At 34.2% G+C, this 57671-nt stretch carries 53 protein-coding genes and 3 tRNA genes (2 of these 56 running past the window's edge); 23 read left to right on the forward strand and 33 right to left on the reverse strand.

All coding sequences use genetic code 11. The annotated features are described in order from the left end of the window. The 8 genes from ACTJIW_RS04770 to ACTJIW_RS04805 all read left to right on the forward strand — a co-directional run. Nucleotides 1-414, forward strand: partial view of a DUF58 domain-containing protein gene (locus ACTJIW_RS04770; RefSeq protein WP_149205674.1) — the end only. The gene continues 513 nt to the left of window position 1, outside the view; only the last 414 of its 927 coding nucleotides appear in the window; its start codon lies beyond the left edge, outside the window; its stop codon occupies nt 412-414. An 86-nt stretch (nt 415-500) separates the two neighbouring features. Then, a tRNA-Asp gene (locus ACTJIW_RS04775) sits at nt 501-574 on the forward strand. 438 nt (nt 575-1012) lie between these two features. Further along, nucleotides 1013-1086, forward strand: a tRNA-Asp gene (locus ACTJIW_RS04780). A gap of 291 nt (nt 1087-1377) precedes the next feature. Next, the gene (locus ACTJIW_RS04785; protein WP_440714630.1) at nt 1378-2199 is read left to right on the forward strand and encodes a helix-turn-helix domain-containing protein; all 822 of its coding nucleotides are present in this window, start codon (nt 1378-1380) and stop codon (nt 2197-2199) included. A gap of 409 nt (nt 2200-2608) precedes the next feature. After that, the gene (locus ACTJIW_RS04790; RefSeq protein WP_440714629.1) at nt 2609-3964 is read left to right on the forward strand and encodes a TolC family protein; all 1356 of its coding nucleotides are present in this window, start codon (nt 2609-2611) and stop codon (nt 3962-3964) included. 148 nt (nt 3965-4112) lie between these two features. Continuing rightward, on the forward strand, nt 4113-5162 hold the full coding sequence (locus tag ACTJIW_RS04795) for an HlyD family secretion protein (RefSeq protein ID WP_440714628.1): 1050 nt from the start codon (nt 4113-4115) through the stop codon (nt 5160-5162). Between the two features lies 1 nt (nt 5163). Continuing rightward, on the forward strand, nt 5164-6747 hold the full coding sequence (locus ACTJIW_RS04800; RefSeq protein ID WP_440714627.1) for an MFS transporter: 1584 nt from the start codon (nt 5164-5166) through the stop codon (nt 6745-6747). 226 nt (nt 6748-6973) lie between these two features. After that, on the forward strand, nt 6974-7639 hold the full coding sequence (locus tag ACTJIW_RS04805; RefSeq protein ID WP_440714626.1) for an HAD family hydrolase: 666 nt from the start codon (nt 6974-6976) through the stop codon (nt 7637-7639). A gap of 219 nt (nt 7640-7858) precedes the next feature. Here ACTJIW_RS04805 and ACTJIW_RS04810 read toward each other — a convergent pair whose 3' ends face one another. Further along, nucleotides 7859-8209, reverse strand: coding sequence for a hypothetical protein (locus ACTJIW_RS04810; protein ID WP_433814865.1), 351 nt, complete (start codon nt 8207-8209; stop codon nt 7859-7861). A 20-nt stretch (nt 8210-8229) separates the two neighbouring features. Continuing rightward, nucleotides 8230-8460, reverse strand: a complete 231-nt coding sequence (locus ACTJIW_RS04815) for a helix-turn-helix domain-containing protein (RefSeq protein WP_012023437.1) — start codon at nt 8458-8460, stop codon at nt 8230-8232. 86 nt (nt 8461-8546) lie between these two features. Between ACTJIW_RS04815 and ACTJIW_RS04820 the strand changes: the two genes are divergently transcribed. After that, nucleotides 8547-8780 (forward strand): hypothetical protein, encoded by a 234-nt coding sequence (locus ACTJIW_RS04820; protein ID WP_012023438.1) that lies wholly within the window; start codon nt 8547-8549, stop codon nt 8778-8780. Between the two features lie 398 nt (nt 8781-9178). Further along, nucleotides 9179-9634, forward strand: coding sequence for a hypothetical protein (locus tag ACTJIW_RS04825; RefSeq protein ID WP_440714625.1), 456 nt, complete (start codon nt 9179-9181; stop codon nt 9632-9634). Nucleotides 9635-9682: 48 nt separating this feature from the next. On the opposite strand, the gene ACTJIW_RS04830 is transcribed toward ACTJIW_RS04825, so the two are convergent. Then, nucleotides 9683-9764 (reverse strand) — tRNA-Leu (locus ACTJIW_RS04830). 110 nt (nt 9765-9874) lie between these two features. Between ACTJIW_RS04830 and ACTJIW_RS04835 the strand changes: the two genes are divergently transcribed. The 4 genes from ACTJIW_RS04835 to ACTJIW_RS04850 all read left to right on the forward strand — a co-directional run bounded on the left by ACTJIW_RS04835 (nt 9875) and on the right by ACTJIW_RS04850 (nt 14055). Next, a complete protein-coding gene (locus ACTJIW_RS04835) occupies nt 9875-11263 on the forward strand; it encodes a dipeptidase (protein WP_440714624.1) in 1389 nt (462 codons plus the stop codon). 241 nt (nt 11264-11504) lie between these two features. Continuing rightward, nucleotides 11505-12467, forward strand: a complete 963-nt coding sequence (locus ACTJIW_RS04840) for a DUF6624 domain-containing protein (RefSeq protein WP_440714623.1) — start codon at nt 11505-11507, stop codon at nt 12465-12467. Beyond that, entirely contained in the window at nt 12464-12838 is a 375-nt protein-coding gene (locus ACTJIW_RS04845) for a BlaI/MecI/CopY family transcriptional regulator (protein ID WP_012023442.1), read from the forward strand. The genes ACTJIW_RS04840 and ACTJIW_RS04845 overlap by 4 nt, the downstream gene beginning before the upstream one ends. Further along, nucleotides 12835-14055, forward strand: coding sequence for a M56 family metallopeptidase (locus ACTJIW_RS04850; protein ID WP_440714622.1), 1221 nt, complete (start codon nt 12835-12837; stop codon nt 14053-14055). Before ACTJIW_RS04845 ends, ACTJIW_RS04850 begins: the two co-directional genes overlap by 4 nt. A gap of 136 nt (nt 14056-14191) precedes the next feature. On the opposite strand, the gene ACTJIW_RS04855 is transcribed toward ACTJIW_RS04850, so the two are convergent. Further along, entirely contained in the window at nt 14192-15556 is a 1365-nt protein-coding gene (locus tag ACTJIW_RS04855; RefSeq protein ID WP_440714621.1) for a saccharopine dehydrogenase family protein, read from the reverse strand. 187 nt (nt 15557-15743) lie between these two features. Between ACTJIW_RS04855 and ACTJIW_RS04860 the strand changes: the two genes are divergently transcribed. Together ACTJIW_RS04860 and pckA are read left to right on the forward strand one after the other, a co-directional pair. Continuing rightward, nucleotides 15744-16130: a DUF423 domain-containing protein gene (locus ACTJIW_RS04860; protein WP_012023445.1), complete on the forward strand. Its 387-nt coding sequence runs from the start codon at nt 15744-15746 to the stop codon at nt 16128-16130. Between the two features lie 204 nt (nt 16131-16334). Then, on the forward strand, nt 16335-17939 hold the full coding sequence (gene pckA / locus ACTJIW_RS04865; RefSeq protein ID WP_149205667.1) for a phosphoenolpyruvate carboxykinase (ATP): 1605 nt from the start codon (nt 16335-16337) through the stop codon (nt 17937-17939). A 126-nt stretch (nt 17940-18065) separates the two neighbouring features. On the opposite strand, the gene ACTJIW_RS04870 is transcribed toward pckA, so the two are convergent. Further along, nucleotides 18066-19124: a phytase gene (locus tag ACTJIW_RS04870; protein ID WP_440714620.1), complete on the reverse strand. Its 1059-nt coding sequence runs from the start codon at nt 19122-19124 to the stop codon at nt 18066-18068. A 74-nt stretch (nt 19125-19198) separates the two neighbouring features. Beyond that, the gene (locus ACTJIW_RS04875; protein ID WP_440714619.1) at nt 19199-22009 is read right to left on the reverse strand and encodes a TonB-dependent receptor; all 2811 of its coding nucleotides are present in this window, start codon (nt 22007-22009) and stop codon (nt 19199-19201) included. Between the two features lie 239 nt (nt 22010-22248). Here ACTJIW_RS04875 and ACTJIW_RS04880 point away from each other — a divergent pair, with 239 nt between their 5' ends. Then, the gene (locus ACTJIW_RS04880) at nt 22249-23349 is read left to right on the forward strand and encodes a DUF4407 domain-containing protein (protein WP_440714618.1); all 1101 of its coding nucleotides are present in this window, start codon (nt 22249-22251) and stop codon (nt 23347-23349) included. A gap of 146 nt (nt 23350-23495) precedes the next feature. Here the strand turns inward: ACTJIW_RS04880 and ACTJIW_RS04885 are convergent, their stop codons facing one another. The 8 genes from ACTJIW_RS04885 to ruvC form a co-directional block, all read right to left on the reverse strand. After that, nucleotides 23496-24200 (reverse strand): PH domain-containing protein, encoded by a 705-nt coding sequence (locus tag ACTJIW_RS04885; protein ID WP_012023450.1) that lies wholly within the window; start codon nt 24198-24200, stop codon nt 23496-23498. A 71-nt stretch (nt 24201-24271) separates the two neighbouring features. Continuing rightward, nucleotides 24272-24643: an MmcQ/YjbR family DNA-binding protein gene (locus ACTJIW_RS04890; protein WP_440714617.1), complete on the reverse strand. Its 372-nt coding sequence runs from the start codon at nt 24641-24643 to the stop codon at nt 24272-24274. A 6-nt stretch (nt 24644-24649) separates the two neighbouring features. Continuing rightward, complete coding sequence (locus tag ACTJIW_RS04895) at nt 24650-25000, reverse strand: DUF4260 domain-containing protein (protein ID WP_440714616.1); 351 nt, start codon at nt 24998-25000, stop codon at nt 24650-24652. Continuing rightward, nucleotides 24997-25398, reverse strand: a complete 402-nt coding sequence (locus tag ACTJIW_RS04900) for a GNAT family N-acetyltransferase (protein WP_012023453.1) — start codon at nt 25396-25398, stop codon at nt 24997-24999. Before ACTJIW_RS04900 ends, ACTJIW_RS04895 begins: the two co-directional genes overlap by 4 nt. A 159-nt stretch (nt 25399-25557) precedes the next feature. Then, entirely contained in the window at nt 25558-26343 is a 786-nt protein-coding gene (locus ACTJIW_RS04905; RefSeq protein WP_440714615.1) for a cyclase family protein, read from the reverse strand. Between the two features lie 51 nt (nt 26344-26394). Next, on the reverse strand, nt 26395-26772 hold the full coding sequence (locus tag ACTJIW_RS04910; RefSeq protein WP_440714614.1) for a GxxExxY protein: 378 nt from the start codon (nt 26770-26772) through the stop codon (nt 26395-26397). 115 nt (nt 26773-26887) lie between these two features. Further along, a complete protein-coding gene (gene hemW / locus ACTJIW_RS04915) occupies nt 26888-28042 on the reverse strand; it encodes a radical SAM family heme chaperone HemW (RefSeq protein WP_440714613.1) in 1155 nt (384 codons plus the stop codon). A gap of 86 nt (nt 28043-28128) precedes the next feature. After that, the gene (gene ruvC / locus ACTJIW_RS04920; RefSeq protein ID WP_121362521.1) at nt 28129-28683 is read right to left on the reverse strand and encodes a crossover junction endodeoxyribonuclease RuvC; all 555 of its coding nucleotides are present in this window, start codon (nt 28681-28683) and stop codon (nt 28129-28131) included. Nucleotides 28684-28792: 109 nt separating this feature from the next. On the opposite strand from ruvC, the gene ACTJIW_RS04925 reads away from it, so the two are divergent. After that, on the forward strand, nt 28793-29737 hold the full coding sequence (locus ACTJIW_RS04925; protein WP_274253743.1) for a lysylphosphatidylglycerol synthase domain-containing protein: 945 nt from the start codon (nt 28793-28795) through the stop codon (nt 29735-29737). Then, nucleotides 29734-30837 carry a glycosyltransferase family 2 protein gene (locus ACTJIW_RS04930; RefSeq protein WP_440714612.1) on the forward strand — a complete coding sequence of 368 codons (1104 nt, stop codon included), beginning with the start codon at nt 29734-29736 and terminating at the stop codon, nt 30835-30837. Before ACTJIW_RS04925 ends, ACTJIW_RS04930 begins: the two co-directional genes overlap by 4 nt. A gap of 22 nt (nt 30838-30859) precedes the next feature. On the opposite strand, the gene ACTJIW_RS04935 is transcribed toward ACTJIW_RS04930, so the two are convergent. After that, complete coding sequence (locus ACTJIW_RS04935; protein ID WP_440714611.1) at nt 30860-31345, reverse strand: hypothetical protein; 486 nt, start codon at nt 31343-31345, stop codon at nt 30860-30862. Between the two features lie 196 nt (nt 31346-31541). Between ACTJIW_RS04935 and ACTJIW_RS04940 the strand changes: the two genes are divergently transcribed. Both ACTJIW_RS04940 and ACTJIW_RS04945 read left to right on the forward strand, forming a co-directional pair. Beyond that, nucleotides 31542-32042 carry a DUF456 domain-containing protein gene (locus tag ACTJIW_RS04940; protein ID WP_440714610.1) on the forward strand — a complete coding sequence of 167 codons (501 nt, stop codon included), beginning with the start codon at nt 31542-31544 and terminating at the stop codon, nt 32040-32042. Nucleotides 32043-32324: 282 nt separating this feature from the next. Beyond that, nucleotides 32325-32927, forward strand: coding sequence for a DUF937 domain-containing protein (locus tag ACTJIW_RS04945; protein ID WP_044047559.1), 603 nt, complete (start codon nt 32325-32327; stop codon nt 32925-32927). Between the two features lie 64 nt (nt 32928-32991). On the opposite strand, the gene ACTJIW_RS04950 is transcribed toward ACTJIW_RS04945, so the two are convergent. From ACTJIW_RS04950 to ACTJIW_RS04970, 5 genes are all read right to left on the reverse strand, one after another. After that, nucleotides 32992-33900, reverse strand: a complete 909-nt coding sequence (locus ACTJIW_RS04950; protein ID WP_012023464.1) for a pseudouridine synthase — start codon at nt 33898-33900, stop codon at nt 32992-32994. Nucleotides 33901-34064: 164 nt separating this feature from the next. Further along, complete coding sequence (locus ACTJIW_RS04955) at nt 34065-35021, reverse strand: geranylgeranylglycerol-phosphate geranylgeranyltransferase (protein WP_012023465.1); 957 nt, start codon at nt 35019-35021, stop codon at nt 34065-34067. A gap of 61 nt (nt 35022-35082) precedes the next feature. After that, on the reverse strand, nt 35083-35673 hold the full coding sequence (locus ACTJIW_RS04960; protein WP_440714609.1) for a DUF502 domain-containing protein: 591 nt from the start codon (nt 35671-35673) through the stop codon (nt 35083-35085). 64 nt (nt 35674-35737) lie between these two features. After that, nucleotides 35738-36676 carry a mevalonate kinase family protein gene (locus ACTJIW_RS04965; RefSeq protein ID WP_440714608.1) on the reverse strand — a complete coding sequence of 313 codons (939 nt, stop codon included), beginning with the start codon at nt 36674-36676 and terminating at the stop codon, nt 35738-35740. A 50-nt stretch (nt 36677-36726) separates the two neighbouring features. After that, a complete protein-coding gene (locus tag ACTJIW_RS04970) occupies nt 36727-37827 on the reverse strand; it encodes a diphosphomevalonate/mevalonate 3,5-bisphosphate decarboxylase family protein (RefSeq protein WP_440714607.1) in 1101 nt (366 codons plus the stop codon). Between the two features lie 147 nt (nt 37828-37974). On the opposite strand from ACTJIW_RS04970, the gene ACTJIW_RS04975 reads away from it, so the two are divergent. Next, complete coding sequence (locus tag ACTJIW_RS04975; RefSeq protein WP_012023470.1) at nt 37975-38451, forward strand: TspO/MBR family protein; 477 nt, start codon at nt 37975-37977, stop codon at nt 38449-38451. Here ACTJIW_RS04975 and ACTJIW_RS04980 read toward each other — a convergent pair. From ACTJIW_RS04980 to ACTJIW_RS05040, 13 genes are all read right to left on the reverse strand, one after another. Next, the gene (locus ACTJIW_RS04980; protein WP_440714606.1) at nt 38373-39107 is read right to left on the reverse strand and encodes an MBL fold metallo-hydrolase; all 735 of its coding nucleotides are present in this window, start codon (nt 39105-39107) and stop codon (nt 38373-38375) included. The genes ACTJIW_RS04975 and ACTJIW_RS04980 overlap by 79 nt on opposite strands. 60 nt (nt 39108-39167) lie before the next feature. Continuing rightward, nucleotides 39168-39740 carry a Crp/Fnr family transcriptional regulator gene (locus ACTJIW_RS04985; RefSeq protein WP_440714605.1) on the reverse strand — a complete coding sequence of 191 codons (573 nt, stop codon included), beginning with the start codon at nt 39738-39740 and terminating at the stop codon, nt 39168-39170. Then, a complete protein-coding gene (locus ACTJIW_RS04990; RefSeq protein ID WP_440714604.1) occupies nt 39737-40390 on the reverse strand; it encodes an HAD family hydrolase in 654 nt (217 codons plus the stop codon). The genes ACTJIW_RS04985 and ACTJIW_RS04990 overlap by 4 nt, the downstream gene beginning before the upstream one ends. Nucleotides 40391-40396: 6 nt before the next feature. Beyond that, complete coding sequence (locus tag ACTJIW_RS04995; protein ID WP_440714603.1) at nt 40397-41605, reverse strand: NAD(P)/FAD-dependent oxidoreductase; 1209 nt, start codon at nt 41603-41605, stop codon at nt 40397-40399. Nucleotides 41606-41715: 110 nt separating this feature from the next. Further along, entirely contained in the window at nt 41716-42393 is a 678-nt protein-coding gene (locus tag ACTJIW_RS05000; RefSeq protein WP_440714602.1) for a glycerophosphodiester phosphodiesterase, read from the reverse strand. Nucleotides 42394-42583: 190 nt separating this feature from the next. Further along, a complete protein-coding gene (locus tag ACTJIW_RS05005; RefSeq protein ID WP_440714601.1) occupies nt 42584-44245 on the reverse strand; it encodes an alpha-amylase family glycosyl hydrolase in 1662 nt (553 codons plus the stop codon). Between the two features lie 241 nt (nt 44246-44486). Continuing rightward, nucleotides 44487-46349 carry a glycoside hydrolase family 13 protein gene (locus tag ACTJIW_RS05010; protein WP_440714600.1) on the reverse strand — a complete coding sequence of 621 codons (1863 nt, stop codon included), beginning with the start codon at nt 46347-46349 and terminating at the stop codon, nt 44487-44489. A 12-nt stretch (nt 46350-46361) separates the two neighbouring features. Then, entirely contained in the window at nt 46362-47057 is a 696-nt protein-coding gene (locus ACTJIW_RS05015; RefSeq protein WP_440714599.1) for a prolyl oligopeptidase family serine peptidase, read from the reverse strand. Nucleotides 47058-47180: 123 nt separating this feature from the next. Beyond that, a complete protein-coding gene (locus tag ACTJIW_RS05020; RefSeq protein WP_440714598.1) occupies nt 47181-49295 on the reverse strand; it encodes a glycoside hydrolase family 97 protein in 2115 nt (704 codons plus the stop codon). Nucleotides 49296-49322: 27 nt separating this feature from the next. Next, nucleotides 49323-51626: a glycoside hydrolase family 65 protein gene (locus ACTJIW_RS05025; RefSeq protein ID WP_440714597.1), complete on the reverse strand. Its 2304-nt coding sequence runs from the start codon at nt 51624-51626 to the stop codon at nt 49323-49325. A gap of 44 nt (nt 51627-51670) precedes the next feature. Then, entirely contained in the window at nt 51671-52330 is a 660-nt protein-coding gene (pgmB, locus tag ACTJIW_RS05030) for a beta-phosphoglucomutase (RefSeq protein ID WP_440714596.1), read from the reverse strand. After that, nucleotides 52323-53840, reverse strand: a complete 1518-nt coding sequence (locus ACTJIW_RS05035) for an MFS transporter (protein WP_433814932.1) — start codon at nt 53838-53840, stop codon at nt 52323-52325. Before ACTJIW_RS05035 ends, pgmB begins: the two co-directional genes overlap by 8 nt. 173 nt (nt 53841-54013) lie before the next feature. After that, nucleotides 54014-55045 carry a LacI family DNA-binding transcriptional regulator gene (locus ACTJIW_RS05040; RefSeq protein ID WP_012023484.1) on the reverse strand — a complete coding sequence of 344 codons (1032 nt, stop codon included), beginning with the start codon at nt 55043-55045 and terminating at the stop codon, nt 54014-54016. A gap of 235 nt (nt 55046-55280) precedes the next feature. On the opposite strand from ACTJIW_RS05040, the gene ACTJIW_RS05045 reads away from it, so the two are divergent. Beyond that, nucleotides 55281-57671: the 5' portion of a SusC/RagA family TonB-linked outer membrane protein gene (locus tag ACTJIW_RS05045; protein ID WP_440714595.1), read on the forward strand. 591 nt of this gene lie beyond the right edge of the window; only the first 2391 of its 2982 coding nucleotides appear in the window; it begins with the start codon at nt 55281-55283; the stop codon falls past the right edge of the window.

Consider the following 57671-nt stretch of genomic DNA (forward strand, 5'->3'; position numbering starts at 1 on the left):
GATACCATTACATATCTGCATCAAATAGCAGAGAAAATGCACCGCCGTTCGATGATTATTTTGTTTACCGATATGTTTCAGACAGAAGATGATGAAAAGCTTTTTAGCGCTTTACAACATCTTAAACACAATAAACACAAAGTAGTTTTATTTCACGTAGTAGATAATGAAACCGAATTGAAATTTGATTTTGATAACACACCAAGAAAGTTTATTGACTTAGAATCAGGAGAAGAGGTTTCGATTTTTGCTGATAATGTTAAATCAGAATATGAAAAAAGGGCTGCGGCGTACTTTAAAAACCTGGCTTTAACTTGTGCAAAGAACCAAATTAAGTACGTTCCGGTAAATGTTGGCGATAATTTTGAAAAAATATTGACTACATATTTGGTTGAAAAACAAAACTTTGGATAAATATTTGAAAATTTATTTCATTTTTTTTACAAAAATGCTTGCAGAAACGAAATTCTGTTATATCTTTGCAACCGCAATAACGCAGAGGTTTGGTAGTTCAGTTGGTTAGAATACATGCCTGTCACGCATGGGGTCGCGGGTTCGAGTCCCGTCCAGACCGCAATATTGGGAGAAGCCTTTCTTAACAGAAAGGCTTTTTTGCCCAAAAACGGTATCTAAGATTAGTTGTGTTGTTTTGCTGCGACTTTGTAACTCGCAGCTGGTTTAGTAGTTAGACCAATGAAAAGCTTTCCACTTTTGTGGATGGCTTTTTTGATTTAAGACACTTTTGGTTTTTTGTTTTTTACCTTAAAGAGTACTACCCCCATAGCTATTGGGAACGCAGAGTCCGCAAAGTTTTTTTAAGCTTTGCGGACTTTGCGTTTTTAACTTTATATACCTTTCGGTTAAGAAAAAGAAAGAAACTTCTTCTTTTTTGATTTTATTGTCAATTTTTAAAATATTGGAATTTAGCCGATTAAAAATTTCTCAAATTTTATTCGTAAAAACGCTTGCAGAAACGAAAATCTGTTGTATTTTTGCACTCGCAATAACGCAGGGTTTGGTAGTTCAGTTGGTTAGAATACATGCCTGTCACGCATGGGGTCGCGGGTTCGAGTCCCGTCCAGACCGCCTAAGTTGTTAAAAGCCTTTCTTAACGGAAAGGCTTTTTTGTTTTTTATATTTAACCGCAATCCCGATAGCTATCAGGAGCTGGGATTTGCGTAAAAAACGCAAATTTATTTTAGCCACAGATTGTACAGATTAACACAGATTTTAAAAAAACCTTCTAATCCTTTTAATCTGTGGCTAAAAATTTTAAGTATAAAAGCTTTGCTCCCGATAGCTATCGGGATTGCGCTTTTACTTTGTGTGCTTTGCGGTTAAATTTCTTTCTTATCTTTATAATAAGAAATCGCATTAATGGAACATTCCGGTCAAAAACTCGATAAATATTACATCAAGAAAGTAGATGCCGATAAAAAAAGCATTTACTGCCACCACGATTTGATGGGTGAATTATTTATTCCGCCACACAAGCATGTTAAAGCACAATTGCTTTATGCAGAAGGGGATGTTGTTTTTGTAACTACAGAAACCAAAACGTACTTTTTGCCAGCAAGGCATTTTATCTGGATTCCGAGTGGAGTGGAGCATAGCATCGAGCCGAAATCGGAAAGTGTGACAATGCGAAATCTGTATTTTCCTGTTGAAAAAGACGAAGATGACTTTTATAAAGCAGAAGGAATTTATCCGGTTAATAACTTATTGCTGCAAATGATGCTTTTTACCAATCGATGGAACGGTGATCTTAAAAAAGGAACTCCGAATTTTGCCATTGCTAAAGCGATAAAAGCGATTCTTCCGCAGATATGCACCAATAATCTTCCTTTAGAATTACCACAGCCAAAAGACAAACGACTTAGTAAAATCCTTCGTTATATTGAAAATAACCTGGGAGAAACGATTCTTTTTGCCGATGTTGCCCATGAATTCGGTTTCAGTGAACGCTCTTTGTATCGCTTGTTTCAAAAAGATCTTGGCATGTCGTTTATTCAATATTATACTATTAGAAGAATTCTAAAAGCGATCGAACTTTTATTAGAAAGAAAGCTTTCGGTAAAAGAGGTAGCCGAAGAAGTTGGTTACAATAGTGTTCCGACTTTCAGCAACACTTTCTTCAAAATTTTAGGGCAAAGACCTTCCGATTACTTAAACGGAGAAGAGATTTTAGAAAGTAAATAGTTTCTATTTCACGCAGATTCAACAGATATTTTTAAACACATAGAAACATAGTTTTTATTGTGTTGAAAGGCGTTTCACTTAGCATTAATGCACATAGCTATGTGTGAATGATGTATCATTTATTTTTAATTTTTATTGATTAGTTAAAGCCTATGTTTCTATGTGTTAAATAATTATTTCGGGGAAAAAAGTATAATCTGCGCGCATCTGCTAAAATCTATTAAAATCTGCGTGAAAATTTCACAATCAAAATATATTTTGTAATAAATTGTTTTTCAGTGTTTTAATATAACGTTTTCGAAAAATACGATTTTAACATTTGTCTGAAATGAATATGTTCTTGGCTTTTTAGAATTATCAGTCACCAGAAAAATGAAGGAACTTTGCAGCATCAAATATTTAATTATTCATGTTCCTTAAAACAACAAATTCTACAGACGATTGTTTTCCCAGAATCCTGCTGTTATTCTTAATTGTATTAGCATTCAATGGCTTACAAGCGCAGGAAGTTCATACTGTTTCATTGCATGATGCTTTGAAGCTGGCTAAAGAAAACAACAAAAAAATCCTTAGATCTCAATTGGAGGTCACGCTCTCAGAGCAAAACATTAAAGAAAGAAAAGAACTCCGACTGCCAGACGTACAGCTAAACGGCATGTATTCTCGAATTACGAATATTACCGAATTTAAAGGAAGCGGGTTTTTAAAAGACAAAGAAGTTACACCGGCAATTCCTGAAATCTATGAGGTCAACTCGACTTTTAAAATGCCAATTTACGCCGGAAATAAGATCAATAATGCCATCAAAATTGCCAATCAGGAAAATGAAATTGCTAAAATAAAAACCGAAAAGGCTGAAAATGATATCGAGCTTGAAGTGGTGGCAAACTACTTGGCAATTTATAAAATGATGGAACTTCAGAAAATATTCGAAGAAAACATCAAAGAAGAAAAAAGCCGATTGAAAGAAGTACAATCGCTTCAAAAACATGGAACGGTTACGAAAAACGAAGTTATTCGTGCCGAATTACAGCTTTCAGATCGCGAATTGAATGCGTTAACTAACTCCAAAAACATTAAAATCGCACTTCACGATCTGAAAACGCTGATCCAGATTCCACAAAACGAAGAAATTGCGATTGATACAACGTCTAGTTTGGATGAAATGAATGGTTTGGATCCGTATGACTTTTATATGAATAAAGCTTTGCAAAACGAAGAAATGCGTATTGCTAGTCAGGAGCTGAATATCAGTAAAACCGAACTCAAAATGGTAAAAGGAAACTATTTGCCAAGTGTCCATTTCTTTGGGAATTACGGTTTTTATTATCCGAACTATAAATTCTTTCCACCTAATCCGTATCTGTATACTTTAGGGCAAGTTGGTATTGAAGCCACTTTTGATCTTTCGTCTTTATATAAAAATAAAACCAAAATGGAGCAGGCGAGCACCAAAATTAAATGGCAGGAAATGCAGAATGAAATTGTAAAAGAGGAAATTCAGGACAAGTTGTATAAAGAGCATACGCAATACCAAGAAATTCTTGAAAAGTTTGTTGTTGTTGACAAGGCATTGGATTTGGCCGACGAAAATTACCGCATTGTAAAGTTAAAATACTTGAATCAACTGGTTTTAATTACCGAAATGGTTGACGCTGATAATGCTTTGCTTCAGGCGAAATACAACAAAATTTCTACGCGATTGGATGCGGTTTTAAAACATTACGAACTGCTTCATACGGCTGGAATGCTTCCGCAGAGCTAGATGGTGAGGGATTAGGCTAAAGCCTTAGAAGCAAGAGACAAGAAAAAAGAAGTAAAAGATTAAAAAATATAGATTCAGTTCCGAAGGAACGATTCATATTGTAGCGCCGGATTTTAATTCGGGGAAAATAATTAAAGATATAGAGTTTATGGTTAAGATAAAAAATGAAACTAGAAGAAATAAAACGTTTCATATACTAATAACAATTATTGCGTGTGTGCTTGTTATAAGCGGTGTTATTTTAGGAATTTGGTTTTATGTGTTCAATAGAAATCACGAAGAAACCAATGACGCGCAAGTCGAACAATATGTAACGCCAATTATGTCGCGTATTACGGGTTATGTGCAGGAAGTTCGTTTTAACGAAAACCAGTTTGTGCATAAAGGAGATACTTTGGTTGTAATTGACAATCGTGAATATAAATCAAAATTGAATGTGGCTCTTGCTGATGTTCAAAACGCACAGCAAAACAGCGTTGTAGCGCAGAAAAATGCTATAAATACGGCAAGTGCAACAGCGATTAACGAAGCGCAGTTAGAAGCGGCAAAATCGAATCTTTGGAAAACCAAATTGGAATACGAAAGATACAAAGCTTTGGTAAGCGAAGAAGCAGCAACTTCTCAGCAATTAGAGAAAGTAAAAGCTGATTACGAATCGGCGCAGGCGCATTTTCAGGAAATGAAAAATAGAATTTATTCATCTGCTTTGAGTACTTCTGTTGCCGAAGCAAATGTTCCGACAACGCAAACCAATATTGCTTCAAAACAAGCTGTTGCAGATAATGCTGCTTTATTTCTTTCGTACACCATAATTACAGCGCCTTATGACGGTTGGGTTGGAAAACGAACTTTACAGCCTGGACAATTGGTAAAAGAAGGTCAGTCTTTATTGTCAATTGTGAGTAAAGAAAAATGGATTACGGCCAATTTTAAAGAAACGCAATTGCAATATTTAACCGTTGGACAAGATGTTGAAATTAAAGCCGATGCTTTAAGCGATAAAACTTTTGTTGGTACAATTGCATCTTTATCGCCTGCGAGTGGGGCAAGATTTTCATTGCTTCCTCCAGATAATGCAACGGGTAACTTCGTAAAAATCGAACAAAGAATTCCGGTTAGAATTCAGTTGAAAGACAGCGACAAACAAGCCGACTTTTTAAGAGCGGGAATGAATATTACTGTGATCGCAGCACACTAAAATGGAAGATAAAAGTATTTTTAAATCATGGGTTCCAAAATGGGCAATCATTACAATTTTGTTTGTTTGCCTTTTGCATTCCATGATTTTATTGGGGGTTTATACGTCAAACGTAACGTATGCGGCAAGTTTTCTGGACATCGAGCCCGAAGATTTGCAGTACGCGATGTGCGTTACGTATGGAACTCTGCTGGCTACAATTCTTATAGAAAGCCGATTTTCGAGTTTTTTCCCTGCCAAAAATTACCTCATGGGCGTTTATTCCTTAATTGGAGTTACGATTGTGACGTCGGGTTATGTCGATAATTTTGCGGTTTTTCTATTGCTGAGAGTTGCCGAAGGAATCTTAATGGCGCTTCCTGCCATTACTATCAGACAATTGCTTATTGAGCAGTTTGATTCTAAAAATGCCATTATAATTGGTTTTTCCTTTTATTATGGTTCTCTACTGTTGTCAACGCCTTTTATTATGAATATTGCGGTTTGGTTTCTGGATCATTACGACTGGAAATACATGCTGTATGTTTCGGGCGGACTGCAGGTTTTAAATGTCTTTTTAATCTTGGTTACTTTTCGTGGGCACCGAACAACAAAGAAAATCCCGTTGTATCAAATCGACTGGATGAGCTATTTTTTGGTTTTAACAGCGATTCTTTGCGGTGCCTACTTTTTTGTGTATGCCGAGAAAAAATATTGGTTCGAATCTTCTCAAATGGTTTTAATGCTTATTACGGCACTTATTACAGGAGGTTTGTTTATCTTCAAAGAGCTTTTGGTTAAAAGGCCGACTTTTAATTTTGAAGTTTTTAAATATGCCAATCTGAGAATTGGGTTTTTATTGTTTTTCTTGTTTTATATCAGCAGAGCAACGCTGAGTCTTTGCCATTCGGCGATGTATTCGATTTGGAATTGGGATCCGTCTCGAGTTGCGGGTGTGCAATACATTAACGGACTCGGAAATATTATCGGATTGATCTTGGCGGCTTTTTTCTTGATGAAATCGCTTTCGACCAAAATCATTTTTCTGATTGGTTTTTCGCTGATTGCCTTGTATCATTTTTGGTTTACGTTTCTATTTGTGCCCGATGTGGCTTTATCAGATATTATTGTTCCGTACTTTTTGCAGGGCATCGGAGTTGGATTGTTATTTGTTCCGTTGATTTTATTTACTACTTCTTCGGTTCCTGCAAATATGGCGGTTTCTTCTGGAATTGTGGGCGTTTCGGGACGTTTCTGGGGAAGCACGATTGGTTTTTGCGTCATGCAGAATGCAACCGTATTTTTAAACAAAAAACACTTTTTAAAACTTAGTCAGTTTGTAACTGGCGAAAATCCCGAAGCACAGCAAAACATTGCAAACGCGACACAGAGTTTTATTGCCAAAGGATATTCCGCAGATAATGCGAATGTTTTAGCTATGAAAAAGATTTTTGGAAGTATTACCAAACAGTCGACTTTATTGGCCGATATGGAGATTTACACCATTGTGGGTTACGGTTTATTGGTTTTGATAATTCTTATTGCCTGCAATCAGCATTTGAGACAGACTATGACTTTGGTGAAAAGCAAGATTTGGATTGGGTAGAGATTTTGTTTCAGGTTTAATGTTTCAGGTTCTAAGTTCTGCTCTCATTTTATGTCATTTCGACGAAGGAGAAATCTCCGTAAGTAACTCCGCAACGAAAGTCCAATCTTTGTCGAGCTTCTTGTGGAGATTTCTCCTTCGTCGAAATGACAAACAGTGCGTTTAATTGTTGTGGTAAACAACACTTATCAGTATCTTGCAACCGTTAAAAACAACAAACAAAATTATGAGCCAGCAATGTGTAATTTTTGATATGGATGGTGTGATTTCGCATACAAATCCGCATCATGTAATCGCTTTTGAAAAGTTTTTCGATAAATATAATATTCCGTACACGAAAGAAGAATTTGAAGAACATATGTACGGAAAACACAATAGTTATATCATGACGCATTTCTTCAAACGCCCAATTGCGGGAGAAGAACTGATAAAATTAGAAGACGAAAAAGAAGGAATGTTTCGTGAGATCTACAAAGACAAAGTCGATACGATTCCGCATTATATGGACTTTTTAAGCGAATTAAAATCTCGTGGTTTTAAAACGGCAGTTGCAACATCAGCGCCTCGTGCAAACTTGGATTTAATTGCCAATTTCCTGAAACTAGGCGAAAAAATGGATTCGATGATGTCGTCAGAAGACGTTACGTTTCATAAACCAAATCCTGAAGTATATCTAAAATCGGCAGAACGTGTTGGTGTTTCTCCGTCTGATTGTGTGGTTTTCGAAGATTCTTTTTCGGGTATTACAGCAGGATTAAATGCGGGAATGAAAGTCGTAGGCGTTTTGAGCACGCATACAAAAGAACAGCTTCCGCCATGTGATTTTTATATTAATGATTATAGTGAAGTGAATGTCGATAAGATAATTGAGTTATTAAATCCCAAAAATTAAATTTCAAACTTTTCGACTTCGTGTGCGAGATTAATTTTTAAAGTACATAATTTTTATACTTATGAATCTCTCGCAAAGTCGCAGTCCCGAGGCTTCGGGAGCAAAGTTTTTTTAGCCACAGATTATTGAGATTATAAGATTCTATGAATTGCCTCCTGCTTTAGCTGGAGGTTTTTTTATGTTTGGAATGAAAAGAAAAGGGTTTAGCTGAATTGTTAATTATTTACAGTCAAATTGAAGCTTTAAAATAGAGTCTTTTTTAAAAATACTAAGAATAGCTTCATTTTCATTTTTTCTAATTGTGTCTCCAATTTCAATTTCTTTGTAATATTCGCAAAGCCATCTGTTTTCTTCATCATAAATAGTGTCAGTGTTAGAATTTAAAGTTTTGCCTTTTATATAGAAATTATGTCTTGATGAAGAAACAGGCATTTCTTTTACTATTATATTAAAACTCCCTTTTTGATAAATAGCTGTCAATTTTTTACAATCTACTTTTTCGCAAGAAATAAAGCTGATGAGTAAAAGTGAGATGATTTTTTTATTTCTGGAAAAAACGAGTTTGATCATTTTATAAATAGAGGTTATTTCTATTTCAAAGTAAAATCAAGCAATTCTTTAGGTTCAATATCTAAAGCATTAGCAATTTTTACAAGGGTTTTTATGCCAGTATTTACTTTAGCAACTTCTAATCTTGCTATTTGAGATTTGTTAATATTACAGTCGTCAGCTAAACCTTGTTGAGATAAGCCTTTCTTTTCACGTAATTGTCTAACGTGAACACCAAGATTAACGAGAAAAGTTTCTTCTGAAATATTCATATTTCAAAAGTGAAAAGATTTATTTTGTTCATGTAGGCCAATTAGCATACAAATTATTATATTTGTCTCAAATAAAAAATAAGATAATGGCTACAGGTGGTTTTTCTAAAGAGGTAGAAAACAGATTAAAAGATTTTTTCACTGAAATTCTAGATCCAAAAGATATGGCGAAAATGATACGGCAGGTAAATTATGCGCTTACGTTATGTTCTATGCGCGGATGCGAAACCTTAGAATCGGAATTACCTAATATCGATGATAATTTTTATTGGATGAATAAACTGGCGGAGGTTTTCGATCCTTATTTTGATGTTGAGTAAATAAAAGAGATTATTTTCATTTCGACGAAAGGAGAAACCAAAACAGCAAACCGACAAAAAAATTCAGATTGATCTCCATAATTTTTTTCATGTGTACAACCCGTTGGTTATGCTGAAATCTCCTTTCGTCAAGATGATTGATAAATATAAAATTTCACAAAGTTTGTCATTTCGACGTAAGGAGAAATCTTCGCAAGTAACTCCGTAACGAAAAACCAATCTTTGTAGAGCTTCTTGTGAAGATTTCTCGTTCCTCGAAATGACAATATTATGGTTACGTTCTTGAAATAATATGTATGAGTAATTGATAAATAAATTTCTCATTTTACGATTTTCCGTAAAACAGTCAGTTTAAGCCAAATTAAATTTGATCATTATTAATTTAAATGGAAAAAGAAATGAAAAAATTATTATTGGCAGTTGTTTTGATTTTTGGTTTTAATCTTAATGCGCAAATAATGAAACGTTCCGAGGAAAGCAAGCCAGATGAGGTGATTTCTGTAAATATGGGAACAACAAAAATGAATAGGTTTGGTGAAATCTATGTTTTAGATATGCCAGATGGAACTTCTAAAAACGATGTAAGATGGCATTTTATGTTTAAAAAGGCAGAAATTATAGAGATTTACAATGAAGTGTCTAAGACGATGAATAGTGCTGAATATAAAAAAGGAGAGAGTTTTATTTATAAGAATTGGAAGGGGGATTTAGTGGGCATTCTTTATGATAAAATGATGGGAACTAAAAGTATTCAGTTTGTGACAATGCAAAACGAAACAGTAGCGCATATTGGTGGACCGCTTACTTTGAAAAATTTGCAAAAATTATTTGGAATAAATGATGTGCAAAAATAGGCGTAAAAACAAAAAAGCTTCTGAAATATCTTCAGAAGCTTCTTTTTGTGCGGATAATAGGACTCGAACCTACACGCCTTGCGGCACCAGATCCTAAGTCTGGCACGTCTACCAATTTCGCCATATCCGCGGTAATTGTGGGTGCAAAGATAGGCATACTTTTGAATTATCAAAGCATTTTTTCAAAATTTTTTTTAATTCTCTTTTTTGTACTTTTGGGTTTCTATAAAAATAATTTAAATGGAAAATATTAAGTCCTACGTTCAACAACATAAAGATCGGTTTATCAACGAATTGATCGAATTATTAAAGATTCCGTCGGTTTCTGCCGACACTGCATATTCTCAAGATGTTATTGACACAGCAGAGGCTGTAAAAGAAAGTTTATCAAAAGCAGGGTGCGATTATGTCGAAACTTGCGACACTCCAGGTTATCCAATTATCTACGGAGAGAAAATTATAGATCCAAATCTTCCAACGGTTTTAGTTTACGGCCACTACGACGTACAACCGCCAGATCCATTAGAATTATGGACTTCACCACCTTTTGAACCGGTTATTAAAACTACAGATATTCATCCAGAAGGCGCAATCTTCGCGCGTGGAGCTTGTGACGACAAAGGTCAGATGTACATACACGTAAAAGCGCTTGAATTAATGGTGCAAAGCAATACACTTCCTTGTAACGTAAAATTCATGATCGAAGGTGAGGAGGAAGTAGGTTCGGCAAGTTTGGCTTGGTTCGTAGAGCGCAATCAGGAAAAACTGAAAAACGACGTAATTTTAATTTCAGATACAGGAATGATCTCCAACCAACAGCCGTCTATTACGACAGGTTTAAGAGGTTTGAGTTATGTTGAGGTAGAAGTTACAGGTCCAAACCGCGATTTGCACTCAGGTTTATACGGTGGAGCTGTGGCGAACCCAATTAATATTCTGGCAAAAATGATTGCTTCGCTTCACGACGAAAACAATCATATTACAATTCCAGGTTTCTACGATAAAGTAGAAGAATTATCTGCAGAAGAAAGAGCCGAAATGGCAAAAGCGCCTTTCAGCTTAGAAAAATATAAAAATGCTTTGAACATTGCCGATGTTTACGGCGAAAAAGGATATGTAACCAACGAAAGAAACTCAATCCGTCCAACTTTAGACGTAAACGGAATCTGGGGCGGTTATACTGGCGAAGGTGCTAAAACGGTTATTGCGAGTAAAGCTTTTGCTAAAATCTCGATGCGTTTGGTTCCAAATCAGGAATGGGAAGAGATTACAGAACTTTTCACAAAACATTTTACAAGCATTGCTCCAGCTGGAGTTACAGTAAAAGTAACGCCTCACCACGGTGGTCAAGGTTATGTAACGCCAATTGACAGCATTGGATATCAGGCGGCGAATAAAGCGTATACAGAAACGTTTGGAGTTCCTGCAATTCCGGTTCGTTCTGGAGGAAGTATTCCAATTGTGGCTTTGTTTGAAAAAGAATTAAAAAGCAAAACAATCTTAATGGGATTTGGTTTGGATAGCGATGCTATTCACTCGCCAAATGAGCATTTCGGAATTTTTAATTACCTAAAAGGTATTGAGACTATTCCGTTGTTTTACAAATATTTTGTGGAATTAAGTAAGTAAAAAAGGGACAAAGGTTCAAAGGCACAGAGGTGCAAAGTTTTATATAAATCCGTTCAGAAATGAGCGGATTTTTTTTGTTTCCTATGTTTTTAAATTCAAAAGAAAACCTCTGTCCCTTTGTCTCTCTGAACCTTTGTTCCTAAAAAAAAAGACCTCTTTTTCTTGCATATTAAAAATTTAACTCTACATTTGTAGAACAACGTCTATAAGTGTAGAGAATAACCGTTAATTAAATATGTCTATGAAAAAACTAATTGCTTTCTTTTTTATCACAATGAATATTGGTGTAATGCAGGCTCAAACTTATAAAGATTGGGTTCGTAAAGCAGATTCTTGTTATGCGGCAAAAAACTATGAACTGTCGGTTTCATATTATGATAAAGCCTTTAAAATAGAAAAGAAAGACTTTCGGGACTTATACAATGCCGGTTGTTCTGCTTCTATGGCAAAAGAAAATAAAAAAGCATTTAAATGGCTGAATCTTTCTATCGATAACGGATACGAGAATATTGCACATATTAAAATTGATGACGATTTAAAGCCTTTGCACTCAGAAAAAGAATGGAATAAAACAATTGATAAACTGCAGAAGAAGTTAGATGTTATTGGGGCAAATTATGATAAAGTGCTGGAGAAAGAACTTGCAGAGATTTATACCGAAGATCAGGAAATTCGCGGCGAATTTATGAGTGTTTACAGAGCCTCAAAACCTGATAAAAAGAAAATTGACAGCATTGGTAAAATTATGGAAAGAAAAGACAGTATTAATCTTATTAAGGTTATGAAAATACTGGACGAAAAAGGCTGGTTAGGAAAAAATGTAGTGGGAACACAAGGAAATCAAACGTTGTTTCTTGTAATTCAGCATTCTGATTTAAAATACCAGCAAAAATATCTGCCTATGATGAGAGAAGCGGTTAAAAACGGTAATGCAAATCCTGGAAACCTGGCGTATCTGGAAGACAGAGTAGCGCTGAGAGAAGGGAAAAAACAAATTTATGGCAGTCAGAGTTCAAAGAATAAAAAGACGGGTAAAATTTGTATTGCACCAATGATAGACCCGGATAATGTAGACAAAAGACGCGCAGAAGTTGGACTTGGCACAATGGCCGAATATGCTGCAAAAATGAATATTGAATGGAATTTGGAGCAATACAAAAAAGAATTATCTGAAACAGAAAAACTTGAAAATACAAAACCATGATACAATTATCTAACGCAGAAGAACAATTAATGGAGCATTTATGGAAGCTTGAAAAAGCTTTTATGAAAGATTTGCTCGAAGCGTATCCAGAACCAAAACCGGCAACGACAACCGTGGCGACGCTTTTAAAACGAATGATCGACAAGAAATTTGTGGCGTATAACGAATTTGGAAATTCGAGAGAATATTATCCGCTGGTAAAAAAGACAGACTATTTTGCAAAACATGTAAAAGGGCTCATTAGTAATTTCTTTAATAATTCGGCATCGCAGTTTGCTTCGTTTTTTACTACCGAAACCAATTTAACAGCTTCGGAACTGGAAGATCTTAAAAAAATAATCGATTCAGAAATTCAAAAAAAGAAAAAATGATAACCTATCTTTTAAAATCAGGAATACTGCTTTTTGTTTTTTATGCAGTATATAAATTGTTGTTGGAGAACGAAAAAATGTTTCGTTTTAACCGTGCCTATCTTATTGGAAGTTTGATTTTTAGTTTTGTAATTCCGCTGCAGCTGTTCTCAATAAAAACCACATTTGAAACGGGAATAAACAATATTCAATTAGAAGGAATAGTGATTCAAAAAGGACGCGCTCCTTTAAATGAAAATTACATCATGTATACTATTTTCTATTATTTAATTCGTGTTTATGTTATTGTTTCAATAGTGCTGGCTCTTCGTTTTGTTTTAAACCTAATTTCATTTTTTATAAAATTAAAAAGAAAAGAAATCTGCTTCGTAAATGGTGTCAAAGTAGTTTTAACCAATGAGGCGGTTTTACCTCACTCTTTTTGGAATGCCGTTTTTGTCAATAAAACAGATTTTGAAATGGGAAAAATTCCATCAGAATTAATTGCACACGAAAGGGCGCATTTAGAACAAGGGCATACTCTGGATGTTCTTTTTGTTGAAGTACTGCAAATTGTATTTTGGGTTAATCCGTTTCTTTCTCTTTTAAAAAAAGCAATTAAGCTCAATCATGAGTTCTTGGCTGATGAAGCTGTAAATGAACAGTTTAATTCGGTTTCAGATTATCAGAATTTATTGCTTGATTTTGCTTCGAATAAAAATACGATTTCGCTTGCTAGTAATATTAACTATTTAATAACTAAAAAACGTTTACTTATGATGACCAAAAAAGAAAATTCGACAAAAATTGCTTTAAAAATGGGTTTTGCAACTGCGATTTGCGGTTTATTACTGTTTATTTTTTCTACAAAAACTACAGCTCAGACAAACAGTTTAAAAGATCAAAATGATTTTAAAGTTAGTTATGATACTACTAGTGTAAATGAGCCTCAATTTCCTGGCGGTATAACAGAATTCTATAAGTTTATTGGTAAAAATTTTAAAATGCCTGCAGAAGCTTCAAAAAACAAAGTACAGGGAAAAGTTTTAATGGAGTTTATGATTGAAAAAGACGGAAGTTTATCTGAAATTAAAGTTACAAAAGATTTGGGATATGGTTTAGCAGATGAAGCTGTTAGAGTTTTAAGACTTTCTCCAAAATGGATTCCTGCAACTGAAAATGGAGAACCGGTTCGTGTAAGTTATGGATTGCCAATTACTATTCAGAGTGAGAAGTAGAATTACTGAGACTCTAAGACGCTAAGTTTTTCTCTTTGTTTCCGTTGCTTAAAAAAATAAAAAAATCCGCTTCTAAAAAGATAGAAGCGGATAAAATAAACTAAAAAAAAATTCTAAAAAAAATGAAGAATCCAGATTAAAATAAATCTGGATTATATCCAAAATAAGGTACTTTTTGTTCGTTAAAAATAACGCCGTATTCTTCTAATTCTTTTAATATAGGTTCGTAAACTTCTTTCTTAATTGGGAGCTGAACACCTGGTGTTGTGATTTTTCCGTTTAAGATTAACAATGTTGCTATTGCCACCGGAAGTCCAACCGTTTTTGCCATTGCCGTATAAGTTTGGTCGTCGCCAATGCAGACCATTTTCGAATCGATTTGCTTTTTCTCGCCGTTTAGTTCATAACCAAATTTATGATACATTACGATCATATCTTTATCCTCTGGTTCAAGAGCCCAGCTGTCTGTTAAGATTTTTTCTAAAATTTGAGCCGGAGTAGCATTTGGCAGATTTACTTTTTTGTCTGGGTTAAATAAATCCAGTTCCAGAAGTTTGTCCCACATAATATCGTCCTGATCGATTTTTAAGATCAGTCGGGTTTTAATTTCGACAGAATCTGTTGGATGATACGGAAGGAAAGAATTGATAAACTGGCGATAACTCATGTTTTCAGAACCTTCAAGAATATAACTGTCATCAGTCATTCCCAGTTGTACAAACATATTCCATGCCCTCGAAAAACCAACCCTTCTAATTGTTCCTCTGTATAAAGTCAGGACATCATCTAAACCATAAACTGATCGGTATTTAAGAGAATCCCGGTTAGAATAGGCTTCAAATTTTCCGTAACCTTCTACTTCCAGAAATTCGGTTCTTCTAAACAAAGCACTATACGGAATGTATTTATAAGTGCCTTCCTGAATAAACTTCGCAGCGCCGCCTTGTCCGGCCAAAACCACGTTTCTTGGTGCCCACGTAAATTTGTAATTCCACAAATTGTTATCAGATTCCGGAGCTACTAAACCACCGCAGAAAGATTCAAACAAAAGCATTTTACCGCCTTTTGACCTGATTTCGTCAATAACTTTCATGGCGCTCATGTGGTCTATGCCCGGATCAAGACCAATTTCGTTCATGAAAATCAAATTGTTCTTTTTTACCTCCTGATCCAGAGCCTGCATAGCATCACTAATGTAAGAAGCCGTTACGAGGTGTTTTTTAAACAGAATACAATCTTTAGCAATTTCGATATGTAAATGTGCAGGAAGCATCGAAATTACAATCGAAGCTTTTTCAATAGCCGTTTGTCTTTCTTTGGTATTAAAAATATCTAAAGCAATTGGAGTTGCATTGGGATGCTTTTGTGTCTTTTTTTCGGCTAAGGCCAAAGACAAATCAGCAACAACAAGATGCAGGTTTTCGGTTTCTGATTTTTTAAGCAGATAATTTATCAAAGATGAAGCAGATCTGCCGGCTCCAATTATTAAAACGCTTCTCATAATTCTAATATTTTAACACAAACATATTTAAATGTTATAAATATAACAAATTTAATTTGAAAAATGATATTCTTTTATTTCTATCTCACATAAAAAAATACGTTTTCGAGTGCTGAAATAATTGAGAAACTAAAACGAAAATTGAATAGGATGAAGTATTTTTGTTTAAAATTAAAGTTTAGAAAATATGAAAAGAAAAATTGTTTTAACTGGTGCTTTTATAGGGATGTTAGCTATTATTTTTGGAGCTTTTGGAGCCCATTTATTAAAAAAATATTTGTCTATTGAAGAGTTAAACACTTTTGAAGTTGGGGTTCGTTACCAAATGTACCACGCTCTCTTTTTACTTTTTCTTTCTACCCGAAAAGATATTGCCGAAAAAACCGTAAAAACAATCTATAATTTAGTTGTAGCAGGAGTTGTTCTTTTTAGCGGATCGATCTATATTTTAGCTACAAAAAGTCTTACAGTTTTTGATTCTAAAATTATCGTATTCGCAACACCTTTAGGCGGATTTTTATTAATTATAGGCTGGGCGGTATTATTTCTTACTATTTTGAGGAAAAAATCATAAAATCCCGAAAAAAAAATTCTGTATTAAAATTAATCTTTAATTTTGTCTCATAATTAACATATAAGGTTACTTATGTGAATTTTTATTGCTTTTTATCATCTTGATAAAAAAATATAACAATTTGCAAACTTGGACTTTACGTTTAAGATTAAGTAAAATTATATTTTGTTGCACCCAAAAAATAACACACACAACATTAAATTTATGGACAATAACACACTTTTCGCGCAATCGATTTCGTTAAAAGAATTAGGAATAGAAAATGCAACGGTTCGTTACCAGTTATCAGCAGATGAGCTTCATGCAATAACTGTGCAGTCAGGACAGGGTGTTGAGGCCTCTACAGGTGCTTTGGCAATTAATACAGGTGAATTTACAGGACGCTCTCCACAAGATCGTTTTATTGTAAAAGACAGCATTACAGAAGATAAAGTATGGTGGGGAAATGTAAATATACCGTTTGCACCAGAAGCTTTTGAGAAATTATATAATAAGGTAACAGCATTTTTATCGAACAAAGAGGTTTTTGTTCGTGATTCGTATGTTTGTTCAGATCCAAATTACAGATTAAACGTTCGCGTTGTTACCGAAACAGCTTGGTCGAACTTGTTTTGCTACAACATGTTCTTACGCCCGGAAGATTCTGAGCTGGCAAACTTTACTCCAGAATGGACAGTAGTATGCGCTCCAAGTTTTATGGCAGATCCTGCTGTAGACGGAACACGTCAGTCAAATTTTGCGATTCTTGATTTTACTAAAAAAATTGCTTTAATTGGAGGAACGGGTTATACAGGAGAAATGAAAAAAGGAATTTTCTCTGCTTTAAACTTCATTTTACCGGTTTTCGAAAACACATTACCAATGCACTGCAGCGCTAATGTTGGTAAAGATGGCGATACAGCAATTTTCTTTGGTTTATCGGGAACAGGAAAAACAACTTTATCTGCAGATCCGGAACGTAAATTAATTGGAGACGACGAACACGGATGGACTGCTGAAAATACAGTTTTTAACTTTGAAGGCGGATGTTACGCTAAAGTAATCAACTTAACAGAAGAAAACGAACCAGACATTTTTAGAGCGATTAAAAAAGGAGCGCTTTTAGAAAATGTGGTTTTTAAAGCAGGAACTAATGAGGTAGATTTTGATGATGTTTCGATTACTCAAAATACTCGTGTAAGTTACCCAATAACGCATATCGACAATATTCAGCCGGGTTCTATTGGTCATAACCCAAAAAATATATTTTTCCTTACAGCAGATTCTTTCGGAATTCTGCCTCCAATTTCAAAATTAACTCCGGGTCAGGCTGCTTACCATTTTATTTCTGGATATACAGCAAAAGTTGCCGGAACTGAAGCAGGAGTTACAGAACCACAGCCTAATTTCTCTGCTTGTTTTGGAGCGCCATTTATGCCTTTGCATCCAACTAAATATGCTGAAATGTTAAGCAAAAAAATGAAAGATGCTGATGTAAAAGTTTGGTTAATCAATACAGGATGGACTGGCGGTGCATACGGAACAGGAAGCCGTATGAAGTTAAAATATACTCGTGCTATGATTACTGCTGCATTAAACGGTGAACTGGATAATGTAGAGTATGTAAACCACAAAGTATTTGGAATTGCAAAACCACAATCTTGTCCTAACGTTCCAAGCGAAATTTTAAATCCAAGAAACACTTGGGAAGACAAAGATTTATATGATAAAAAGGCGTTAGAATTAGCACAGAAATTTAAAGCTAATTTTGCCAAATTTGAAGAGTTTGCCAATGCTGAAATCTTAGCAGGCGCACCGATTACAGAATAAAAGGACTTACTAATTCAAAGTAAAAAAGCTGTTCAGAAATGAACAGCTTTTTTGTTTGGTTTTCAATCGCAGTAAAAAAAAAAATAAACACTAACACGGGTACTGCGACTGAAAACACTCAAAGATTTATTTTTTTGCTTCGTCGATACGTTTTTGGATTAAATCCCAAGCGTAATAATGAAAAGTCATTCCGTTGCTCATCGCTGCAAAAAGTCCGTTTTTATATTTTGGACCTAAGTTAACATTTGTAACATCAGCACCGTCGCATTCAATTGTAGAAGTTGGAACTTCTGCCAATAACGGATGATTGTTTGGATTTCCGTTTGCACCTTCTCTTGGGTAAACCATAAACGAATTTGCCTGCTGGTTTGATACTAAAATATATCCTGTAGAATCTGTTTTTTTGTAAATCGCGATTCCTTCATGATCTGCTTTGAAATCTTTTTGACCAAAGAAAGCCAATTCTTTATTATCGTTTAAAGCTGGATCTGCTTTGTATTTTCTAATTCCAGCCTGTTCATCACAATAGTAAACAAAACCTAATTCGTTGTCTACTGCAATAGCTTCAATTTCTTTCTTTCCGCTGTACGTTCCAAATCTGCGAACCACTTTTGCAGCTGCGAATTTTCCGTTTCCAGAAAGTTCATACTGCCATAAATAACTTCCAGAAGATCCCGTTTTTCTTCCTACAATGGCAAAAATCTTTCCATCGCTTGGGCGAGTATATAAAGCAATTCCCATAGGATCGCGTTCTGTATCGCCTTCAAAAACAGGAATTCCGCCGTTATCAATAGGTTCTAAATCAGGTAAACTGAAAATTCTGATTCTGTTTTCTTCACGTTCTGTTGTTACGGCAACGTCTACTTTTTTTCCGTCAATAATCAATCCGTAAGCGATATCAACATTGTTTGGGCGTTTTAAAGTAATTGATTTTTTAAGGATTTTTCCATTCAAATCAAAAGCATACAAAGCGCCGTCAGTATCTTTATCTGTTCCCACAATAATGCTTTTTGAAGGATCTGTTGGGTTAATCCAGATAGAAGGATCGTCAGTATCGTGAGGCAGAGCTTCTGTAACTGCTGTTGGTTTTACGGCGTTTGGCTGAACTGGAGCTAATTTATCGTCTTTACAAGCCGTGAACGAAACAGCTAAAAGTAAAAGAGCAACTAAAGATTTATTTTTCATTATGTTATATATTTTAATGCAATTAGACAGAGCGCTAAACTCTGTCTAATTTAAGAATTTTAAAAAAGTGCAGATTACAAGTCTAATTTCAATCCGAAATTGTAACGAGGCTGGTAATACTCAGCTTGTTTTGTATGAGCAGCAACTCCTTGGTAGTAACGTAACGGCTGATTTGTTAAGTTATTAGCTTCTGCAAAAAAGCGAAGTTTTGGAGTAATTTTATAAGAAGCATTTGCGTCTAAGAAAAACTGCTTGTCATAGTAACTGTCTTTGTAAGACTCAGAACCTAATTCATCTAAATAATCAGATGTAAAGTTTGTTGAGATTCTTGCAGAGAAACGTTTGTTTTCCCAAGATAAAGATCCATTAAACATGTGCGGTGCAGTACCTGGAAGGCTGATATTTTTTCTTTCGTTTCCATCCTCATCTGCAATTCCTTTTGCTTTAGATTTTGTGTACGTGTAGTTTAAGTAAATACCAAAACCTTTTAAGAATTTACCAGGAAGGAAATCTAACTGACGTTGTAAAGCAACCTCAAATCCGTAAACATTAACATTGTCTCCGTTTCTTGATTGTAAAAATGACCAGTTTTCTCCAGTTGGAATTGGGTTTGATTGATTTGGAAAATCTGCAGCAAATTTAGCATCTGTGTATTGATTGTCGCTGTAGTTGTAAATGAAATCATTTAATTTTTTGTAGAAAACACCTCCGGAAATCAAACCAACAGATTTGAAATAGTTCTCTACCATGAAATCATAGTTGTATGCGTATGTAGCTTTAAGACCTGGATTTCCAGCTGTAATTTCTTTGTCAGCTGCAATGTTGTTTACATAAGGAGCCAATGCATAATAGTTTGGTCTTGCAAGTGCCGTTGTAGCCGCTGCTCTTAATACTAAATCTTTTGTTGCGTTGTATTGGAATGAAATACTTGGCAATACATTCGTGTATGAGTTTGTGTTGTTGATTTTGCTTTCTAATTCTTCTTCATCTAAAACTCTGTTTCCTGTATAATCAATATGAGTATTTTCAACACGAACACCCATTACCATAGAAAGTTTATCATTAAAATCCTGATCCCATCTTACGTAAGCAGCAGAAATTCTTTCTTTAGCATTGTAATTTACCGCTAAATATTCTGCCGGATCAGTTTCTTTATCAAATAAAGCAGGATTATTTAAATCTAAACTTCCTAAGAAAGAAGCCGAAGCAAACGCACCCGGAACATATTTACTTCCCGGATTAAAGTTTTTTCCATCATAATAGCTGTTAGGAACTTCAGATAATAATTCCATGCCATCATTAATTGGCTCGTAAGCATAAAACATATTGTTTCTTTCTTTTTCCTTTAAACGAAGTCTAAGACCTGTTCTTAATCTTCCTTTTTCCCCTGCAATTACAGAGAAAGGAAAACGGATGTTTACTTTTGCGCCAAATTCGCTTTCGCTGGTTTCGTCTGTGTTTTCAGTAACAGAATCAAATTTAAATTGATCAAGAGCTTCTCCAGCCGTTGTAACCAAAGGAAATCTTGTGTCTGTTAAGTTTTCGAATACATCAAGACCTTTTTGGCGGTATTCGATATAACGCTCGCCTGGACGGTATTCTCTTGCTTTTGCATAGTTGGCAGACCAGTCTAAATCTAAAGTAGAGTTGATTAAATGCTCTCCACGAAGCGAATAATTCTGAACTCTTTGGTCTTCTAATCTTCTGTTTTTGTTTCGGCTGTTGTCAACCCCACCTTTTGTCTGACGTTTTACACGTCCTTCAAAACCAATAATTTCTTCACCATTATAAAGAGGCTCAATATCGTCGATTGTGGTTCTGAAACGGTTTTCTCTATCGTCTCTCCAGTTGTAGATAGCATTGGCAAAAATTGTATTGTTTTCGTTGAATTTATAATCTAAAGCCAAAGAAGCACTGCGGCGAATACGCTGTACGTCATATTTTCTAATTTCTGAAGCTTGAAGATATTCATTTCCAAAATCATCTTTTACCCATTCATTTTCGATGTTATCAGAACCGTAATCTACATTGTTATAAGACCCACTGAAAACTACTCCTAATTTATCATTTGCAAAACGGTTACCATAAACAAATCCTGCTGTGTAAGAAGCATGCTCACGAATTGGTAAATATCCTCCTGCAAGTGTAGCAGAAATTCTTTCTCCGTTTGGAGTTGCTCTTGTAATTAAGTTAACAGAACCTCCAATTGCATCAGCATCCATGTCTGATGTAAGCGTTTTGTTTACTTCGATTGTAGAAATCATATCAGACGGAATTAAGTCCATTTGTACGTTTCTGTTATCTCCTTCGGCAGAAGGAATACGGTCACCATTTAAAGTAACAGAGTTTAAAGACGGAGCTAAACCTCTAATGATAATATTACGAGCTTCACCTTGGTCATTTTGCATTGTAATACCCGGAACACGTTTTAACGCATCTCCAACGTTCGCATCAGGAAAACGACCCATTTGGTCAGAAGAAATTACGTTTCCGATATTTTTATTGTTTTTCTGCTGGTTCAGTGCTTTAGCCTGACCTTTTAAGATATCTCCAACAACAACCTCTTTCAGTTCGTTTTCAGAAGCTTTAAGAGCAAAATCAATTACGTTGTTTTTTCCTTGTTCTACTTTTATTTCTTGAGTTAAAGTAGTATATCCAATATATTTTACTTCAACTTTATAAGTTCCTTCAGTAATATTTAATAATTCAAAACGACCGTTGTAGTCAGAAACGGTGTATTTTTTTTCACCTACAATTTGAACCATGGCTCCAGGCAGAGGCAGTTTGTCATCAGCATCTAATATCTTTCCGGATATTATCGCTTTCTGAGCAAAACCTGTTAAGGTCAATAATAAAAATGTTGTTAATAAATAGAATTTTTTCATCGTTGTGTTTTGTTTTTTATTTGATCGGTGCGAAGCTAAAGCCCCAGTATTACTAAACCCTTGGAAAAAAATTAACATAGTGTTATGATTACCCGGTTACTGCTTGTTGTTATTAATGTTTAAGTAACATTAAAACTTCAAGTTTTTGATTTACAAGTAAAAAGAAATTGATATTTTGATTAGAATTAAAAATTTGGCGTTAAATTTGCCGTATCAATCACAATCAAAAATCATCAATCATGTTAAAACAATTTTTTATCCTATGTTCAGGAGCCGACCGCGACATCCTGAAAAACTGTTCAGAAGGCGAACAAACCAAATATGTAGGTATTGGTGCCACAGTATTTTTTACAGCGGTAATGGCTTTCTTAGCCAGTGCTTATGCGCTTTTTACTGTTTTCGATTCTATTTATCCCGCTTTGATTTTTGGATTTGTATGGAGTTTATTAATCTTTAATCTGGACCGATTTATCGTTTCTACTATTAAGAAAAGAGATCGTTTTATGGATGAATTCCTGCAGGCGACACCTCGTATTATATTGGCCGTTATTATTGCAATTGTAATTTCTAAGCCTTTGGAAATTAAAATTTTCGAAAAAGAAATCAATACCGTTTTATTGAAAGAAAAAAACGAGATGGAATTGGCCAATAAAAAGCAGGTTGGTAATTATTTTAAATCAGATTTAGATAAAAATAAAGCCGAGATTGCAGCTCTAAAAGCTGATATTCTAAAAAAAGAGAAGGAGGTAAACGATTTGTATTCAGTTTATATTACTGAGGCCGAAGGAACAACTGGAACAAAAAAACTTGGAAAAGGTCCGGTTTATAAAGAAAAACGCGAAAAACACGATGCAGCTTTAAAAGAGTTTGAAGTTCTCAAAAAGACCAATGAAGCTAAAATTGCCGAAAAAGAAAAAACAGGTAAACAATTACAAGCCGATTTAGATAAAAAAGTTTCGCAGACACAGCCTATCATCGAAGGTTTTGATGGGTTAATGGCATGTATCAATGCGTTGAATAAACTGCCTTGGCTTCCGTCATTTTTCATTATGCTGTTGTTTTTAGCTATTGAAACATCACCAATTATTGCCAAATTATTAGCTCCAAAAGGTGAATTCGATTTTAAACAAGAAGAAGCCGAAACGGCAATGAAAGCCACTTTGGAACAAAACAAATACCAACGTGAATTATTAGTAAAAACCAGTGCAGAAATGCATGATAAAGTTTATGCTGATATTGCAGAAGATAAAGGTTTATTTGATTTACAGCGAAAAAATGCAAAAGAGTTATTGGAACTGCAATCGCATAAATTTGTAGAAAAACAAAAGGCTACGCTTTAGTCTAAAGTTGGAAAGTCGAAAGTCATAAAGTCGAAGTACAGACTTAAAAAAGAAAGCCAGAAATAGAAATTCTATTTCTGGCTTTTTATTTATAAAGAGAAGAAAACTTTAATACTTTATGACTTTCGACTTTCCAACTTTAAGACTTACATATAACTTAAAATCTCTTTTTTATAAGCATCATATTCTCCCTGCATGATTAAACCATTATCAAGAAGTTTTTTGTAATTCTGTAATTTATCAAAAAGTTCTTCTTTAGATAAATCACTTAATTTACGTTCTCCGGCTGGCTGAGTCGGAAGCGGTTCATAAGTTTCTGTAACAACAGGAGCTGCTGGTAAAATTTCAGCAAAACTTGTTACTTCTTCTGTTTCAACTTCTTCGATCTCTTCTTCTGCTTCTTCTTCAAAAACAGGTTCAGCAGTTTCTTGAATTGGAGTGGCAGTCTGAACTGGATTTTTTAATAAATCCAATTGTTCTTTAGCGTATGTATAAATTTTTCTAGCCTGAATTTTTGGAATATAATCAATAGAAACGGCTAAATCTGTTTTAGTGCCAAATGAAAATTCAGAACCTAAAATGTTTTCTTTTACAAAAGTACTTGCAATATCATCCCAAGTGTAATCAGTAAAATCCATAGAAAGACCTAAATTTTTAGGTTTACAGATAATGATACGTTTGTTTGTTAATACAATACTATCCGGAAAAACAGTAATTGCAGGCTTTTTTTGTACTGCGATGTATCCAACTTCTTCACCTTTCATTAATAAATCAGTAAGTTTCGAAGTTATTTTTTCAATCGCTTTTGGATCTTGTTCTTCGTTCAGAAATTTTTTAAATTGTTCTTTCATTGTTTATTAGTTGCTAAGTTTCAAAGCGGCTAAGCTGCTAAATTTTTTTTCTAACGATGCAAATGTAATGCCTAATTTTCTAATTCGATAATTTCATTCTGAATTTTCTTCGTCAAACTTTTGAAAACCAATTCATACGAATGGTCTATCAATTCTTTGACAAATTTTACGGGTAAATTTCCGTTTAATGCCACCGTATTCCAATGTACTTTACTCATGTGAAATCCTGGTTGTATTTCGTCATATTCGGCTCTTAGCTCTTGTGCACGGTCTGGATCACATTTTAAATTGACAGATTGTTCATTCTTTTCCCATTGTGATAAAGAAGATAAGGCAAACATTTTTCCTCCCACTTTAAAAACCAAAGTATCTTCATCAAAAGGAAAATGTTCGCTCACCCCTTTTTTAGACAGACAATATTCGTAAAATGTATCTAAATTCATAACTTTTTATTTACCAATTTCACCTAAATGCGTGTATTTAAAACCTTTTTCATATTTAAGCCCATATCCAAAAATGCGATCCATAGCCGAATGTGAAAATAAAATAATTCCGGCTAATTGAGCGCTTTCAATGCTTAAATAACATCCAGCAGCATAAATTAAAAGTGCAATTCCTTTATGGTGAAAGATATTATACAATAAGGCACCGCTTTTATTGCCAAATGCATATCCAATCATAGACATATCAGGAGCCAAGATTAAAGCCAGAAACCACCACCATTCATAACTTAAACGGTTGAAAAGAAATATTCCGAGAACAAATAAGGCAGTTTCTTCGAGTTTTAATACTGTTTTCATTTTACTATTTTTTCCATCATTTTTTCAGGATGATTCAGTTTTGTAAATCCGAATTTTTCATATAAAAAGTGCGCATCAGTTGTGGCCAATCGCCAGATTTTTACTTCCTGAAGCTGTGGATCATTCATCATTGTTTCAATTAAAATTGATGAATACCCTTTGCCGCGATGTTCTTCATCAATAAAAACATCCATTAAATAAGCAAAAACAACATAATCAGTTATGACGCGTGCAAAGCCAATTTGCTTGTCATTTAAATAAATTCCAAAACAAACCGAAGTGTCAATCGTACGTTGTACTTCATCAATAGTTCGTCCAGCTGCCCAATAAATGTCTTTCAGGAAGTTTTGTATAAACGGAACGTCAAGTTTTGCTTTATCAGTTGATACACTAATCATATGGTTTTTGTTTTTTTGCCACAAATTTCACGAATTTTCACGAATTAATTTTTTGCCACAGATTAAAGGATTAAAATGATTAAATCTGTGCAAATCTTTTTAATCTGTGGCAAAATAAAAAAAGAAATTCGTGCAAATTCGTGAAATTCGTGGCAAACCTTAAATCTTATATAAAATTGGTTTTGATGGGCTTGCGTCATTTTCAAACGAAACGATTTGAAGATTTAGTATATAACTTCCATCTTCAATTTCGTCCGGAACGTAAATCATTTCTGTAATCGTAGCATTAAATCTCGCATCTGAATTTAGATTGTGCGTGTCTTTTACATTCCAAAACGCCTTATGTGCCAATAATTTTCCTTCATCGTGTTCTTTGTCAACACTTGGCAAATCGATCAATAAATGCTGAATTTCGCTTTCGCGGATGAAAATTGCTGCTTCTTCAGACAAATACGGCGGATTTGTATTGGAGTATTTTCTTGACTTTTTGTCTATCTGATTTGGAAGTGTTCGAATTATTAAAGCTTCATTTGTCACGCTGAGCGAAGTCGAAGCGCGATCCAGTGATGTCACATTGAGCGAAGTCGAAATGCTTTCTTTTGTAATAACATAATCTTCTCCAATCTTTTCAGGTTCAACCGTAATCAATTTAGCAGAAAAGAAAAACTGTTTCAGTGATTGATTAATACTAAAAAAATCATTCGTAATATGACCTAAACATTCCGTATGCGTTCCATGCCCATGCGGATTGAAGAAAATATTATTGAAATTCGTTGATGATTTTCCTTCTGAAACTTTCCCAATCCAGTCGCCAAAAATTACAGGTTCAATAACCGGTTTTTCAATATACCAGGCAATTGGGTTTTCATCTGTATTTGTTAATGGAATAGAGATATCAATGGGTTTTGATAAGTCAATTTCGAAGTTGTTTATTTTTGCTATCATAATTTAACCGCAAGGAGCGCTAAGGTTTACGCAAAGGTCGCTAGGATTTTATTAAAGATTGTTTGCTATTCTTTTAACTCCGTGTTTTAGTAATGCAACATTAAAATTTATTAATAAGCCTAATTTGCAATTTGTTAATTTTAAATAACTCAATAGTTGAGCGAAATGTACTTCATTTAAACAATCGACTGCTTTTATTTCCAAAATTAGTTTATTTTCTACTAAAATATCTAATCGATAACCAACATCTAATTTCACCTCTTCATAAATCAAAGGCAAAGCCTTTTGCTTTTCAACCAATAAGCCTAGTTTTCTTAACTCATAAAATAAGCATTCTTCGTAAGCACTTTCTAAAAGTCCAGGTCTTAAAGTTTGATGAACCTTCAAAGCCGAATGAAACACAATGCGTGATAAATCATTTTCTGACATGAGTAATTAATTATAAAATTAAAACTCAAATCTACGGTTTATTCTATTTATTGTAAATTTATTCTTACAAAAAAAACAATAGCGTTCTTTGCGTAAATCTTAGCGAACCTTGCGGTTAAATCTCAGGCTCTAAATAAAATAAATCTGAAGCAATTCCATCCGTTAAAAATTTTCCTTTAAGAGTAGGCTTTAAAATGTTGTTTTCGATCGATAGCAGATCGTCGTTTAAGAACTTTTGAGATTGTTCTAATAAATAATTCAAATATTCTGATCCAAATTCCTGTTCAATTCGGTTTAGAGAAACACCCCAAATCGTTCGCAGCCCCGTCATAATATATTCATTATAACGATCTGAAATGGTTAATGTTTCCGTTTCAATTGGAAGTTCATCGTTTTGAATCGCTTTTAAATACAATGAATTATTTGCAATATTCCAGCCTCTTTTTTCACCGTCGTAACTGTGCGCAGAAGGTCCGATTCCGATATATTTTTTGCCCAGCCAATACGCCGAATTGTTTTTGGAGAAATAATTCTCTTTTCCAAAATTCGATAATTCGTAATGAATAAAACCATTTTTTTGAAGCATTTCAACCAAAATTGTAAAATGGTTTGAAGCGGCTTCGTCTTGAGGTTCGGCAATTTTTCCGGTTTGAATTAATTTGCTTAAAGCGGTTTTGGATTCAACTGTCAAAGCATAACTCGAAATATGCGGAATGCCAAAATTTAAAGCAGTTTGAATATTTTGTTTCCACATTTCGTCGCTCATTCCCGGAATTCCGTAAATTAAATCAAGCGAAATATTATCAAAGTATTTGGTTGCTTCTTCCAGACATTTTTTGGCTTCCGCCGAATTATGAGCGCGATTCATCATTTTCAAATCCTCTTCATAAAAAGACTGAATCCCGATGCTTAAACGATTTATAGGGCTTTTAGATAATTCCAGAATTCTTTCAGCAGACAAATCATCCGGATTAGCTTCAAGTGTAATTTCAGGATTTTCGACAACTTTATAGTTTTTATAAACTTCAGAAATTAAAAAGTTTATTTCGTCATTTGATAAAACCGAAGGAGTTCCGCCGCCAAAATAGATAGTTTCCACAATCTCATTGTCACTTCGAGCAGAGTCGAGAAGTTCATTTTTACGCATGCCAATTTCTTTGGCTAATGCCAACACCATATCGTCTTTCTTTTTCATAGAAGTAGAAAAATGAAAGTCACAGTAATGACAAGCCTGTTTGCAAAAAGGTATGTGAATATAGATGCCGCTCATTTTTTAATTAGATAATTAGAGAATGTGTCAATTAGATATTTATGGTTGTCTACAGAATTATCAAATTGATAAATTGGCACATTGACTCATTTCTTAACTCGATCCTCGTTTTGTTTCACAAAAGCATCCCAGCCCGAATAACTTTTTCCGGCAATAACTTTTCCAGAATTAAAAAAATGACAAACCGCAGCCGCTAAACCGTCTGTTGAATCGAGATTTTTTGGTAATTCTTTTAAACCTAAAAGCTGTTGTAACATTTTAGCGACCTGTTCTTTGCTTGCATTTCCGTTTCCGGTAATTGCCATTTTTATTTTTTTAGGTTCGTATTCTGTAATCGGAATTCCTCTTGAAAGACCCGCTGCCATGGCGACACCTTGCGCACGACCTAATTTCAGCATCGATTGTACGTTTTTACCAAAGAAAGGAGCTTCAATTGCAATTTCGTCTGGGCAATGCGTTTCGATTAATTCAATGGTTCTTTCAAAAATGATTCTTAATTTTTGGTAATGATTGTCGTATTTAGAAAGCTGCAATTCGTTTAATTGCAGAAATTCCATTTTTTTATTGATTACTTTAATCAATCCAAAACCCATAATTGTAGTTCCGGGGTCAATGCCTAATATGATGCGTTCTTTTGTCAAAGTTTTTGTTTCAAGTTTGAGGTTTCACGTTTCAAGTTTTTGAAAAATGATACCTATTCATTTTCTCATTTTCAAATTGCCACATTCTCAAATTGATTACTTTTGCGGCATGATTTCAATTCCTCACAAAGCTAAGCAATTCCTAGTTCTTCTGGCCAAACTTTTAATTGTTGGCGGCGCATTTTATTTTATTTACAACCAGCTGGCAAACAACGACAAATTAGACTGGAGTAAATTCATTGTTTTATTCCGAAAAAATCAATCGGTTTTAGGAATTTCGTTTATTTTGCTTTTGAGTATTTTGAATCGTTATTTCGAGATTTTGAAGTGGCAGAATCTGGCACAGGTAATTCATAAAATATCGGTTTATGAAGCCACAAAACAGGTTTTGGCCGCTTTGACAGCGGGAATTTTTACACCAAACGGAGTAGGAGAGTATGCTGGAAAAGCGTTGTATTATCCAAAAAATGAAGCTAAAAGAGTTGTTTTTTTAAACCTGATTTGCAACGGAATCCAAATGATTCTAACTGTGATTTTCGGGATTTTTGGATTACTGTATTTCAATGCACAATTTAATGTAATTACAACCAAAACAGTTCTAATTCTTTTTGGAGGATTTGCATTCATTCTGATTGTATTATTTTCAATTAAAAAGATAAAAATAAAGGGATATTCTATTGAAAAGCTGATTCATAAAATCAACGAAATTCCAAAATCTGTTCACCAGAAAAATATCTTTTTAGGAATTTGCCGCTATTTGGTTTTTTCGCATCAGTATTACTTTTTGTTTTTAGGTTTTGATGTCGATTTACCGTATTTAACTTTAATGGCAGCAATAACGTCGGTTTACTTTTTAGCTTCTTCATTGCCGACATTTCAGTTTTTAGATTTTGCAGTAAAAGGAAGCGTTGCCATTTATTTCTTCGGAATTTTAGGCGTAAACGAATGGATTGTAATTTTCATAAGCACTTTAATGTGGTTCTTGAACGTCGTTTTACCAGTAGTTTTAGGAAGTTATTTTGTACTGAATTTTAAAACCAAAACAGCAGAATGATTTTTGTGTTGTTTGCAATATTAACCACTTATATTGTCAGCATTTTTTTGCTGATTTATGGTTTTGTCAAAGTAAAAAAATATCAAAAAACAGATTTAAAACCACAAACTAGTTTTACAATTGTAGTTCCGTTTCGAAATGAAAAAGAAAACCTGCCCAATCTTTTAAACAGCATTTCAAACTTAAATTATCCAACAGATTTATTTGAAGTTATTTTGGTTGATGATTCTTCAATTGAAAAGTTTCAATTTTCAACTGTTAATTATCAATTGTTAATTATTGATAATATCCGTGTTTCAAATTCTCCAAAAAAAGATGCTATTACAACAGCCATGCAGCACGTAAAAACCGATTGGGTTATTACAACCGATGCTGATTGTATTGTTCCGGAAAACTGGCTTTTGACGTTTGATAATTATATTCAGGAAAATAAAATTGCAATGCTTGCAGGAGCGGTTTCATACAAATGTGAAAATTCTTTTTTAGATCATTTTCAGCAATTAGATTTAACAAGTTTGCAAGGTGCTACAATTGGAAGTTTTGGTTTAAATAAAGGCTTTATGTGCAACGGGGCTAATTTTGCCTACAAAAAAACGTTGTTTCAAAGCTTAAACGGTTTCGATGGAAATGACAAAATTGCCAGCGGTGACGATGTTTTTTTATTGCAGAAAGCAATCGAAATGTTTCCAGATAAGGTGCATTATTTAAAAGCTCATGAGGCAATTGTACTAACAAAACCTGCCGAAAACTGGAAATCATTATTTCATCAAAGAGTGCGCTGGGCGGCAAAAACAAGTTCTTATAAAAGTACGTTTGGTAAATTTCTGGGAATAATTGTATTCTTCGGAAACTTAAGTCTGGTAATTGCTTTTTTCTTGTTTCTTTTCGGGATTATGGGTTATCCATTTTTGGTTTTATCTGCTTTTTTAAAGTTTGCTGTCGATTTTGTTCTGCTTTCCATCACCAATAAATTTCTAACCAAAACCAGAATTAAAAGTCTTTTATTAAGTAGTTTGTTTTATCCTTTTTTCAGTTCTGCTGTGGCTTTATATAGTTTGTTTGGTTCTTATGAATGGAAAGACCGCAGGTTTAGGAGTTAATTTTCTACCGTTAAAAAAAATATTATTTTTTATTTTTCTCTTTAATAATTACAGGTAAAATAAATTGAGTTTTTACAGGAAGACCTCGTTTTATGGCTGGATTTACTTTAGGAAAATCGACTAAACGGGCATGAAGAATACTATCAATTCTAATAGTATCATAAGCCACAGAATCTTTTTGAAATTGAGGTTCAAATTTCATTTTAGAATTCGGAAAAATAGTCACTTTTACTTGTATTGTATCCAGATCCGGATATAGAATCGACAAACTGTCAACGTCGAGTTTTTCCTGAATAAGCTGCGACATAACATCAAAAAAGCATTTCTGACGTTCTTTTTTGTCTGTAATTGTCTCGCAGTCAGAAACTGTAGGGTATTCGTCAACTTCTTTCCAGTTAATTGATTTTAGCTCTTTTTGAAGTAATTCTTTTTCAGAAGGAACTTTCTTCTCAAAATATTGACAAGAATTGAAAAATATGCAAACTATAAAAAAGAAAAACTGCTTCAAGATTTTGACTTTGAATTGAATAAACTAAAATTTTGTGGTATAAAAATACAATTATTTTCTTGGGGAAACTCGGTCTTTGGGTAATAAAAACGAAAGAAAATAACTCAAAATTGTTTTAAAAGAGATTTTATTGTTTTTTCTTTCTATTTTTATAAGACTCACAAATAAATTGCAGATTGCAAAATTACATAAAAATATGGATTCATTATTGTTGATATTAGGTTTTATATGTATGGTAGTAGGTGTTTTTGGCAGTTTTCTGCCTGTCTTGCCGGGACTTTCCAGCTGTTGGGTTGGTTTGCTGCTGTTGTATTTAACAAAAGCCGTTGATAACAATTACTGGCTTTTAGGAATAACACTTTTGCTTACCATAATAATTACTGTTTTAGATTATATCATTCCGGCAAAAGGAACTAAAAAGTTTGGCGGAAGCTCTTATGGTGTTTGGGGAACAAACATTGGATTAGTAATTGGAATTCTGGCTCCAATTCCGTTTGGGGTAATTATTGGTCCGTTTGCAGGGGCTTTAGTTGGTGAAATGATATATGATTCAACAAACCATAAACGTGCGTTAAAAGCAGCTACAGGATCTCTTCTTGGTTTCCTGGCATCGAGTTTTATAAACTTTGTGTTTTGTATAATATATTTCGGAATTTTCATCCACACAACATGGGAATATCGAAACTTATTATTTTAATTATGTAACAAATAATTAGCTTTTTTCTTATTTTTTAATTTTTTTAAGAAAAATTTGAATTTTTTTAGAAATAAAATTTTCTCTGTTTTGTCTGCGCAGAGGCTATATTTACTGGTATTTGACGTTTTTTATGTTAAAGTGCTCATAATCTACAAAGTAAAATCTTAACTTATTTTTTGGATATGTTAAAATATTTTATATTTTTATCCTGATAAACGATAAAAAGCCCCACTTTATCGATTATTTTGAATAAGTATAAATAATTATTTAAAAGTTATGAGTATGACCCCGAACCTACAAATTGAACTTAGACGTTTTATTTCTTCTAATGTTGTTTCAAAGCTAAACAAGTTTTATTTTGAAAATGATGCACTCCTAATAAAGGGAATTGATGTTTCGATAGGTACGGTTTTAATGGGACTCTATAACAAGGCCGAAGAATCTGGTTTTTACAAAGAGATTGTTTCTCAAATCGAAGACAACTCAAGTTTTTATCAGGAAGTCGATTTTACTTCTGGCAGAATTTTATCAGTCGACGATTGTTATCGCACAGAAGGAAATCCAATATTAAAAGAAATCTTTACCAATAAAAAAGGCAGAATTTCTGAAATGATTTCAAACGAAGTCGGCATCAAAAGCGAAACAGCCCGCGAAATACTTAACTTCTCTGCACTCCTTGTAGTCTCTTATCTTAAAAATAACATTCAGTTACTTGATAGTCTAAAACTCCTTTTAGAAGAACAAAAAAGAGACATTTTAAACAGCATTCAACCCGGAATCAAAATTATCCTTGGCTTTTCATGTTACGAATCTGTTGAAGAAAAAAACCAAAACATCGGAAGATCAATCTTTACACTTTTCGGACATAATTTTTTTAGTTTCTAAGAAATAAAAAATCCCATTTTACAAAGTAAAACAGGATTTATATTCCATTAAATCTTGAGAAGATTTATGCGTTTTTCAAATTAATAACTTCTTGGTCTGTCAAAAATCGCCAGTTACCTCTAGGAAGATTCTTTTTTGTTAAACCTGCAAAAGAAACACGGTCAATACGAAGTACGTTATAGTCGAAGTTTTCAAAAATTGCACGTACAACCTTTACATTTGATGAGCGCAGTTTAAGACCTACTTCACTTTTTGGTTCTTTCTCGATATAGCTTATTTCCTCAACAGATACACGGTGGCCGTCAAGAACTAAACCTTTGCTTATTTTTTCTAAATCTTCAAATTTTAAGTTTTTGTCTAAAGAAACCTGATAGATTTTAGGTGATTTCTGATTTGGTAAACTAAATTTACGAATCATATCAGTATCGTTTGTAAACAACAACAATCCAGTTGTGTTTTTATCCATTCTTCCAATAGGAGCAATTTTTGCATTTGTAGCCGCACGAACAAGTTCCAGAACGTTACGATATTCCTGACCTTCATCAAGAGCAGTCGTAAAGTTTTTAGGTTTGTTTAGTAAAATATATTCCTTCTTTTCCGGAGTCAAAGTAACGCCGTCAAAATTTACAACATCATTTAGTTTTACTAAATATCCCATTTCAGTAACCGGTACACCGTTTACTTTAACATTTCCTGACTGAATATATAAATCGGCATCACGACGCGAACAAACCCCTGAATTTGAGATGTATTTGTTCAAACGAATTTCATCCGAAGCTTTTTGTCTTTTAGCCGGCTGATTTTGCTTTCTAAGTTTTTCTGCTGCTGCTTCCTGAGCTGCTTTAACTTCAGGTTTTACTTTTTTTGGCCCTTGCGCGCGCTTAGCCATAGGAGGTTTTGGCTTGCTGGAGTTTGATCTTGAGCTATTTGGTCTAGATCCGCCTCTTTTATTATTGCCTTCCTTGTTGTTCATAGAATCATTAATTTGTGCAAAGATAGTTTTTTCCTGCTAATAAATCTTAAGTTCAATGTTCTTAGATTGATAGCTTTCAATTTTAAGATAATTAGGAGTGTTAAAACTGGTTTCTTTATGCATTTAGCTGTTAAAAAAACGTTCGTAAATCAGCGGGTTAAATATTAAAATGTAGAAATCAATTGTTTACCATGCCATAAAACACTTGGATTAATCAGAACAATACAAAAAACACCAGAAACAATCAGGAATTTTAAAACGTTATGCAGTAACAAAAACTGTTCTTTTGAATTGGATTTCCAGAGATAAAACAGAAAAAAAATCAAAACAATAAAACACGCATAGAAGTAAATATCCATGTATCCTACATCATAAATGTTTACCAAAATATAAACAGGAATGATGGTTAAAAACGTCAAAACAGTAATAATTTGTTTTGAAACCTTTTCATTATAAGTAATTGGAATTGTATGATAATCATTAGCCAAATCGCCTTTTAAGTTTTCTAAATCTTTTATCATTTCCCGAATCAAAAGCAGTAAAAACAAAAACATGGCATGTGCCGAAATTACCACAAAATGACTGCGGTGATTTTCAATTTCCTCAAACGAAATCGAATTGTAGAAGTAAAGCAAAATCGCAAAAAATGGAATTACAGCCATAAAAGCAGCTGTTAAATTCCCTACAATAGGGTATTTTTTAATTTTATGAGAATAAAACCAAATCAGAAAAATATAAGCAGAAAAGAATAAAAATGCACGCCAGGAAACAATTCCAGCCATTAAAACCGCTAAAAAATTAAGGCTGAAATAAACTGTCAGCTTTGTTTTCTGGCTCACTAATCTGTCCAGCATTGATTTATTTGGACGATTAATTAAATCTTTCTGGCTGTCGTAAAAATTATTGATTATATAACCTGAAGCAATTGTAACTGCCGAAGCAAAAACGATCAAAAACAAATAAAAATCCAATAGAATATCTAAAGCTCTTTTTTCTGGAGCAAGAATAAATATTGCAGATAAGTATTGTGCCAGAATAATAATAGGAATATTATAGCCGCGTACAACAGAGAACAAACTAACAATTTTCATTACTAAAAGTTTGTGCTGTCTGCTTAACATAAATATATTTTGTTGGATTAAATTAAATTTGAAGTTAAAGGATATTTTTGGAATCTAAAATTTAGAACTTGTTTTTTAACAATTCTTTAGAGCCATAGCCCAATTTTCTAATACAAGCCAAAGCTTCTTTCTGGGTAATTTCGATTTCCCGAATGTCTTTTTTTTCTACCAAAACAACTGATCCGCTCCACGGATTTGGAGCATCGGGTATAAAAACGGTAAAGTTGTTTTCGTTAATCTGTTCTATTAAAAATGCAAACTGCCAGCCGGCATCAGTTGGAACCAAAATTACTTTTAGATCTTGCTTTGATTCAAAACCCATAATACTTTCATTCATGCTTTTCATAAACGAATATCCGGGTACAAAGCTTAAAATACCATCTTCTAATTTTTGGATCAGTTTTTTTGCCCTGGCTGTTCGTGCCAGCAAACCAGCAGCAAAACAAATTAAAATGATTATTAATATTCCAATAAGTTCCTGAAGAGCGATTCCTAAAACATGAACTCTGGGCAGGTTATTTACAAGCGGAAGTGTTATTTTTTGAATAATGCCGTACCCTTTTTCAAGAATAATAAGCAGTACAACTAAAGGTGCTAAGAACAGAATTCCTCCTAAAAAAGTTGCTTTAATTATTGTAAAAATACTTTTCATAATAAATAACTTTTTAGGATGAAACTTATAAAAATGTACTCAAATAACTTCGGCTTTTAAATAGTTAGAATTGGTAAACAATTTCTAGTTTATAGTCTTTTAAAGAAACTTTAGCACGTTCTAAATCTTCGGTAAATCCCAGAATATAACCACCTCCGCCAGAACCGCAGAGTTTTAGATAATAATCATTAGTATCAATTCCGTGCTGCCAGATTCCGTGAAATTGTTCTGGAATCATAGGTTTAAAGTTGTTTAAAACTACTTTAGAAAGTTTTTTAGTATTGGTAAATAAAGATTTCATGTCGCCGTGCAGAAAGTTCTCTACGCAGGCATCTGTATATTTTACAAACTGATTTTTAAGCATTGTACGGAAACCTTTGTCTTTTAGGTTTTCCATAAAAATATTAACCATTGGAGCCGTTTCGCCAACAATTCCAGAATCTAATAAAAATACTGCGCCTTTTCCGTCAAAACTTTGAGTTGGAATTCCGGTTGCTTCAATATTGTCTTTTGAATTAATAAGGATTGGAATACTCAAATAACTATTTAACGGATCTAATCCAGAACTTTTTCCATGGAAAAAACTTTCCATTTGAGAAAATATGTTTTTTAACTGTAATAGTTTTTCGCGTGTAAGGTTTTCTAAAACAGTGATTTTGTTAGCTGCATATTTATCATAAATGGCTGCAACAAGTGCTCCGCTGCTTCCAACACCATATCCCTGCGGAATACTAGAATCGAAATACATTCCAGTTTCGACATCGTTTTTAAGAGTTTCTAAATCGAAAGTAACCAATTCCGGCTGCTGAGTCTGTAAAACTTCAAGGTAAGAAGCAAAACTTCTTAAACTTTTGTTAGACGAGATTGCTTCTGCCGAAGGTTCTTCGCTTTTTTTCAAAGCGCCGTTATAAAAATTATAAGGAATAGAAAGTCCTTTAGAGTCACGGATAATTCCGTATTCTCCAAAGAGTAATATTTTTGAGTAAAATAGTGGTCCTTTCATAATTTATTTTATGTCTTTCTAATAAAAAATTTAACTAAAGATACGGAAAATTATAATGCAATCGCGCCCTCTCCAATTTTGTCGCAAATGTATTGACTATTCTGACAAAATACAACTAATTCGTCCTGAATAAATTGAAGTACTTTTTCTTTAACATTTTCAGGATAAAGAACGTGTACATTTGCTCCAGCATCAAGTGTAAAACATACTGGAATCTGGGTTTCGTTTCTGAATTTCCAGATTGCGTTTATGATTTGCAGCGTATTAGGTTTCATCAAAATGAAATAGGGCATAGATGTCATCATCATAGCATGCAGCGTCAATGCTTCACTTTCTACAACTTTTATAAACTCGTTTAAATCTCCGTTTTCAAAAATGACGATTAATTTATCCAGATTTTCATGTGCTTGTGCAAAACGTCTTTCTGCATAAGGATGATTGTGCATTAAATCATGACCGACTGTGCTCGAAACTTGTTTTTCGCCTTTATCAACTAATAAAATGGTATCTTGATAATTCTTGAAGTTTTCGTGAATTGTATACGGAAATTCTACTCCAAATAAGTCGGTGCTTCCTTCAATATTTTCCTGATTCCCCCAAACGACTACATTTCCTTTCACACTTCGGCAGGCACTTCCAGAACCTAATCGAGCAAGAAATGAAGCTTTTTGATAGAAATAATCATCCGTCATTTCTGGATTCAATTTTCTTTCTAAACTCATAAAATTCATCGCCAGCGCAGCCATTCCAGAAGCCGAAGAAGCAATTCCTGAACTGTGCGGAAAAGTGTTCTGAGTGTCAATCGTAAAATGATACTCTTTTAAAAACGGCAGATAAACTTCAACTCTTTCTAAAAACTTTTGAATCTTCGGTTTAAAATCTTCTTTTGGTTTTCCCTCAAAAAGTAAATCAAAAGAAAAACCATTTGTCTCGCTGAGCGGAGTCGAAGCGTCTTTTTTAGAAAAAGCCAATTTGGTAATTGTTTTACAATTGTTCAAAGTAAAACTTACCGAAGGATTTGCTGGAATCTGGTTTTCTTTTTTCCCCCAGTATTTCACTAAGGCAATGTTGCTTGAAGCGCTCCATTCAAAGTTTCCGTTTTCGATCGTTGAAGTATATGGCTTTGGTATAAAATCAGCTGCTGTTAACATGAATTATAAAATTTTGGCAAAGATAGTTTTTAAATTTTTTCACCATATAAGTAATATAAGAAAATATAAATTGTCTTTGCTAAAATGAACTTCCACGTAATGGTTTAATTTTTCTTTTGACTATTTTTGAATTCAAAATTTGATGTCATGAATAAGTTCGTAAAAATCGCCATAGCTTTAGTAATTTGTTTAACAGTAGGGTATTCTGCAGGAGTGGTTACAAAGCCAAGTATTGAAACTTGGTACGTAACGCTTGAAAAGCCAGTTTTTAATCCTCCAAATTGGGTTTTTATGCCAGTTTGGACAGTGATCTACATCTTAATGGCCGTTGCAGCAGCTTTGGTTTGGGATAAAATAAAGCAGCAGACAGAAGAAGTTAAAAAGGCATTGCTTTTTTTTATAATTCAATTGGCATTAAATGCGATTTGGTCTTATTTATTCTTCGGATTAAAAAATCCAATGTTAGCTTTAATTGAAATTGTGCTTTTATGGCTGATGATTTATGAAACGTATTTAAAGTTTATCAAAATTAATAGAACTGCAGGTTATTTACTGATTCCATATTTAGCCTGGGTTGGATTTGCAACAGTTTTAAATGCCAGCATTTGGTGGTTGAATAAGTAGTGAACAAATTTTTCCAATTCCCCATTATTAAATAGAACAGGCCCGTGACCAAAACAAAGTATTTTTGGTTTTAGCGAAGCCAATTTTAGAATGGACTCTCGATTGGTTTCTTTGTCAGCGGTAAACAAATGTGGAGGTTCATGCAAACCGACTTTTGTGGTTAAAAGATTCATATTGGTCATCACATCGCCTACAATTAAAACACCGTCGTTTTCCCTGAAAAAAGAAATATGTCCACATGAATGTCCTGGAGTTTCAATAACCGTGAATCCGCCAATTTGATCGCCTTCTTTTAAGGTTTGAGAAACCGGATGTCCTTTTCCTGCCCAGAAATTCTCCTGAAATTTCGAAATAAAATGATTTGGATTTGGGTATTCTGTAATTACATTTCCGTTTTCTGCAAATGCCTTTTCAGGTTCACTGCATAAAAGTGGAATATTAAAGGTTTCGCAGATTATTTTACTGCTTCCCTGATGATCAGCATGGGCATGCGTCAAGGCGTGTTTGGTAATGGTTTTACCTTTAATTGCTTTTATTATTTTATTGGCAGAAGTTCTAATTCCGGCATCAATTAAAACATCTTCAATTACATAACAATTAATGGCGTTGCGAGGAAATAATGGAATCTGGTAAACGTCTTTGGCAATATTTTTCATTTTCTTGAATTTTATATTGACAAAGATTTGAATTCAGATTCTTAATCCACTTGATAAATGTTAAGAAATGTCCTGACGGATTCTGCTCAACGATTCCGGAGTAATTCCGAGAAAAGAAGCGATATAAATTAAAGGTGTTCGCTGAATTATTTTGGCTGGAGCCGATGTTAAAAAAGTCTGGTACTTTTCTTTTGCCGGAATCATTTGCAGTTTGAGAACACGATCGGCCATACAAAGATAATTCTGCTCTGCTAAAATTCTTCCAACACGTTCCCAATTCGGAATTTCGTTATACAAAAACTGCATTTTTTCGAAAGTAATCGAAAGAACTTCGCAATCTTCAATACACTGAATATTTTCAAAAGAAACGGATTGATTTATAAAACTGGAATATGAAGCGATAAAACCTTCATCACAGCTTAAATACGTAGTAATTTCTTTTCCGTCTTTTAAATAATAAACCCGCGCTAGACCTTCGACAACAAAAAAGATTTTATTGCTGATTTTTCCCATTGAAGAAAGAGATTCTTTAGCGGTAAACTTTTCATATTCAAAACAAGAATCTATCTTTTCGATTTCTTTTTCAGAAAACGAAGCGATTGATAGTATTTGTTTTTCTAATTCAGCATTCACGATTTACATATTTCGATTAATTCTGAAGCATTATTAATAACCGCTTTTGCCCCGCTAGATTTCAATTCATCTTCGGTTCTATAGCCCCAAGTTACTCCCACAGGAAACATATTAGCATTTATAGCCGTTTTCATGTCAATATCAGAATCTCCGACAAAAAGAATTTCTTCGGGTTTTAAATTCCATTTTTTACTGATTTCAATTGCTTCAAACGGATTTGGTTTTTTAAGTTCTTCTGTGCTCAAACCAACCGCTGTGTCAAAGTGATTTGGAAATATTTCTGATGCTATTTTCTTCGTTAATTCGTCGGCTTTGTTGGAGAAAACTGCCATTTTAATGTTTTGCGAAGTCAGGTTTTCTAATAATTCAACAATTCCGTCGTAAGGTTTTGTTTTCAATGTGCAGATTTTTGAGTATTCATCAACCATGCATTCAAAACAACTTTCGATTTCATCATCAGAACTGTTTGAAGCGGGCAAAGCTTTGCTTACCAAATTTCGTAAACCACTTCCGATGAAATATTGGTAAGTATCGTAATTATGTATTGGGTAACTTAGAGCAGTAAGTACTTTATTCATCGCATCTGAGATATCGTGTAATGAATCTACTAGCGTACCGTCTAAATCAAAAATAATTCCTTTAAATTTCATTTTGTATTAAATATTTTGAGCCAGAATAAACCCGCTTGTCCAGGCATTCTGAAAATTAAATCCGCCAGTAATAGCGTCGATATTTACAATTTCGCCAGCAAAATAAAGGTTTTCGTGAATTTTACTTTCCATGGTTTTAAAGTTGATTTCCTTTAAATCGATTCCACCAGCGGTTACAAACTCTTCTTTGAAAGTGCTTTTTCCGTTTACTTTAAATTCAGATTTTGTTAGTTGTGAAGTTAAATTCTGTAATTGAATTTTAGATAAATCTGCCCATTTCGTTTCAGAATCAATTCCCGAAGCGAGAACCAAACTTTCCCATAAACGATTCGGAAAATCAAAAGGAGATTTTTTAGAAACGGCTTTTTTGGCGTGTTCTTGTTTTAAATCTTTCAGGATTTTTTCAGCATCTTCAAAATCAACATCATTTAACCAATTCACGAAAATGGTAAATTGATAATTTTTGTTGTGCAGAATGCGTGCGCCCCAAGCCGAAAGTTTTAAAATCGCTGGACCGCTCATTCCCCAATGCGTGATTAACAAAGGCCCTGTTGACTCGAGTTTAGTGTCTTTTACATTTACGGTAACTTGAGCTGCAACGCCTGGCAATTCCTTAATTCGAGAATCTTTGATGTTGAAAGTAAATAGGGAAGGAACAGGGCTCACAATTGCGTGTCCGTGCTCCTGAAGCATTTCCCAGATTTTAGGATTACTCCCGGTTGCCATTATTAATTTCTCGGCAGTATAATTATCGGTTTGTGTATCAATTTTCCAATGATTTTCTTTTTTGAAAATGGATTGTACACTTTGACCAGTTAGTACTTTGATACCTAATTTTTCAGTTGCTTTTAAGAAGCAATCAATAATGGTTTGCGATGAATTTGAAACCGGAAACATTCTTCCATCTTCTTCGATTTTTAATTCGACACCGTGCTTTTCAAACCATTCGATAGTATCTCCAGAACAAAATTGATGGAAAGGTCCTCGAAGTTCTTTTTCTCCGCGAGGATAAAATTTTACTAATTCGTTGGGTTCAAAACAAGCGTGTGTAACATTGCATCGTCCGCCGCCGGAAACACGGACTTTTGAAAGTACTTCTTTTCCTCTTTCTAAAATAGCAATTTTGAGTTTCGGATTTTTCTCTGCAATATTAATTGCGGTGAAAAAACCTGCAGCGCCTCCGCCAACGATTATTATGTCGAAATTTTTGATCATATTTTTTTGGGTTGCCACTCCCGATAGCTATCGGGATCACGAATTTTTTATTGAACCCTGATGAACTTTGTCAAAGTTTTAAACTTTGACAAAGTTTCTCGTGGCTGATTTTATATTTTGTCTGGATTATCAGAGATAATTCCGTTTACGTTGTAACTTTTTACTTTTTGAATGTCTTCTTCTGTGTTTACCGTCCACGGTAAAACCAGAAATCCTTTTTCCTGAATTTGTTGAACATTTTCTTCATTCAATAAATTAAAATCAGGATGAATGGCTTTTGCTTTTATTTTTTCGGCGAAAGCCAAAGCAGTATCTATATTTTCTTTTGTTAGAACACCAATTGGGATATTCGGGTTTAGGTTTGATGTTTCCTCCAACATATTCCAATCAAAACTTGAAATGATGAAATGATTGTAATTCCAGTTTTTCTCAGAGATATATTTCTCGATTAATGCAACAACTTTAGACGCAGTTCCTAAACCTTTTAATTCGATATTGATCAAACATTTTTTGTCAACCAGATCAAAAACTTCATTTAAAGTTGGGATTTGATATTTGCCATCAATTAAAAATGATTTTAATTCTGCTAAAGTAAAATCATTGACTAAACCTTTTCCGTTTGTGGTTCTGTCTATAGTTTCGTCATGAATTACTATGATATGTTCGTCAGAGCTTAAGTGAACGTCGAGTTCAATTCCGTCAGAATTTAGATTTAAGGCTTTTTGAAAAGCTTGTAAAGTATTTTCAGGTTCGTAGGCTTTGGCGCCTCGATGTGCGATCTTCAGCATCTGTTGTGTGTTTAACCGCAAAGGTCGCAAAGTTTTACGCAATCCCGATAGCTATCGGGAGCAAATATTATAAAAAAAGTTAGCCACAGATTATAAAGATTAGCACAGATTTTTAAAAATCCTTTTAATCCTAATAATCTGTGGCTAAAAACCTTTGCGAACATCGCGTAAATCTTAGCGTTCCTTGCGGTTAAATCATCTCTAATAAAACAATATCAAAATCATTGTCTATAATCACTTTTCCATCTATTACTTCGACTTCTTGATTCGAGTATGTATCTTTTAGTTTTGTACCGTTTGGGAAGACGTCGCCAACAGGAAGTTCTTTTTTTCCTTTAGGTAAATCTACTCCCATAATTACTTTATCTGTAAAAGAGCCTTTTGTAAATGTTCTGGAAAAAGTATAAGGATATGGATTAATAAGTTTGTGAACTCCAGCTCCAACAGCTGGATGGTTTCGTCTAAACTGACCTAATTTCTGCCAGTGTAAAAGTGTTTTTTGTGTTTCAGGATTGTTCTGAATATCCTCCCAATTCATATTAGAACGTAAAGTAGCATCACCTTGAGTTCCTTCAATGACTAAAGATCTTGCAGATTCGTCTCCATAATAAACCTGAGACATTCCAGGAGAAAGCAGTAGTTTATTTGCGGTTTCGATGCTTTTGGTTCTATTGGCATCAAAAGGCTGTCCGTCGTCGTGAGAAGACATATAATTAAGGACAGAATAGCCTTTTAAATCATTGTTAAGTGCATTCGAATATTTAGAAAATAAACCTTCGTAATCGTTTTGAGCTGCATTCCATTTAAACTCAAAATTAATCATGCTGTTGAAACCATTTTGAAAATAATTGACTTTTCGGTCTCCAAAATCATAATCCTGCCCACCGCTGATTCCGTAACCGTAAACCTCGGCAATGGTGTAAAACGGATTCTGATCTAAAACTTGTAAAGGATGATGTTTTTTCCAGGTTTCGAAAGCGTAATCACATTCTTTTTTAAAATCAGCCCAAACGGCTTCTTCAGTGTGTTTTACGGTATCGGCACGGTAGCCGTCAATTCCGAATTCCAGAATGTAATCTGTAAGCCATTTTATGATGTAATATTTCGGAGTTCTTGGGTAACCTGTTCTTTTAAAGAATTCATCCAACGAAGCAATTTCTTTTTCATAACGGCCTTCTTTTTTCCATTTTTCTATTAAAAAAGGAGGGAGCGCTACTTCCTGAGTACTTTCTGTTCTAACATCTGGAAGATTATCAACCAAAGTACACATTGTTGTATTTTGGAACGATTTGTAATCGCAGACAACGCCCGTTCTAACCCAATCTGAAGGCCAAACGGGATCTTCGGGAGTTACTGGTCCTGTATGATTAATAACGCCGTCAAGAATTATTCTGATGCCTTTTTCGTGTGCTTTTTTTACGAGATTACCTAAATCTTCTTTTGTTCCAAAGTTGGGATCTAGAGCCGTCCAGTCTTTTGCCCAATAGCCATGAAAACCGTAACTCAATCCAGTTCCTTCATCAACACCATCATGAATTTGTTCTACAATCGGCGTAAGCCAAATGGCATTGATTCCTAGTTTTTCAAAATATCCTGATTCGATTTTTTTAGTGATTCCGATGATGTCACCGCCTTCAAATCCGCGTAATTTTCCGGGAGTTTTGGTTCGGTTAAAATTGACATCGTTGGAAGTGTCTCCGTTGTAAAAACGATCTGTAAGTAAAAAATAAACATTTGCTCCTTCCCAAACGAAAGGTGTCTTTGAAGTATTATTCATTGTAACTGATTTTGAGCCAGAACAACTCATTATTAAGAATACTAAAGATAGATAAAGGAAAGTGTATTTTTTCATTATTTAAGAGTTTTTTAGATAAACATCATGTTGAAAAAAAATAGCCACAGATTACACAGATTAAAATGATTTTTTTCTTTTGCCACGAATTTCACGAATCTCCATGAATTAATTTATCATATTTAAATTTGTGAAAATTAGTGAAATTCGTGGCAAACAAATCTGTGCTAATCTTTATAATCTGTGGCAAAAAAAATACTGTGAACTTTGCGTTTCTCTTTGCGAACTTCGCGGTTAAGCTTTATTCCAATTCTAAAACCAAAGCCGATTTTGGTTCTAAAGTAATTTCAGAAGCTAAATCGAATGTTTTTCCTGAAATAACATCTTTACCAGATTTAAAGTTTTTGATACTTTCTTTAAAACGATTTGTTTTTACAACCTGTTCTTTTGCATTGTTATTGAAAACTACCATAACCGTTTTATTATCAGTATATCTGAAATATACATACGTGTTATTTTCTGGAATGTAATGCGTCATTTTTCCGAAATGAACCGCTTCGTTTGTTTTTCTCCAGTTGAATAATTTCGAACTAAAATCAAAGTAAGCAGCTTGTTCTGCCGTTCTTCCTTCTTTGGTGAAAGCGTTATTTTTATCTCCAGCCCATCCGCCTGGGAAATCCTGACGAATATCGGCATCTCCGCCTTTGCCTTTATCTCCGCCCATTCCGATTTCTGAACCGTAATAAATTTGCGGAATTCCGCGAACTGTTGCCAATAAAGTCATTGCCAGTTTGTATTTTGGTAAATCATATTTGAACTTTTCGTTCATACGATCTGTGTCATGATTTTCGGAAAAAACCAAAATATTATTGGTATTTGGATATAAAAAATCCATTGCAAAATTGTTGTAGAATTTAATCAATCCGCTATCCCAGTTTGGTTCATCTTCACTGAAAGCAGAAGTGATTTGACTCTGAAGCGTAAAATCCATTACAGATGGAAGGTTTGAATTGTAGTTTTCAATAGCGCCAATTTTACTGTCTTTTTGCCAAAAAGCTAAATTCGCTTGATTGTGCATCCAGATTTCACCTACAATATTAAAGTTCGGATATTCATCTGTAATAGATTTTGCCCAATTTGCCATGGCAGTTTTATCTGAATAGTTGTAAGTGTCTACTCTAAATCCATCAAGATTAGCAAATTCAATCCACCAAATAGCGTTTTGAGTTAAGTATTTTGCCACTAATGGATTTCTAAGATTCAAATCCGGCATTGAAGGTACAAACCAGCCGTCAACACAAACTTCCTGATCTATTTTTGAAGCGTGAATATCGGTTATTACCTCTCGTCTGTGGTGCGTTTGCATGAAAGTTTCAAATTGATTGAACCATGTTTTGGTTGGAATATCTTTCATCATCCAATGTGTAATTCCCCAGTGATTGGTCACATAATCCATAACCAGTTTCATGTTCTTTTTGTGCATTTCTGCCGATAAACGAGCATAATCGTCATTCGTTCCGTAACGCGGATCGATTTTGTAAACATCAGATTGTCCGTAAGTATGATACGAATGTTGTTTGTCGTTGTCTTCGCATAAAGGCGTGCTCCAGATTGTAGTTGCGCCAAGAGACGAAATATAATCTAAGTTTTTGATGATTCCTTCGATATCTCCACCGTGGCGTCCGCTTGGATCTTGACGGTTTCCTTTTTCAGTTAAAGAAGCATCGCTGTCGTTTTTTGGATTTCCGTTAGCAAAACGATCCGGCATGATTAGGTAAATTAGATCAGATGCATCATAACTTTTTCTTTCTGCCGAATTCGCTCTTCTTTCTTTTAGAGCATATTTTTGTTTAAAGGCAACTTTGTTGTTGTTTTTGAACGAGAAAACCAGTTCAGAAGCTTTTACGTCTTTCGTATCAATAGTTACGAAAAGGTAATTTGGGTTTTCTGTTTTTTCTACATTTTTAATCGCAACATTATTAGAGACCGAAGCTTCGTATTGTGAAATATTTTTTCCGTAGAACATAATCTGTAGTTCCGAATTTTTCATTCCTGCGTACCAAAATGGCGGTTCTACTTTTTGGATTTGCGCTTTCGCGGAAGCAGAAAACAACAAAACCAATAGGGCTAATTTATAGATAAGTGATGTTTTTTGGTTTTTCATAGTTTGTATTTTTTATTTCTTCTGTTCAAGCATCCATTTATAAATTTCAGGCTTTGTTTCATATAAATACTGAATTTCATGCCCTTCATTTTCTAAACGAGTAAACTTGAAGTTGTTTTTGGTTTTACAAGATTCAAGACCTTTTGCAATTCTTTCCGTTTCACTAAATGGAATTTTATCATCGGCTGTGCCATGAAAAGCCCAAATAGGAATTTTACTGAGATTGCAGACTCTTGTTGTATCGCTGTCGTTAATTCCGCCACAAAGTGCTACAATGGCAGCAAATTTGTCGGGAAAGTCCAAAGCTGTTATATATGCTCCGTAACCGCCCATGCTAATTCCAGTTATGTAAATTCTGCTTTTATCGATTTTATATTTTGCTTCTAAATCGGCAAATAATGTTTCGAACCAATTTTCTGTCGACCAGTATTTATTGTCTGGACATTGAGGCGATGCAATTATAAAATCAAAATTTTGTCCTTTTTCGACTAAATAAGGTAAACCGTATGTTTTGAGCTTATTTAAATCATTTCCTTTTTGTCCTCCTCCATGAAGATAAATTACAAGTGGATATTTTTTATTTTCTTTTGAATAGTCTTTTGGCAGGTATAATAAATAATCATATTTCGCTGCCACTTTCTGTTGAGAGTAGCCGTTAAGAGTCAAAAGTGTTATTAAAATAATTAAAAAGCTTGATTTGTAATTCATTTAAATCGGATTTAAGTAGGATTATGATTTATGCCTAACAGATTTTGAAACCTGTTAGGATAAGCTTTTTTCAATTTAAAAAAAAGACAAGTAATCTTGGGGTTAATTACTTGTCTTTAAAAATTATTTGTTTTCAATAATGCTTATCGCATAACCTCCTCCTGGAGCAGAAAACTGAGATAATTTTGATTTGTTTGTTACAGCAATTTTCTTGATTGTATAAGCCTGCGGATTAGTTTTGTAATGCGCATCTTTTGCATCAGCATAAATTGTTGCTGTGTATTTTTTTCCTTTTTCAAGGAAGCTGAAATCGATGTTTGAAGTACGAGGGGTTTCTCCGTTTACGTTTCCAACGAACCAGTTGTTTGTTCCTTTTGCTTTACGGGCAACGGTAATAAAATCTCCTGGCTCAGCCTCAATATATTTACTTTCTGACCAATCTACAGCCACATCTTTAATGAATTGGAATGCATCTGGAAAACGGTTGTAGTTTTCTGGAGTATCAGCAGCCATTTGCAATGGGCTGTACATAGTAACGTATAATGCTAATTGGTTTGCAATTGTACTGTTTACATGCGATTTGTTGTCCGGATTCATTTTGCTGATATCCATTTCAAAGATTCCAGGAGTATAATCCATTGGACCTCCAATTAAACGTGTAAATGGTAATACTGTAACGTGATTTGGTTTAGAACCTCCAAATGCTTGGTATTCCGTTCCTCTTGCTGCTTCGTTTCCAATTAAATTAGGATACGTTCTTGCAATTCCTGTCGGGCGAACTGCTTCGTGAGCGTTCACCATAATTTTATAATCTGCTGCTTTTTCGATAGCATATTGGTAGTGATTTACAATCCATTGGCTGTAGTGATTTTCACCTCTTGGCAAAATATCACCTACATAACCGCTTTTTACAGCATCATACCCGTTATCGTTCATGAATTTGTAAGCAGCATCCATGTGGCGCTCGTAGTTACGAACAGATCCTGAAGTTTCGTGATGCATGATGATTTTTACACCTTTAGATTTTGCATATTCGTGAAGACCTTTTACATCAAAATCCGGGTAAGGCGTTAAGAAATCAAAAACATAATCTTTAGAATGTCCAAACCAGTCTTCCCAGCCTTCATTCCATCCTTCAACTAAAACGGCGTCAAAACCATTTGCAGCAGCAAAATCAATGTATTTTTTTACGTTAGCATTGTTTGCTCCGTGAGTTCCATTTGGTTTTGCTTTCGCAAAATCAGTAACACCTAATTGTACTGTTGGGTAATCATTAGTATATGACCAAGAGCTTTTTCCTGTAATCATTTCCCACCAAACACCAACGTATTTTACTGGTTTAATCCAAGAAGTATTTTCAATTTTTGATGGATCGTTTAGGTTATAAGTCATTTTTGAAGCTAAGATTTCTCTAGCATCATCGCTCACGATAATCGTTCTCCAAGGCGAATGATTTGGCGCCTGCATGTGCCCTTTATCTCCTTTTGCATCTGGCGTTAACCAAGATTCGAAAACTAAGTTTTTATCATCTAAATTCAAATGCATACAAGAATAGTCGATCAAAGCCGCTTCGTGTAAGTTGATGTAGATTCCATCAGCAGTTTTTAACATCAAAGAAGTCTGAACTCCTGTTGGTGAAAAAGATTTTTGAGAAACGTTTGCTGTATATGCTTTTTCAGATAAACCTCTAATTTCAGATAATTTCGATTTTGTGTAATCGTATTCCTGAGTGTCATAATCTCCTGGAATCCAGAAAGCGGTATGATCTCCAGTCATAGCAAATTGAGATCTTTCTTCTTTAATTACGAAATAAGTAAGATTCTTTTGCGCTGGAAATTCATATCTAAATCCAAGTCCGTCGTCGAATAAACGGAAACGGATTACGATTTGTCTGTCTGTTCCTTTTTGGTTTAAAGTAACAGCCAATTCATTATAATGGTTTCTGATGTGATCTACTTCTCCCCAAACCGGTTTCCAAGTTTCGTCAAAAGTGGAAGTTTTTGTATCAGTAATTGTGAAGTCGTTAAATAAAGATTTTTTATCATCTTTAAGTTCAAGACCTAGTTTACTGGTTTTTACAACTTCTTTGTTTTTGTATTTTAAATTGTACGTTGGAGTTCCGTCGTTTTGAAGAGAAAATTCCATTACGAACTTTCCTTCGGGTGATTTTAACTGCTGCGCTTTTGCAACCGTGCTAAACGCAAACAAAATTAAACTTGCGAAAAATAAGTTTTTCATGTTTTTTAGATTTTAGAGTATTGTAATTTAATTTATTTGTACAAATTTACTTGCAATTTCAGGTTTTCCGTTAACAATAATAGTTAAATCTTGATCGCCGTCTACAGTAAAAGTTGTTTCGTTGTGATTTACAGCTACTTTTAAAATTTGGTTTCGGAAATTAATTTTAAAAGAGTAACCTTTCCATTCTTTTGGAATTTTTGGAGAGAAATGAAGCTGGTCATTTTTAACACGCATTCCTCCAAAACCTTCTACAATGCTCATCCAAGTTCCCGCCATCGACGTGATATGACAGCCTTCTTCTACTTCTTTATTATAGTCATCCAAATCCAAACGAGAAGTTCTTAAATAAAATGTATATGCCATGTCCATTTTATCTAAAGCTGCTGCCTGAATCGAGTGCACGCAAGGCGAAAGCGAACTTTCGTGAACAGTAAACGATTCGTAAAACTCAAAATTGCGTTTTAATTCGTCCTTTGAGAAATGATCTTCGAAGAAATAGAAACCTTGCAGAACATCAGCTTGTTTGATGTAAGGTGAACGCAACACACGATCCCAAGACCATTTTTGGTTAATTGGACGCTGTGATTTATCTAAATCTTTTACAGGAACTAAATCTTTGTCTAAGAAACCGTCTTGCTGTAAATAGATTCCAAGTTCTTTTGAAATTGGGAAGTACATATCATCTGCTACTTTCTTCCATTCTTTAATTTCTTCAGATGAAAGATTTACTTTGTCTAAAATGCGTTTGTGATCAGCAGGATATTCTGAAGCTACTTTTTCAATTTGTTCTGCAGCAAAATCGATACACCATTTTGCAATATAATTGGTGTAGAAATTATTGTTGATGTTGTTTTCGTATTCGTTTGGCCCTGTAACACCAAGAATTACATATTGATTTTTATCTTTTGAGAAAGAAGCTCTTTGGTGCCAAAAACGAGCAATCCCAATTAAAACTTCTAAACCTTTTTCAGGAATATAAGAGTAATCTCCGGTGTAACGGTAATAGTTATAAATCGCAAAAGCAATCGCTCCATTTCTGTGGATTTCTTCGTGTGTGATTTCCCATTCGTTGTGGCATTCTTCACCATTCATGGTCACCATTGGGTATAATGCAGCACCGTTTTTGAAACCTAAATTATCTTTAGCGTTTTCAATCGCTTTGTCTAATTGATTGTAACGATATGTCAATAAGTTTCTCGCAACCTGCTGGTCTTTTGTTGCCATGTAAAATGGAATACAATAAGCCTCAGTGTCCCAATACGTTGATCCGCCGTATTTTTCTCCTGTAAAACCTTTTGGACCAATATTTAAACGAGAATCTTTTCCTGAATACGTTTGGTTTAATTGGAAGATGTTGAAACGAATTCCCTGTTGCGCTTTTACATCGCCTTCAATAGTAATATCTGACATTTCCCAAACTTTTGCCCAAGCCTCAATTTGATTTTGAAGCAAAGCATCATATCCTAAATTAATTGCAGATTTGATTACTTTTTCGGCTCCAGCCAAAGTATTTTCATGGTTTAAAGAAACGGTATATCCACCAATTTTTTGAATTGATGAGGTTTGTCCTTTTGCAATTATAGTTCCGTAAGTATACTGAACTTTATCTGTTGTTGAATCGATTGTTGATGGCGAAACATTGATATTTTCTCCATTTGCCAAAATCGTATTGTGCATGAAAGTTGTAACCTTAAAATGCGTTTTAAACGTTTGAGCGGTTACAAAAGCTTCGTTTGTGCCTTTTTTAACTTCAAGCGGTTCCCAGAATTTTTCTTCCCAGTTTGCATCTTCATTGGTTACACCAGCGTCAATATAAGGTTTGTAAACGATTTTTGCATCTTTGTTTAAAGGTGTAATATCGTATTTAATGATTCCGGCTTCGTCTAAATCTAATGAAAGAAAACGACGAACGTTTACAGCGATTTCGGTTCCGTTTTTAAGGACAGCTTCAAAAGAACGATTGTACCAACCTTCTTTCATATTCAATTCTCTGCGGAAGTTTCTAACTTCGGTACAGCTGTTTAAATCAAGATTTTCTTCGTTGATTTCAATGTCAATTCCAATCCAGTTTGGGGCGTTTAGTACTTTGGCAAAATATTTCGGATAACCGTTTTTCCACCAGCCCACTTTTGTTTTGTCCGGATAATAGATTCCAGCAATATAACTTCCTTGAAAAGTTTCTGCTGAATAGGTTTCTTCAAAATTGGCGCGTTGTCCCATAGCACCGTTCCCGATACTAAAAAGACTTTCAGACGATTTTACTCTCTCGGCATCAAATCCTTCTTCTATAATTGACCAATTGTCTGGTTTTATATAATCTTGGTTCATTTGTTTTTAAAGTGTTTTTGTGATTGATTGATTTATGATTGATTTTATTTTGTGATTAATGATTCGATAAAGGTTTCATCTATGAAAGTGAAATCTTTAAAAATGAAATCAGCCTCATGCAAAATTGTTTCCTCACCAATTCCCACACTTACCATTTCTGCAATATTTGCTGCCTGAATTCCGGCAACAGAATCTTCAAATACAATTGAGTCTTTAGGATCAATATGTAATAATTGAGCCGCTTTTAAGAAAACTTCAGGGTCTGGTTTTGCATTGGTAACGTCATTTCCGTCAACAATAACATCGAAGTAAGACAGAACTCCTGTTTTTTCTAAAATTGGTCTTGCATTTTTACTGGCAGAACCTAATGCAATTCCCTGTTTTTTATCTTTTAATAGTTTTAGAATTTTTAAAACTCCTGGAAGAACCTCACTTTCATCCATGTCAACTAAATAAGATAAATAATCTTCGTTTTTTTGAATCAGCCATTTGTCTTTGTCTTCCTGAGAAGCCTCTACATTTCCTAATCCAAGTATAATGTCTAAAGAACGAACGCGGCTTACGCCTTTTAAAAGTTCGTTATCTTCATGTGTAAAATTTATATGTAATGACTGAGCGATTTTTTGCCAAGCCAAAAAGTGATATTTAGCAGTATCGACGATTACTCCGTCAAGGTCGAATATGAATGCTTTTTTATTATTCATGGATTTCAATTTTAGTTTTACTATTTACTCTAAGAGTCAATAATCCTGCGAAAATCATTGATACACCTCCAATTATTAGAGCGTAAATAGGTTCATTATGAAAGAATTGTTTGATTACAAAACCTAATATCGTAGCGGCTACGATTTGAGGAATTACTACGAAAAAGTTAAAAACTCCCATATAATAACCCATTTTTGCAGCAGGCAGAGCACCAGATAACATGGCATAAGGCATTGATAAAATACTTGCCCATGCAATACCAACTCCAAGCATTGGAAGGATAAGCATTTGTTTATCGCCAATAAAATAAACAGAAATTAAACCAACACCTCCTGCACATAATGCCAATAAGTGTGTTGCTCTAACGCCTACTTTTTTTGCAATAACTGGTAATAAGAAAGCAACTGCAGCGGCAATTCCGTTATAAACTGTAAATAATACCGAAACCCAGTCGGCGGCATCATTGTAGATTTTTGAAGTTGTGTCTGTAGTGCCAAAAATATGCTGTGTAACTGCTTGAGTTGTATAAATCCACATTGAGAAAAGCGCAAACCAAGAGAAAAATTGAACCCAGGCTAATTTTTGCATCGTTTTTGGCATATTCAACAAATCAGTCATGATTATGGTAAAACCATTCTGAACTTTTTTTGTTCGTAACTGCGATGCAATTACAAATAAAACACCCATAAAAATTAGACCAACAAATAGAATATAAAGTTCTTTTGCCAGATTGTTTTCGAAGATTAAAAATGAAATTAAAGCTCCGATACCAGCAAACAATAGCCCTAAAAGCAATTGTTTTTTTGTAGAAACGCCAGATTCTGTTTCAGAATTTGATAGGTCTTCAGAGTCTTTTTTGCTGTTAGCTTCAAAAGCATGAAGTTCTTCCGGAGTATATTCGGTTGATTTAAAAACGGTCCATAAAACAGAAAGCAGAAAAACGATTCCGCCAATATAAAATGACCATTTTACGGCATCAGGAATTATTCCTTTTGGAGCAACATTGCTGACATCAAAAACATTTGTGAATAGATAAGGTAAAATAGAACCTACAACGGCACCGGTACCAATAAAGAAACTCTGCATTACAAAACCTAATGCGCGCTGCTCGTCTGGTAAATTATCTCCGACAAAAGCACGGAAAGGCTCCATTGAAACATTTATCGAGGCATCCATTATCCATAAAGTTCCTGCAGCAATCCATAAAGTTGGAGAGTTGGGCATTACAAACAAAGCCAATGAAGACAAAATAGCGCCAATTAAAAAATAAGGACGACGTCTTCCTAAACGAGTCCATGTTCTGTCACTGAAATAACCAATTACAGGCTGAATTATTAATCCTGAAACAGGAGCCGCAATCCATAAAATTGGAATTTTGTCAATTTCTGCACCAAGGGTTTCAAAAATTCTTGAAGTATTTGCGTTTTGCAGTGCAAAACCAAATTGTATTCCTAAGAAACCGAAACTCATATTCCAGATTTCCCAGAAACTTAATTTACGCTTTTCCATTATCGTAATTTGAAAATTATACGATAAGCGCTTTGCTTATCAAAACTTTGTTCTTTTCGAAGTAAAACTAAAAGCCTTGATGGGCGTAAAAGTATAAATTATTTTTTTATTAAAGCTAATAAAAAAGCCATAAAAATTAATTATGGCTTTAGAAAGTGTTGATTTTAAGTTTTTTAGTCAGTAGATTCTCTTTTTATGAGATGCGTTTCTATGACTTCTGTAATGTAATTTTCAGTATGTTCTTCATCCTCATCTTCTTCCGCCTCTATACGTTCAATGAGCATTTTAGCTGCTTTATTGCCCATTTTTTCACCGCTTTGACTAACTGTAGTGATAGTTGGAGTTGAATATTTTGAAATAATTCCGTCTGTAAAAGCAATAACGGCTAAATCTTCAGGAACTTTTAATCCCATTTTATTGGCTGTTTTAATAATCGTTACTGCAAAAAGCTCGTTTACGGCAAAAACAGCATCGAAAGCACGATCATGCAAAAGCTGGCTGATGGTAATTTCGCAGGTATCTACATCTTCGATTTTTATAATTAAATCCTCATTAAAAGGTAATCCGTTATCTAATAAGGCTTTTTCGTAACCGTCTGTTCGCAGTTTTCCAACACTTACATAATCAACAGTTGTTACAAGTGCGATTTTTTTACGTCCACTGTCAATTAAACTCTGAACGGCTTCATACGCTGCTGATTTATCATCAATAATTACTTTATCACATAAAATATCATTCGTAACACGGTCAAACATTACAACCGGCATTCCCTGATTGATAACTTCTGTTATATGATGAAAGTCGCCTTTAAACTGAGTTTCTTTAGAAAGAGACATGATAAAACCATCAATACTTCCGTTGGCTAACATCTCCATATTCAGCACCTCCTTATCAAAAGAATCGTCCGATACACAAATGACAACACTGTAGCCATATTCGTTCGCAACCTGTTCAATTCCGTTGATTACAGTAGAGAAAAAATAATGTACAATTTCCGGAATAATAATACCAATACTTTTGGTTTTTCGGTTTTTTAAACTAAGGGCAATATTGTTTGGTTTATAGTTATAAAACTTTGCAAAAGCCTGAACTTTTAGTCTTGTTTCTTCTCCAATTTCAAGACTGTTTCTGAGTGATTTTGAGACAGTTGAGATAGAGACGTCAAGTTCCTTTGCGATTTGTTTTAAGGTTATTTTACGTTTCATGAGATAAGGTGAAAAAAATCTAATTAATAATAAAGGTATCTGATATTTTTATAATTGACAATTTTAACGCTAAAAGATTACAAAAAATAGAAAGTTTTCAACACTACCACGTTTTCGTAAAGCAATAAAAATTGCCTCAGGTCGAGCACGTTAATAAATTCATAATTTTGGAATTCGAAGTAAAATTAAAAACTTAACTAACAATCACAAACTCAAACTAATTTAAACAAAAAGTATGAAAACAATTTACAAAAAGTTGTTATTTTTATTCCTATTGTTGCCTTTTAGTGTGTTAGCTCAAAACACTCTTACAGGGACTGTTGTCGATAAAACAACAGGTCAGCCAATACCAGGGGTAAACGTAAATGTACAAGGTGCTCCAAATGGTGCATCAACCGGATTTGATGGAAATTACCAGCTGTCAAATGTTAAAAACGGAAGTAAAATCGTTGTTTCTTTCATTGGATACAAAACAGAAACAATTGATTACACAGGTCAAAAAACATTAAATGTTTCTTTAAGCGAAGATACAAATCAACTTCAAGAAGTTGTAGTACAAGTAGGTTATGGTACTGTTAAGAAAAAAGACGCAACAGGATCTGTATCTCAAATTTCTGCTAAAGAATTCAATAAAGGAATTAACGTAACTCCAGAAAGTTTAATTGGAGGCCGTATTGCCGGTGTTAATGTTGTTGGAGGAGGAGCTCCGGGAGCAAAAGCTGATATTAGAATTCGTGGTGGATCTTCTTTAAGTGCTTCAAACGATCCATTAATTATCTTAGACGGACTTCCATTAAGTAATGCGGTTCCAAGTGGTGCTACAAGTATTTTATCTACTATTGATCCAAATGATATTGAATCTTTTACAGTTCTTAAAGATGCTTCTGCAGCTGCTATTTATGGTTCTCGTGCGGCAAATGGTGTAATCGTTATTACTACTAAAAAAGGAACTAAAGGTGGTGTAAAAGTTAATTTTAGTTCACAAGTTGGTGTAAATACAGTAGCTAATACAGTTGATGTTTTAAGTGCAGACCAATTCCGTAATTTTGTAAATACAAAAGGATCTGATGCTCAAAAAGCATTAATGGGTACTGCAAGTACTAACTGGCAGGATGAAATTTTCCACACGGCTTTAACAACAAACAATAATATTTCTGTAAGTGGTGCTTTATTTAATAAGTTACCAGTTCGTTTATCTGTTGGAAATGTTGATAATCCTGGAATCCTAAGAAACACTTCTTTTGAAAGAACTACGACATCGATATCGTTAAACCCGGTATTATTTGACAATCACTTAAAAATTGACATCAGCGGAAATTTATCCTTCAGTAAAAATCAATTTCAGGATGAAGATGCTGTTATTGGTTCAGCGATTAGTTTTGATCCAACACAGTCTCCTTATCAGGCAGGTTCTCGTTATGGGGGATACTTTGAATGGTTAGAAGCAAATGGAAACTTAGCATTATTACCTGCTAAAAACCCAGTTGCAAGATTAAACCAAGAAGATAAAAGATCTAAATCTACCAGAAAATGGGGTAACATTAGCGTAGATTATAAATTCCATTTCTTTGAAGATTTAAGAATCGTTGCTGAAGCTGGTATTGACAGATTTGACAGCAGCGGTTATAATAGACAAAGTACAGAAAGTGCTTTAGGATTTCAGCCAACTGCATTTAGTTCAGGAACATGGGTAAATTTAGGAAACTATGATACTTATACTGATGATCTTCAAAACAAAAATTTAAATGCATACTTTGTTTACAGCAAAAATTTAGGAAAACTTAAATTGGATGCTACTGCTGGATACAACTATCAGTTATTCCAAAAAGAAAAATACCAGTCAGGAGCGCTTACACAGCCTGCTGCAACTAGAAATGAAGATGTTATTACAGATCCGGATATTAATTTACAATCATTCTTTGGTCGTTTAAACTTAGGATGGGACAGCAGATACTTACTGACATTAAATTACAGAAGAGACGGAACATCTCGTTTTTCTGAAAGTAATAGATGGGGTAACTTTTTAGGAGGAGCTTTTGCCTGGAACGTTGCTGAAGAATCTTTCTTAAAAGGTAACGAAACACTATCTAGTTTAAAATTGAGAGCTGGTTATGGTACTACAGGACAACAGGATATTTCACCTCAGTATGATTATTTAAGAAGAGTTACCCTTGGTACAGTTAATACTCAATATGTATTTAATGGTGTTGTTTACAGAACAGCAAGGCCTGAGGGATATAACGAAAACATCAAATGGGAAGAATTATCAGAGATGAATATTGGTGTGGATTTTGGATTCTTAAGAGATAGAATTACGGGGTCAATTAACTATTTTGATAAAAAATCATCTGATTTGTTAGCTGATGTATTAGTTCCGGACGGAGCTAACTTAAGAAACCAAGGATATAATAATATTGGTAATTTAAGAACAAAAGGTCTTGAATTCAGTCTTCAGTCAGATATCATTAAAAAAGATAATTTAACTTGGAATGTTGCAGTTAATGCTACTTACCTGGATCAAAAAATTGAAAATTTAGGACAGACAGTTGAAGGTTTCCAAGGTTACGAAGTAGGAGATAATATTAAAGGAGGAAATGGAAATAAGGTGTTAATTAACACAGTTGGA

Source organism: Flavobacterium sp. 22659 (assembly GCF_052044235.1).
Lineage (GTDB): Bacteria > Bacteroidota > Bacteroidia > Flavobacteriales > Flavobacteriaceae > Flavobacterium > Flavobacterium johnsoniae.

Bases quoted from the DNA above. Each gene is read 5' to 3' on its own strand.
- ACTJIW_RS04955 (WP_012023465.1), bottom strand. From the start codon at position 35,021: ATGTTAAGCAGACAGCACAAACTTTTAGTAATGAAAATTGTTAGTTTG.
- ACTJIW_RS04960 (WP_440714609.1), bottom strand. From the start codon at position 35,673: ATGAAAAGTATTTTTACAATAATTAAAGCAACTTTTTTAGGAGGAATT.
- ACTJIW_RS05000 (WP_440714602.1), bottom strand. From the start codon at position 42,393: ATGCTGAAGATCGCACATCGAGGCGCCAAAGCCTACGAACCTGAAAAT.
- pgmB (WP_440714596.1), bottom strand. From the start codon at position 52,330: ATGAATAATAAAAAAGCATTCATATTCGACCTTGACGGAGTAATCGTC.
- ACTJIW_RS04945 (WP_044047559.1), top strand. From the start codon at position 32,325: ATGACCCCGAACCTACAAATTGAACTTAGACGTTTTATTTCTTCTAAT.
- ACTJIW_RS04810 (WP_433814865.1), bottom strand. From the start codon at position 8,209: ATGATCAAACTCGTTTTTTCCAGAAATAAAAAAATCATCTCACTTTTA.
- ACTJIW_RS04785 (WP_440714630.1), top strand. From the start codon at position 1,378: ATGGAACATTCCGGTCAAAAACTCGATAAATATTACATCAAGAAAGTA.
- ACTJIW_RS05025 (WP_440714597.1), bottom strand. From the start codon at position 51,626: ATGAACCAAGATTATATAAAACCAGACAATTGGTCAATTATAGAAGAA.
- ACTJIW_RS04930 (WP_440714612.1), top strand. From the start codon at position 29,734: ATGATTTTTGTGTTGTTTGCAATATTAACCACTTATATTGTCAGCATT.
- ACTJIW_RS04845 (WP_012023442.1), top strand. From the start codon at position 12,464: ATGATACAATTATCTAACGCAGAAGAACAATTAATGGAGCATTTATGG.
- ACTJIW_RS04970 (WP_440714607.1), bottom strand. From the start codon at position 37,827: ATGTTAACAGCAGCTGATTTTATACCAAAGCCATATACTTCAACGATC.
- ACTJIW_RS04880 (WP_440714618.1), top strand. From the start codon at position 22,249: ATGTTAAAACAATTTTTTATCCTATGTTCAGGAGCCGACCGCGACATC.
- ACTJIW_RS04895 (WP_440714616.1), bottom strand. From the start codon at position 25,000: ATGAAAACAGTATTAAAACTCGAAGAAACTGCCTTATTTGTTCTCGGA.
- ACTJIW_RS04940 (WP_440714610.1), top strand. From the start codon at position 31,542: ATGGATTCATTATTGTTGATATTAGGTTTTATATGTATGGTAGTAGGT.
- ACTJIW_RS05010 (WP_440714600.1), bottom strand. From the start codon at position 46,349: ATGAAAAACCAAAAAACATCACTTATCTATAAATTAGCCCTATTGGTT.
- ACTJIW_RS04980 (WP_440714606.1), bottom strand. From the start codon at position 39,107: ATGAAAAATATTGCCAAAGACGTTTACCAGATTCCATTATTTCCTCGC.
- ACTJIW_RS04875 (WP_440714619.1), bottom strand. From the start codon at position 22,009: ATGAAAAAATTCTATTTATTAACAACATTTTTATTATTGACCTTAACA.
- ACTJIW_RS05005 (WP_440714601.1), bottom strand. From the start codon at position 44,245: ATGAAAAAATACACTTTCCTTTATCTATCTTTAGTATTCTTAATAATG.
- ACTJIW_RS04800 (WP_440714627.1), top strand. From the start codon at position 5,164: ATGGAAGATAAAAGTATTTTTAAATCATGGGTTCCAAAATGGGCAATC.
- ACTJIW_RS04820 (WP_012023438.1), top strand. From the start codon at position 8,547: ATGGCTACAGGTGGTTTTTCTAAAGAGGTAGAAAACAGATTAAAAGAT.
- ACTJIW_RS04870 (WP_440714620.1), bottom strand. From the start codon at position 19,124: ATGAAAAATAAATCTTTAGTTGCTCTTTTACTTTTAGCTGTTTCGTTC.
- ACTJIW_RS04805 (WP_440714626.1), top strand. From the start codon at position 6,974: ATGAGCCAGCAATGTGTAATTTTTGATATGGATGGTGTGATTTCGCAT.
- ACTJIW_RS05035 (WP_433814932.1), bottom strand. From the start codon at position 53,840: ATGGAAAAGCGTAAATTAAGTTTCTGGGAAATCTGGAATATGAGTTTC.
- ACTJIW_RS04950 (WP_012023464.1), bottom strand. From the start codon at position 33,900: ATGAACAACAAGGAAGGCAATAATAAAAGAGGCGGATCTAGACCAAAT.
- ACTJIW_RS04975 (WP_012023470.1), top strand. From the start codon at position 37,975: ATGAATAAGTTCGTAAAAATCGCCATAGCTTTAGTAATTTGTTTAACA.
- ACTJIW_RS04855 (WP_440714621.1), bottom strand. From the start codon at position 15,556: ATGAGAAGCGTTTTAATAATTGGAGCCGGCAGATCTGCTTCATCTTTG.
- ACTJIW_RS04890 (WP_440714617.1), bottom strand. From the start codon at position 24,643: ATGAATTTAGATACATTTTACGAATATTGTCTGTCTAAAAAAGGGGTG.
- ACTJIW_RS04910 (WP_440714614.1), bottom strand. From the start codon at position 26,772: ATGTCAGAAAATGATTTATCACGCATTGTGTTTCATTCGGCTTTGAAG.
- ACTJIW_RS04925 (WP_274253743.1), top strand. From the start codon at position 28,793: ATGATTTCAATTCCTCACAAAGCTAAGCAATTCCTAGTTCTTCTGGCC.
- ACTJIW_RS04965 (WP_440714608.1), bottom strand. From the start codon at position 36,676: ATGAAAGGACCACTATTTTACTCAAAAATATTACTCTTTGGAGAATAC.
- ACTJIW_RS04835 (WP_440714624.1), top strand. From the start codon at position 9,875: ATGGAAAATATTAAGTCCTACGTTCAACAACATAAAGATCGGTTTATC.
- pckA (WP_149205667.1), top strand. From the start codon at position 16,335: ATGGACAATAACACACTTTTCGCGCAATCGATTTCGTTAAAAGAATTA.
- ACTJIW_RS04995 (WP_440714603.1), bottom strand. From the start codon at position 41,605: ATGATCAAAAATTTCGACATAATAATCGTTGGCGGAGGCGCTGCAGGT.
- ACTJIW_RS04990 (WP_440714604.1), bottom strand. From the start codon at position 40,390: ATGAAATTTAAAGGAATTATTTTTGATTTAGACGGTACGCTAGTAGAT.
- ACTJIW_RS04885 (WP_012023450.1), bottom strand. From the start codon at position 24,200: ATGAAAGAACAATTTAAAAAATTTCTGAACGAAGAACAAGATCCAAAA.
- ACTJIW_RS04795 (WP_440714628.1), top strand. From the start codon at position 4,113: ATGGTTAAGATAAAAAATGAAACTAGAAGAAATAAAACGTTTCATATA.
- ACTJIW_RS05015 (WP_440714599.1), bottom strand. From the start codon at position 47,057: ATGAATTACAAATCAAGCTTTTTAATTATTTTAATAACACTTTTGACT.
- ACTJIW_RS04790 (WP_440714629.1), top strand. From the start codon at position 2,609: ATGTTCCTTAAAACAACAAATTCTACAGACGATTGTTTTCCCAGAATC.
- ACTJIW_RS04815 (WP_012023437.1), bottom strand. From the start codon at position 8,460: ATGAATATTTCAGAAGAAACTTTTCTCGTTAATCTTGGTGTTCACGTT.
- ACTJIW_RS04860 (WP_012023445.1), top strand. From the start codon at position 15,744: ATGAAAAGAAAAATTGTTTTAACTGGTGCTTTTATAGGGATGTTAGCT.
- ACTJIW_RS04850 (WP_440714622.1), top strand. From the start codon at position 12,835: ATGATAACCTATCTTTTAAAATCAGGAATACTGCTTTTTGTTTTTTAT.
- ACTJIW_RS05040 (WP_012023484.1), bottom strand. From the start codon at position 55,045: ATGAAACGTAAAATAACCTTAAAACAAATCGCAAAGGAACTTGACGTC.
- ACTJIW_RS04825 (WP_440714625.1), top strand. From the start codon at position 9,179: ATGAAAAAATTATTATTGGCAGTTGTTTTGATTTTTGGTTTTAATCTT.
- hemW (WP_440714613.1), bottom strand. From the start codon at position 28,042: ATGAGCGGCATCTATATTCACATACCTTTTTGCAAACAGGCTTGTCAT.
- ACTJIW_RS04900 (WP_012023453.1), bottom strand. From the start codon at position 25,398: ATGATTAGTGTATCAACTGATAAAGCAAAACTTGACGTTCCGTTTATA.
- ACTJIW_RS04840 (WP_440714623.1), top strand. From the start codon at position 11,505: ATGAAAAAACTAATTGCTTTCTTTTTTATCACAATGAATATTGGTGTA.
- ACTJIW_RS04905 (WP_440714615.1), bottom strand. From the start codon at position 26,343: ATGATAGCAAAAATAAACAACTTCGAAATTGACTTATCAAAACCCATT.
- ACTJIW_RS05020 (WP_440714598.1), bottom strand. From the start codon at position 49,295: ATGAAAAACTTATTTTTCGCAAGTTTAATTTTGTTTGCGTTTAGCACG.